Annotated in this window: 70 protein-coding genes and 3 pseudogenes (1 of these 73 running past the window's edge); 23 read left to right on the forward strand and 50 right to left on the reverse strand. The window is 37.8% G+C overall.

Annotation, left to right across the window (positions count from 1 at the left end; all coding sequences use genetic code 11):
- The 5 genes and pseudogenes from J7E57_RS25165 to J7E57_RS25185 all read left to right on the forward strand — a co-directional run.
- A pseudogene (locus J7E57_RS25165) lies at positions 1 to 266 on the forward strand (hypothetical protein); the annotation flags it as partial.
- Positions 227 to 430 (forward strand): GNAT family N-acetyltransferase, encoded by a 204-nt coding sequence (locus tag J7E57_RS25170; protein WP_251030033.1) that lies wholly within the window; start codon positions 227 to 229, stop codon positions 428 to 430. The pseudogene J7E57_RS25165 and the gene J7E57_RS25170, both read left to right, overlap by 40 nt.
- Before the next feature lie 106 nt (positions 431 to 536).
- Entirely contained in the window at positions 537 to 1,652 is a 1,116-nt protein-coding gene (locus J7E57_RS25175; protein WP_057932128.1) for a M42 family metallopeptidase, read from the forward strand.
- Complete coding sequence (locus J7E57_RS25180) at positions 1,652 to 1,918, forward strand: hypothetical protein (RefSeq protein ID WP_029275483.1); 267 nt, start codon at positions 1,652 to 1,654, stop codon at positions 1,916 to 1,918. The genes J7E57_RS25175 and J7E57_RS25180 overlap by 1 nt, the downstream gene beginning before the upstream one ends.
- Positions 1,919 to 2,105: 187 nt before the next feature.
- Positions 2,106 to 2,513 (forward strand): PAS domain-containing protein, encoded by a 408-nt coding sequence (locus J7E57_RS25185; protein WP_215124770.1) that lies wholly within the window; start codon positions 2,106 to 2,108, stop codon positions 2,511 to 2,513.
- A gap of 5 nt (positions 2,514 to 2,518) precedes the next feature.
- Here the strand turns inward: J7E57_RS25185 and xth are convergent, their stop codons facing one another.
- The 8 genes from xth to J7E57_RS25220 all read right to left on the reverse strand — a co-directional run bounded on the left by xth (position 2,519) and on the right by J7E57_RS25220 (position 8,539).
- The gene (xth, locus tag J7E57_RS25190; RefSeq protein WP_215124771.1) at positions 2,519 to 3,295 is read right to left on the reverse strand and encodes an exodeoxyribonuclease III; all 777 of its coding nucleotides are present in this window, start codon (positions 3,293 to 3,295) and stop codon (positions 2,519 to 2,521) included.
- Between the two features lie 320 nt (positions 3,296 to 3,615).
- Positions 3,616 to 3,978 carry a two-component system response regulator gene (locus J7E57_RS25195; RefSeq protein WP_215124772.1) on the reverse strand — a complete coding sequence of 121 codons (363 nt, stop codon included), beginning with the start codon at positions 3,976 to 3,978 and terminating at the stop codon, positions 3,616 to 3,618.
- Positions 3,979 to 4,056: 78 nt separating this feature from the next.
- The gene (locus J7E57_RS25200; protein WP_215124773.1) at positions 4,057 to 4,575 is read right to left on the reverse strand and encodes an RNA polymerase sigma factor; all 519 of its coding nucleotides are present in this window, start codon (positions 4,573 to 4,575) and stop codon (positions 4,057 to 4,059) included.
- Positions 4,576 to 4,699: 124 nt separating this feature from the next.
- Positions 4,700 to 5,350 (reverse strand): response regulator, encoded by a 651-nt coding sequence (locus tag J7E57_RS25205; RefSeq protein ID WP_215124774.1) that lies wholly within the window; start codon positions 5,348 to 5,350, stop codon positions 4,700 to 4,702.
- A 40-nt stretch (positions 5,351 to 5,390) separates the two neighbouring features.
- A complete protein-coding gene (locus J7E57_RS25210) occupies positions 5,391 to 6,467 on the reverse strand; it encodes a PAS domain-containing sensor histidine kinase (protein ID WP_215124775.1) in 1,077 nt (358 codons plus the stop codon).
- A gap of 350 nt (positions 6,468 to 6,817) precedes the next feature.
- Positions 6,818 to 7,261: a Gfo/Idh/MocA family oxidoreductase gene (locus J7E57_RS27190; RefSeq protein ID WP_251030031.1), complete on the reverse strand. Its 444-nt coding sequence runs from the start codon at positions 7,259 to 7,261 to the stop codon at positions 6,818 to 6,820.
- Positions 7,261 to 7,788 carry a Gfo/Idh/MocA family protein gene (locus tag J7E57_RS27195; RefSeq protein WP_251030032.1) on the reverse strand — a complete coding sequence of 176 codons (528 nt, stop codon included), beginning with the start codon at positions 7,786 to 7,788 and terminating at the stop codon, positions 7,261 to 7,263. Before J7E57_RS27195 ends, J7E57_RS27190 begins: the two co-directional genes overlap by 1 nt.
- A 325-nt stretch (positions 7,789 to 8,113) precedes the next feature.
- Positions 8,114 to 8,539 carry a helix-turn-helix domain-containing protein gene (locus J7E57_RS25220; protein WP_215124776.1) on the reverse strand — a complete coding sequence of 142 codons (426 nt, stop codon included), beginning with the start codon at positions 8,537 to 8,539 and terminating at the stop codon, positions 8,114 to 8,116.
- A gap of 275 nt (positions 8,540 to 8,814) precedes the next feature.
- On the opposite strand from J7E57_RS25220, the gene J7E57_RS25225 reads away from it, so the two are divergent.
- From J7E57_RS25225 to J7E57_RS25270, 11 genes and pseudogenes are all read left to right on the forward strand, one after another.
- Complete coding sequence (locus J7E57_RS25225; RefSeq protein ID WP_215124777.1) at positions 8,815 to 9,231, forward strand: DUF1801 domain-containing protein; 417 nt, start codon at positions 8,815 to 8,817, stop codon at positions 9,229 to 9,231.
- 314 nt (positions 9,232 to 9,545) lie between these two features.
- On the forward strand, positions 9,546 to 11,963 hold the full coding sequence (locus J7E57_RS25230; RefSeq protein WP_215124778.1) for an alpha/beta hydrolase family protein: 2,418 nt from the start codon (positions 9,546 to 9,548) through the stop codon (positions 11,961 to 11,963).
- A gap of 407 nt (positions 11,964 to 12,370) precedes the next feature.
- Positions 12,371 to 12,535: pseudogene (locus J7E57_RS27375) on the forward strand (DnaJ domain-containing protein); the annotation flags it as partial.
- A gap of 159 nt (positions 12,536 to 12,694) precedes the next feature.
- Positions 12,695 to 13,243: a J domain-containing protein gene (locus J7E57_RS27380; protein ID WP_317196573.1), complete on the forward strand. Its 549-nt coding sequence runs from the start codon at positions 12,695 to 12,697 to the stop codon at positions 13,241 to 13,243.
- A 5-nt stretch (positions 13,244 to 13,248) separates the two neighbouring features.
- Positions 13,249 to 13,554: a chaperone modulator CbpM gene (locus J7E57_RS25240; protein ID WP_057932139.1), complete on the forward strand. Its 306-nt coding sequence runs from the start codon at positions 13,249 to 13,251 to the stop codon at positions 13,552 to 13,554.
- Between the two features lie 94 nt (positions 13,555 to 13,648).
- Positions 13,649 to 15,223 carry a helicase HerA-like domain-containing protein gene (locus J7E57_RS25245; RefSeq protein ID WP_215124779.1) on the forward strand — a complete coding sequence of 525 codons (1,575 nt, stop codon included), beginning with the start codon at positions 13,649 to 13,651 and terminating at the stop codon, positions 15,221 to 15,223.
- 10 nt (positions 15,224 to 15,233) lie between these two features.
- Positions 15,234 to 15,896: a hypothetical protein gene (locus J7E57_RS25250; RefSeq protein ID WP_215124780.1), complete on the forward strand. Its 663-nt coding sequence runs from the start codon at positions 15,234 to 15,236 to the stop codon at positions 15,894 to 15,896.
- A gap of 127 nt (positions 15,897 to 16,023) precedes the next feature.
- Positions 16,024 to 16,923, forward strand: coding sequence for an NDP-sugar synthase (locus J7E57_RS25255; protein WP_215124781.1), 900 nt, complete (start codon positions 16,024 to 16,026; stop codon positions 16,921 to 16,923).
- Complete coding sequence (locus J7E57_RS25260; RefSeq protein WP_215124782.1) at positions 16,914 to 17,990, forward strand: phosphotransferase enzyme family protein; 1,077 nt, start codon at positions 16,914 to 16,916, stop codon at positions 17,988 to 17,990. The genes J7E57_RS25255 and J7E57_RS25260 overlap by 10 nt, the downstream gene beginning before the upstream one ends.
- Before the next feature lie 6 nt (positions 17,991 to 17,996).
- Complete coding sequence (locus tag J7E57_RS25265) at positions 17,997 to 18,689, forward strand: TMEM175 family protein (protein ID WP_215124783.1); 693 nt, start codon at positions 17,997 to 17,999, stop codon at positions 18,687 to 18,689.
- Positions 18,690 to 18,733: 44 nt separating this feature from the next.
- Complete coding sequence (locus J7E57_RS25270) at positions 18,734 to 19,024, forward strand: hypothetical protein (RefSeq protein ID WP_215124784.1); 291 nt, start codon at positions 18,734 to 18,736, stop codon at positions 19,022 to 19,024.
- 357 nt (positions 19,025 to 19,381) lie between these two features.
- Here J7E57_RS25270 and dnaK read toward each other — a convergent pair whose 3' ends face one another.
- Complete coding sequence (gene dnaK, locus J7E57_RS25275; RefSeq protein ID WP_215124785.1) at positions 19,382 to 21,292, reverse strand: molecular chaperone DnaK; 1,911 nt, start codon at positions 21,290 to 21,292, stop codon at positions 19,382 to 19,384.
- Positions 21,293 to 21,475: 183 nt separating this feature from the next.
- Between dnaK and J7E57_RS25280 the strand changes: the two genes are divergently transcribed.
- The 3 genes from J7E57_RS25280 to J7E57_RS25290 all read left to right on the forward strand — a co-directional run bounded on the left by J7E57_RS25280 (position 21,476) and on the right by J7E57_RS25290 (position 22,716).
- The gene (locus J7E57_RS25280; protein ID WP_215124786.1) at positions 21,476 to 21,667 is read left to right on the forward strand and encodes a hypothetical protein; all 192 of its coding nucleotides are present in this window, start codon (positions 21,476 to 21,478) and stop codon (positions 21,665 to 21,667) included.
- A 48-nt stretch (positions 21,668 to 21,715) separates the two neighbouring features.
- Complete coding sequence (locus J7E57_RS25285; protein WP_057932144.1) at positions 21,716 to 22,075, forward strand: DUF1304 domain-containing protein; 360 nt, start codon at positions 21,716 to 21,718, stop codon at positions 22,073 to 22,075.
- Between the two features lie 65 nt (positions 22,076 to 22,140).
- Positions 22,141 to 22,716, forward strand: coding sequence for a murein L,D-transpeptidase catalytic domain family protein (locus J7E57_RS25290; RefSeq protein WP_262897862.1), 576 nt, complete (start codon positions 22,141 to 22,143; stop codon positions 22,714 to 22,716).
- 560 nt (positions 22,717 to 23,276) lie between these two features.
- On the opposite strand, the gene J7E57_RS25295 is transcribed toward J7E57_RS25290, so the two are convergent.
- Entirely contained in the window at positions 23,277 to 24,464 is a 1,188-nt protein-coding gene (locus J7E57_RS25295) for a class I SAM-dependent methyltransferase (RefSeq protein WP_215124788.1), read from the reverse strand.
- Between the two features lie 289 nt (positions 24,465 to 24,753).
- Here J7E57_RS25295 and J7E57_RS25300 point away from each other — a divergent pair, with 289 nt between their 5' ends.
- Both J7E57_RS25300 and J7E57_RS25305 read left to right on the forward strand, forming a co-directional pair.
- Positions 24,754 to 26,490 carry a GMC family oxidoreductase gene (locus J7E57_RS25300; RefSeq protein ID WP_215124789.1) on the forward strand — a complete coding sequence of 579 codons (1,737 nt, stop codon included), beginning with the start codon at positions 24,754 to 24,756 and terminating at the stop codon, positions 26,488 to 26,490.
- An 11-nt stretch (positions 26,491 to 26,501) separates the two neighbouring features.
- The gene (locus J7E57_RS25305; protein ID WP_215124790.1) at positions 26,502 to 27,134 is read left to right on the forward strand and encodes a gluconate 2-dehydrogenase subunit 3 family protein; all 633 of its coding nucleotides are present in this window, start codon (positions 26,502 to 26,504) and stop codon (positions 27,132 to 27,134) included.
- 180 nt (positions 27,135 to 27,314) lie between these two features.
- On the opposite strand, the gene J7E57_RS25310 is transcribed toward J7E57_RS25305, so the two are convergent.
- From J7E57_RS25310 to J7E57_RS25485, 36 genes are all read right to left on the reverse strand, one after another.
- Positions 27,315 to 30,284: a glycoside hydrolase domain-containing protein gene (locus J7E57_RS25310; protein WP_215124791.1), complete on the reverse strand. Its 2,970-nt coding sequence runs from the start codon at positions 30,282 to 30,284 to the stop codon at positions 27,315 to 27,317.
- Between the two features lie 337 nt (positions 30,285 to 30,621).
- Positions 30,622 to 31,146 (reverse strand): 50S ribosomal protein L17, encoded by a 525-nt coding sequence (rplQ, locus tag J7E57_RS25315; protein WP_215124792.1) that lies wholly within the window; start codon positions 31,144 to 31,146, stop codon positions 30,622 to 30,624.
- A gap of 134 nt (positions 31,147 to 31,280) precedes the next feature.
- Positions 31,281 to 32,273 carry a DNA-directed RNA polymerase subunit alpha gene (locus J7E57_RS25320; RefSeq protein ID WP_025145205.1) on the reverse strand — a complete coding sequence of 331 codons (993 nt, stop codon included), beginning with the start codon at positions 32,271 to 32,273 and terminating at the stop codon, positions 31,281 to 31,283.
- Positions 32,274 to 32,358: 85 nt separating this feature from the next.
- The gene (gene rpsD / locus J7E57_RS25325; RefSeq protein ID WP_029282720.1) at positions 32,359 to 32,967 is read right to left on the reverse strand and encodes a 30S ribosomal protein S4; all 609 of its coding nucleotides are present in this window, start codon (positions 32,965 to 32,967) and stop codon (positions 32,359 to 32,361) included.
- Positions 32,968 to 33,029: 62 nt separating this feature from the next.
- A complete protein-coding gene (gene rpsK / locus J7E57_RS25330) occupies positions 33,030 to 33,419 on the reverse strand; it encodes a 30S ribosomal protein S11 (RefSeq protein ID WP_131532654.1) in 390 nt (129 codons plus the stop codon).
- A 95-nt stretch (positions 33,420 to 33,514) separates the two neighbouring features.
- Complete coding sequence (gene rpsM, locus J7E57_RS25335; RefSeq protein WP_215124793.1) at positions 33,515 to 33,892, reverse strand: 30S ribosomal protein S13; 378 nt, start codon at positions 33,890 to 33,892, stop codon at positions 33,515 to 33,517.
- 68 nt (positions 33,893 to 33,960) lie between these two features.
- Positions 33,961 to 34,077, reverse strand: a complete 117-nt coding sequence (gene rpmJ, locus J7E57_RS25340; protein ID WP_010599887.1) for a 50S ribosomal protein L36 — start codon at positions 34,075 to 34,077, stop codon at positions 33,961 to 33,963.
- Between the two features lies 1 nt (position 34,078).
- Positions 34,079 to 34,297 (reverse strand): translation initiation factor IF-1, encoded by a 219-nt coding sequence (infA, locus tag J7E57_RS25345; protein ID WP_010599888.1) that lies wholly within the window; start codon positions 34,295 to 34,297, stop codon positions 34,079 to 34,081.
- Between the two features lie 71 nt (positions 34,298 to 34,368).
- Entirely contained in the window at positions 34,369 to 35,154 is a 786-nt protein-coding gene (map, locus tag J7E57_RS25350) for a type I methionyl aminopeptidase (RefSeq protein ID WP_057932148.1), read from the reverse strand.
- A gap of 8 nt (positions 35,155 to 35,162) precedes the next feature.
- Positions 35,163 to 36,503, reverse strand: coding sequence for a preprotein translocase subunit SecY (gene secY / locus J7E57_RS25355; RefSeq protein WP_029278656.1), 1,341 nt, complete (start codon positions 36,501 to 36,503; stop codon positions 35,163 to 35,165).
- Between the two features lie 7 nt (positions 36,504 to 36,510).
- Positions 36,511 to 36,957: a 50S ribosomal protein L15 gene (gene rplO, locus J7E57_RS25360; protein ID WP_025145210.1), complete on the reverse strand. Its 447-nt coding sequence runs from the start codon at positions 36,955 to 36,957 to the stop codon at positions 36,511 to 36,513.
- A gap of 104 nt (positions 36,958 to 37,061) precedes the next feature.
- A complete protein-coding gene (gene rpmD, locus J7E57_RS25365) occupies positions 37,062 to 37,241 on the reverse strand; it encodes a 50S ribosomal protein L30 (protein ID WP_010599892.1) in 180 nt (59 codons plus the stop codon).
- Between the two features lie 4 nt (positions 37,242 to 37,245).
- Positions 37,246 to 37,764, reverse strand: a complete 519-nt coding sequence (gene rpsE, locus J7E57_RS25370; protein ID WP_010599893.1) for a 30S ribosomal protein S5 — start codon at positions 37,762 to 37,764, stop codon at positions 37,246 to 37,248.
- Between the two features lie 17 nt (positions 37,765 to 37,781).
- Positions 37,782 to 38,135: a 50S ribosomal protein L18 gene (rplR, locus tag J7E57_RS25375; protein WP_131532647.1), complete on the reverse strand. Its 354-nt coding sequence runs from the start codon at positions 38,133 to 38,135 to the stop codon at positions 37,782 to 37,784.
- A 5-nt stretch (positions 38,136 to 38,140) separates the two neighbouring features.
- On the reverse strand, positions 38,141 to 38,698 hold the full coding sequence (rplF, locus tag J7E57_RS25380) for a 50S ribosomal protein L6 (protein WP_215124794.1): 558 nt from the start codon (positions 38,696 to 38,698) through the stop codon (positions 38,141 to 38,143).
- An 18-nt stretch (positions 38,699 to 38,716) separates the two neighbouring features.
- Positions 38,717 to 39,115, reverse strand: a complete 399-nt coding sequence (gene rpsH, locus J7E57_RS25385; RefSeq protein WP_131532643.1) for a 30S ribosomal protein S8 — start codon at positions 39,113 to 39,115, stop codon at positions 38,717 to 38,719.
- 162 nt (positions 39,116 to 39,277) lie between these two features.
- Positions 39,278 to 39,547, reverse strand: a complete 270-nt coding sequence (gene rpsN, locus J7E57_RS25390) for a 30S ribosomal protein S14 (RefSeq protein WP_025145214.1) — start codon at positions 39,545 to 39,547, stop codon at positions 39,278 to 39,280.
- Complete coding sequence (gene rplE / locus J7E57_RS25395) at positions 39,547 to 40,113, reverse strand: 50S ribosomal protein L5 (RefSeq protein WP_088301915.1); 567 nt, start codon at positions 40,111 to 40,113, stop codon at positions 39,547 to 39,549. The genes rpsN and rplE overlap by 1 nt, the downstream gene beginning before the upstream one ends.
- Positions 40,110 to 40,451, reverse strand: a complete 342-nt coding sequence (gene rplX / locus J7E57_RS25400; protein WP_029278653.1) for a 50S ribosomal protein L24 — start codon at positions 40,449 to 40,451, stop codon at positions 40,110 to 40,112. Before rplX ends, rplE begins: the two co-directional genes overlap by 4 nt.
- 1 nt (position 40,452) lies before the next feature.
- Positions 40,453 to 40,821 (reverse strand): 50S ribosomal protein L14, encoded by a 369-nt coding sequence (gene rplN, locus J7E57_RS25405; RefSeq protein WP_010599900.1) that lies wholly within the window; start codon positions 40,819 to 40,821, stop codon positions 40,453 to 40,455.
- Position 40,822: 1 nt separating this feature from the next.
- On the reverse strand, positions 40,823 to 41,077 hold the full coding sequence (gene rpsQ, locus J7E57_RS25410; protein WP_010599901.1) for a 30S ribosomal protein S17: 255 nt from the start codon (positions 41,075 to 41,077) through the stop codon (positions 40,823 to 40,825).
- Between the two features lie 13 nt (positions 41,078 to 41,090).
- Positions 41,091 to 41,303 (reverse strand): 50S ribosomal protein L29, encoded by a 213-nt coding sequence (rpmC, locus tag J7E57_RS25415; protein WP_025145217.1) that lies wholly within the window; start codon positions 41,301 to 41,303, stop codon positions 41,091 to 41,093.
- Between the two features lie 73 nt (positions 41,304 to 41,376).
- A complete protein-coding gene (gene rplP / locus J7E57_RS25420) occupies positions 41,377 to 41,799 on the reverse strand; it encodes a 50S ribosomal protein L16 (protein WP_010599903.1) in 423 nt (140 codons plus the stop codon).
- Between the two features lie 40 nt (positions 41,800 to 41,839).
- Complete coding sequence (gene rpsC, locus J7E57_RS25425) at positions 41,840 to 42,691, reverse strand: 30S ribosomal protein S3 (protein ID WP_215124795.1); 852 nt, start codon at positions 42,689 to 42,691, stop codon at positions 41,840 to 41,842.
- 9 nt (positions 42,692 to 42,700) lie between these two features.
- The gene (gene rplV, locus J7E57_RS25430) at positions 42,701 to 43,063 is read right to left on the reverse strand and encodes a 50S ribosomal protein L22 (RefSeq protein ID WP_029278650.1); all 363 of its coding nucleotides are present in this window, start codon (positions 43,061 to 43,063) and stop codon (positions 42,701 to 42,703) included.
- Between the two features lie 7 nt (positions 43,064 to 43,070).
- Positions 43,071 to 43,337: a 30S ribosomal protein S19 gene (gene rpsS, locus J7E57_RS25435; RefSeq protein ID WP_010599906.1), complete on the reverse strand. Its 267-nt coding sequence runs from the start codon at positions 43,335 to 43,337 to the stop codon at positions 43,071 to 43,073.
- Positions 43,337 to 44,161: a 50S ribosomal protein L2 gene (gene rplB, locus J7E57_RS25440; protein WP_057932151.1), complete on the reverse strand. Its 825-nt coding sequence runs from the start codon at positions 44,159 to 44,161 to the stop codon at positions 43,337 to 43,339. The genes rpsS and rplB overlap by 1 nt, the downstream gene beginning before the upstream one ends.
- 20 nt (positions 44,162 to 44,181) lie before the next feature.
- Positions 44,182 to 44,472, reverse strand: a complete 291-nt coding sequence (gene rplW, locus J7E57_RS25445; protein WP_029278648.1) for a 50S ribosomal protein L23 — start codon at positions 44,470 to 44,472, stop codon at positions 44,182 to 44,184.
- A gap of 1 nt (position 44,473) precedes the next feature.
- Positions 44,474 to 45,103: a 50S ribosomal protein L4 gene (gene rplD / locus J7E57_RS25450; RefSeq protein WP_029278647.1), complete on the reverse strand. Its 630-nt coding sequence runs from the start codon at positions 45,101 to 45,103 to the stop codon at positions 44,474 to 44,476.
- Between the two features lie 4 nt (positions 45,104 to 45,107).
- Positions 45,108 to 45,725 carry a 50S ribosomal protein L3 gene (rplC, locus tag J7E57_RS25455; protein WP_029278646.1) on the reverse strand — a complete coding sequence of 206 codons (618 nt, stop codon included), beginning with the start codon at positions 45,723 to 45,725 and terminating at the stop codon, positions 45,108 to 45,110.
- Between the two features lie 278 nt (positions 45,726 to 46,003).
- Positions 46,004 to 47,263: a hypothetical protein gene (locus J7E57_RS25460; RefSeq protein WP_215124796.1), complete on the reverse strand. Its 1,260-nt coding sequence runs from the start codon at positions 47,261 to 47,263 to the stop codon at positions 46,004 to 46,006.
- Positions 47,264 to 47,354: 91 nt separating this feature from the next.
- Positions 47,355 to 47,750 (reverse strand): DUF1634 domain-containing protein, encoded by a 396-nt coding sequence (locus tag J7E57_RS25465; RefSeq protein ID WP_215124797.1) that lies wholly within the window; start codon positions 47,748 to 47,750, stop codon positions 47,355 to 47,357.
- Entirely contained in the window at positions 47,750 to 48,583 is an 834-nt protein-coding gene (locus J7E57_RS25470) for a sulfite exporter TauE/SafE family protein (RefSeq protein ID WP_215124798.1), read from the reverse strand. The genes J7E57_RS25465 and J7E57_RS25470 overlap by 1 nt, the downstream gene beginning before the upstream one ends.
- A 118-nt stretch (positions 48,584 to 48,701) precedes the next feature.
- Positions 48,702 to 49,034, reverse strand: coding sequence for a type II toxin-antitoxin system RelE/ParE family toxin (locus J7E57_RS25475; RefSeq protein ID WP_215124799.1), 333 nt, complete (start codon positions 49,032 to 49,034; stop codon positions 48,702 to 48,704).
- Positions 49,024 to 49,275, reverse strand: coding sequence for a hypothetical protein (locus J7E57_RS25480; RefSeq protein WP_215124800.1), 252 nt, complete (start codon positions 49,273 to 49,275; stop codon positions 49,024 to 49,026). Before J7E57_RS25480 ends, J7E57_RS25475 begins: the two co-directional genes overlap by 11 nt.
- Positions 49,276 to 49,362: 87 nt before the next feature.
- On the reverse strand, positions 49,363 to 49,956 hold the full coding sequence (locus J7E57_RS25485; protein ID WP_215124801.1) for a hypothetical protein: 594 nt from the start codon (positions 49,954 to 49,956) through the stop codon (positions 49,363 to 49,365).
- A 137-nt stretch (positions 49,957 to 50,093) separates the two neighbouring features.
- On the opposite strand from J7E57_RS25485, the gene J7E57_RS27540 reads away from it, so the two are divergent.
- Positions 50,094 to 50,144 carry a Com family DNA-binding transcriptional regulator gene (locus J7E57_RS27540; RefSeq protein WP_371823055.1) on the forward strand — a complete coding sequence of 17 codons (51 nt, stop codon included), beginning with the start codon at positions 50,094 to 50,096 and terminating at the stop codon, positions 50,142 to 50,144.
- A 715-nt stretch (positions 50,145 to 50,859) separates the two neighbouring features.
- Here the strand turns inward: J7E57_RS27540 and J7E57_RS27545 are convergent.
- Positions 50,860 to 51,222, reverse strand: a pseudogene (locus J7E57_RS27545) (NAD(P)-binding domain-containing protein); the annotation flags it as partial.
- Between the two features lie 171 nt (positions 51,223 to 51,393).
- On the opposite strand from J7E57_RS27545, the gene J7E57_RS25495 reads away from it, so the two are divergent.
- On the forward strand, positions 51,394 to 52,005 hold the full coding sequence (locus J7E57_RS25495) for a hypothetical protein (RefSeq protein ID WP_215124803.1): 612 nt from the start codon (positions 51,394 to 51,396) through the stop codon (positions 52,003 to 52,005).
- Positions 52,006 to 52,679: 674 nt separating this feature from the next.
- On the opposite strand, the gene J7E57_RS25500 is transcribed toward J7E57_RS25495, so the two are convergent.
- The 3 genes in view from J7E57_RS25500 to J7E57_RS27325 are tightly spaced (at most 13 nt apart) and all read right to left on the reverse strand, a layout consistent with a single transcriptional unit that may run on beyond the window.
- Entirely contained in the window at positions 52,680 to 53,558 is an 879-nt protein-coding gene (locus tag J7E57_RS25500) for a type IX secretion system membrane protein PorP/SprF (protein WP_251030034.1), read from the reverse strand.
- A 13-nt stretch (positions 53,559 to 53,571) separates the two neighbouring features.
- Positions 53,572 to 54,075: a gliding motility-associated C-terminal domain-containing protein gene (locus tag J7E57_RS25505; RefSeq protein WP_215124804.1), complete on the reverse strand. Its 504-nt coding sequence runs from the start codon at positions 54,073 to 54,075 to the stop codon at positions 53,572 to 53,574.
- A gap of 5 nt (positions 54,076 to 54,080) precedes the next feature.
- Positions 54,081 to 55,304 carry the 3' portion of a beta strand repeat-containing protein gene (locus J7E57_RS27325; protein ID WP_215124805.1) on the reverse strand. The gene runs 996 nt beyond the window's last position, so the window shows 1,224 of its 2,220 coding nt (coding positions 997-2,220); the start codon falls outside the window, past its right edge; it ends in the stop codon at positions 54,081 to 54,083.

Below are 55,304 nucleotides of genomic sequence, written 5' to 3' on the forward strand. Positions count from 1 at the left end.
CCTATAAAAAAGGATATAAAATTAATTATTCCAGCACCGAAAACAGCGTAGATAAAGCAAAAGAATTAATCAATATGTTCAAATCGCGTAAGGTTGATGCCTACATTATCTCACCGATTAAAGGAATAGAAGAAGATATTCAGATGCTTTTGGATGACGGCAATCCGGTAATCTTGTTTGATAGAAATTTACCAGACATAAATACCAATTCCGTAAACTTGCCGTTCTGGCCGATACTCAAAAAGCAGGTTATGGCTCACAACTAATGGCCTATATCCTTGATTTTTGTAAAATTCAAAAAGCGACAAAACTATGGTGCAACGCACGTGTAAATGCTAAGGAATTTTATTTTAAATTTGGCTTCCACGAAACCGATAAAACCTTTTTTAAAGATGGTTACGATTTTGTAGTAATGGAAAAAGAACTTTAAATTACCAACCGTCATGCTGATCCTATTGCTATCGGATTTAGTTCAGCATCTCATTAATCAGATCCTGAATCAAGTTCAGGATGACGAATAATTATAGAATAATATTATGGCTAAGAAAAAAGACGACGAAAAGAAAAAACATGTTGCTGTGGTAACTAAAAAATCGCTGCAGTTTCTTGAAGAATACATCAATAACCCTGCTCCTACCGGTTACGAATGGGAAGGGCAAAAACTTTGGTTAAACTATTTAAAACCATATATCGACGAACACTTTATCGATAACTACGGTACCGCTGTAGGTGTTATTAATCCTAAAGCTGCTTTTAAAGTAGTAATAGAAGCACATGCCGATGAAATTTCCTGGTATGTAAATTACATCACCGCAGATGGTTTAATTTATGTAATCCGCAATGGTGGTTCAGATCATCAGATTGCGCCATCAAAACGGGTGAATATTCATACTGAAAAGGGATTGGTTAAAGCAGTATTCGGTTGGCCAGCGATCCACACCCGACATGGCGAAAAAGAACAGGCACCAGAATTAAAAAATATCTTTTTAGACTGTGGTTGTACTACAAAAGAAGAAGTAGAAAAATTGGGCATCCACGTAGGTTGTGTAATTACCTACGAAGATGAGTTTATGGTTTTGAACGACCGCTATTATGTTGGCCGTGCCTTAGATAACCGCGTGGGCGGTTTTATGATTGCCGAAGTAGCACGTTTATTAAAAGAGAACAAGAAAAAACTTCCTTTCGGCTTATACATTGTAAACTCTGTTCAGGAAGAAATTGGTTTACGCGGTGCCGAGATGATTGCCCAGCGCATCAAACCCAATGTGGCCATTATTACCGATGTAACACACGATACCACTACGCCAATGATTAATAAAAACATTCAAGGCGATTTATCAGCCGGTAAAGGCCCCGTGGTTTCGTATGCGCCAGCTGTTCAAACCAATTTAAATAAATTATTAATTAAAACCGCTGAGAAAAACCATATTCCTTTCCAGCGTCAGGCGTCTTCGCGTTCTACCGGAACCGATACCGATGCTTTTGCCTATTCGAATGGCGGCGTACCATCAGCATTAATTTCGCTGCCGTTACGCTATATGCATACTACCGTAGAAATGGTACATAAAGAAGATGTTGATAATGTAATCAGCTTGATTTATGAAAGCTTGTTGAACATTACCGACGGTCAGGATTTCAGAGAGTTTAAATAATGGAAAAAGTAAATCACCAAAAGATCATCATCAGCACCTTGCTAAAGGTTTTGCTAATGATTGTTATTATTTTCATTCTTAACTCCTGGCCAAACATTAAACAGAGTTTTAGTGGTAATGTGCCAGCGTTTAGTTATTGGTTAGATCATAGTTTCAAAATAAGTAATATCATCCTCATCTTAGGATTTGGTGGTTATTTTTACTATAAAGATTTGAGCGATCAAAAAGAACTGATAGAAAAGTCAAAAAACACCAATCAGCATTAATTATTCCTAAATAAGTCAAGTTTTAAAGCTTGACTTATTTTTTGCCTGCTCGGGCAACTACGCTAAACCATCCTACCTTTTGCTCCCCATTTTATTTAAACCCCTGAGCACTAGGTTTATTTTTATTAATACTCAAAATACTTTTAAATTGTTTATGTAATTTCCTCAAATAGTTTATCCTTTATTTATGAGTACAAATAAGAAAAATATTGATCTATCCATTATTTGCGATGATCATTGGGATGTGGTGTTCGACCACCTTGGCCTTGGTTTTTGGGAATTAAGTATAGCAACGGGCATACTCCGTTCAACCCGGTCATTTAAGAAAAACCTAGGTTGCCCGCCAGATGAGGTTTTAAGTTATGAAAAATTTTTAGGCTTAATTCTACCAGACGACCTTGACCACGTTCAGGATGAAATTGAACTCACGGTTTCGAGAGAAAAAACCAGTTACCACTCAATACATAGAATTTGCAGGCCTAACGGTGAAATTAGATGGATTAAAGCCGACGGAATACTATCGCAGCAGGATGGTGAAAGCTTAAAATTAATAGGAACAATTTTAGATGTAACCGATTTAAAGAATAAGCCGTAATAATATTAAACTTCGCTCAGTTCAATCCATACCGGACCGTGATCGCTTGTTTTTTCCCAGCCCCTCACATGTTTATCTACTCCTGCAGATTTTAAGCGATCACTAACCTGAGGACTTAGTAAAAAATGATCAATTCTTAATCCCGCATCTCTACCATATGCATTCCTGAAATAATCCCAAAAGGTATATATGGTTTCCGTAGGGTATAATTTTCTGATTGCATCTGTCCAGCCTTGCGCCATTAAATTTTGAAAAGCCAAACGGGTTTCAGGACGGAATAAAGCATCTTCAACCCAACGTTCTGGTTTATAGGCATCAAGCTCTGTAGGTATTACGTTATAATCGCCACATAAAACTACTGGTAAATTATATTCTAACAATTTTGCCGCGTGGGCCGTAAAACGCTCAAACCATCGTAACTTGTATTCGAATTTTGGTCCCGGTGCCGGATTTCCGTTCGGAAGGTAAAGACAACCAATTATAACATTATTCACCATTGCTTCGATATATCGGCTGTGCAAATCTTCAGGATCGCCATCCAAATTTCGTTTCAGCTCTTTTATTTCCAGGTTTCGAGTTAATATAGCAACGCCATTCCAACTTTTTTGACCATGCCAAATGGCATTATAACCGGCATCTTTAATAGCCTGCTCCGGAAATTTTTCTTGCGGAGCCTTTAATTCCTGTAAACACACTACATCGGGTTGGGTTTCTTCCAGCCAACGTAACAGCACAGGTAAGCGCCCATTTATTCCGTTTACATTATAAGTTGCTATTTTCATCTGTATTAATATGTTTTAATGGTGATGAAGCAATCGTGATTGACCTGGAGTACAGTTTTTGAAAATCATGATAATTTCATTTTATAAATCTCAGCAATAAAACTCAAAAATGAAACTAAGTGTTTCAGATAGTAAAACTAAGCGTGGCTTAACACCTTCTAATATGTAATCTTTAACTATTTACACTGCTTTTTAAAACTAATAATAAACTAAAATGTTTAATTTTGGAGATTCATTCATGTTTGAGCGCATGTTTGAGTTTAGATATAGGGATAGGCTGTTAGTCTATCCCTTTTTTATGCTCAAATGATCTTTAGTTTTTATCCAACAATGTTTTTCACTTTCTGTTGGAGATCCATGATATCAAAAGGTTTTTCAATGATGGCAGTTGGTGAGCAGCCTAAATTATCCATATTTAAAGCAGAAAGCAATATAATGGGCAAATGAGCTGTTTTAGGATTGTGCTTTAGTTTATTGCAAATATTCCTACCATCATGTTTACCAATACGGATATCCAATAAAATAATATCTGGCAGAAAATCAGCGATTGCTTCTTCCAGATCATCGGCGCTTAAAACGCCTTTAATAAGGTAATGTTCTTCTTCAAAAATTAAATTTATAATATCGTGGATGTTCTCATCATCATCAACTATGAAGATTTTCTTAACTAGCAGGTTGCTCATATGCAACAAATCTAGTTTAAGTTAATTAGCTCACATGATGTATTTATACCTGAATTTACCGAATAAATGATGAGAACATTAGGCAGCCAAACCAGATTTATAATTTTTAAGCATCTTTTTAAGAAGCCCTCTCGCTACATGTATTTTGGTTTTTACAGTGCCTAATGGGATATCGAGCTCAGCAGCAATTTCATGATATTTATAACCTTCAAAATAACGGCAAAAACAAAAACGGCAATCTTCTGGCAAGGCATTTAATGACTTTTGGATGTCCTCCATCATAAACTTTGCCGCACCACCATTAAATGATGCACTTGGAACCAATTGGATGGAAGTTAAATCCTCTTCCTGCTGGATCATTTCATTTTTCCGTTTTACCTTATAGTAATGATTAAGAAAGGTATTCTTTAGGATCGTAAAAAGCCAGGCTCGCACGTTACTCCCCATCTCAAACTTAGCCGAAAATCTAAACGCCTTCATAAAGGTGTCTTGAACTAAATCGGCAGCATCGTCTTCGTCATGCGTATACGCTAATGCGCGATCGAAAAGTGGTTGCCTGTATTGGTATATGTCACAATTGAAATTTAATGTTTCCATGATTCGTTTTAGGTCTGATGTAGATATTCAACAAATAGCACCATGCAATGTTATTTGTAGAAATACCCGATTTTTTACGGTTTATTTAAAACACGAAAAAATTGCCCTAAAACGATCAAAAATACTAGGCTACATAACCATTTCGTATAGCAAAACGAACCAAAGAAGCAGAGTTTTTTGTGCCGGTTTTACTGATTAAAGCTTCCCTCTGGCTCTCTACTGTCCGCCTGCTTAAGTACAATTTGTCCGCTATTTCTTGATTGGTCAACCCATCCGCGATGAGTTTTAATACATTAATTTCGCGTTCAGAAAAGTTGATTTCAGTATTCATTTTTTGCGAAAGCATATTTAACTGGGTATTAAAACGCTCTAAAATGGAGATGCATAAATTAGAGGAAAGGTACCGTTTTCCCTTCATTACATGCTTTAGGCAAAACAGCAATTCATCTTCTTCGATATCTTTTGACAGGTAAGCAAAAGCGCCTGATGTAAAGGCATTTGATGCGTACTTTTCATCATCTAAAATAGACAAAACAACAACTTTTATGTCGTATCCCCGCTCCTTAATGGTGCTGGCTAAAGCTATTCCATCGAGCCCAGGCATTACAATATCTGATAAAATGATATCAGCGTTTATTCCCTTTTCCAAAAGTTCCAAAACCGCCAAACCGTCTGATACTTCTGCAACAACCTTGATGCCTTCGTGTTTTTCTATAAGTGCTTTAAGTGAGGTCCGGATAATATGGTGATCATCCGCAAGAATAATGTTAATCATAACTCAAATATAACTTACACTGTTTTAAAATTAAAAAAGGCTACTTAGGTAGCTCAATATAGAAGGTAGTTCCGATACCAATTTTGCTTTTAAACCAGATTTTTCCCTGGTGCAACTCAACAATTGCTTTGATTATTCCCATGCCAAATCCTCCCGATTCTTCGCCTTTCAAACCTGGTCTTAAAGTTTCGGGCAAATGATCAAAAAGGCCGGCCTGCAACTCATCTGGAATTCCAACCCCATTATCGGCTACAGTAATTAAAACAGTACTTTCATATTCCTCGGCATGTAAAGTAATATTCCCATAATCGGCAGTAAATTTTATTGAATTTGAGATTAGATTATTGATTACCTGCATAAATTTCATGCTATCCAGGTACAGGTAGATCTGTTCGGCAGAACTTGTGAATTTAATATTCTTCATTTTGCCTAGTTTCGATCGTTTGTAAAAACGAACCACATCCCTAAGTTCCCAGACCAAATCTGCCCGCTCCTTGCCAATTTCTATTACCGATGATTTTAAGAACTCCCGGTTAATCATGCTGCGTACCAAAAGCAGGTTACGCTCACACATATCCAGAATAAAAGCTAGTGAGTTTATCATCTGCTCATCGCCTGTTTGAGCAATACTATTTTTCATAGATGAAGCAGTTAATTTCATCATGGCCAGCGGTTCTTTTAAATCGTGCGCCAATACTTCTAAGGTTATATTTTTTCGGGCGTTTATTTGTTCAATATGGATTTTATTATGGCGCATTATCGTGGTATCTTCTACTGTACCTACTAAACGCTTTACTTCCTCATCGGCAACGGCAAACACAATTACCCGCACATATTTTTCTCTATCGGCAAATATTAACCGGAATTCATATTTTTTCTCCGTACCTTCTTCTAGGCATTCTTTGTAACAGGACATTACATGTGCAACATCTTCGGGATGTACCCGCGCTAAAGGTAGCTGAGGATTAGCCGCAATTTCATCAAGACCAAGTTCCCAAATTTTACTTATCGATTTATTGAGGTATGAAAAATTTTGTGCCGTATAATCGAAAATAAAATACCCATCAACAGAGCGGTCGCCCAGGTTACAAAAAAGCTCTTTCTTTAATTCGACCATGATTTAATGTTTGATAATTTGCCACTAAACGATGTAATTATATCATCGGCAGCAACCACATCACAAACATCGCACGCCCTAAAAAGTTTTAATCAATAAATGCGTATAATACTTCATATGGAAACATGTAGATTACTCTTGATCCGTTTTTAGAGATATTAACATTTTCCACACGATGTGCAAAATTATTTTGCGGATCAAAACCAACTATTGCCTAAATTGTTAAGCATAAAGAAAGATAAAAAAGTCCTGTGAGCGGGAGATCCGCGGAGGGCAGGCACACCATAGAGAAGGCACCATTCTTCTTACCAATAGCCATCGCACAGGTGGCTATTTTTATTATGTGGTAGCTATTTTAAAATCACCTTTCTACCTGTTTGAGCTGATTTTTTCGCAGCCGCTAAAATTTTGACCACAATTAAATTATTCGGCAGCGAGGATAAATCATTTGCAGGATTAATTTCTCCTTTTAAAACTGCAGATAGATAACTTAAGTGGTTTGAATAAATTGGCTTCAATGTCTTAGCCTGGTAAATTTTATAATCGTCCTTCCCATTATTCTTTAGCCTTAACGTTTTATCATTAACGGCCTGCATGTATCCATTTACACCAAATACTTCCATATCTTTTATGCTAAAGGGCCAATTCCATGATGCTTCAATAATTCCCGTGGCCGATGGGTACTCCAATAAAATTGTTGCATCGTCATCAACATTCGGATAAACATCTTTTTTAATCTGATGGGTAATTGCGCTAACCGAAATTGGGGCTTTTCCATCCATTAACCAGGTCATTAATTAGCACCATAACAGCCAAAATCTACCAATGCGCCTGCCCCGTTCTGATTGGGATCGGTTAACCAGCTTAAAAACTCAGCACTCACTCCAATTTCTTTTGGTCCCTGATGGCCATCGTGCACGATTATTTTGCGCAAGGCACCAATGGTATTGGCTTCCTTTACATCCTTGTAAAGCTCCTGATTGCTCGGATACCAGGTAGTTTCGTAATTGGTAAGTACGTGTATTTTATACTGTGCCGCTAGTTCAGCCATTCTTTCTGCCTGCTTAACTGTTATTGCCAACGGTTTTTCTACCATTACCGATATGCCGAGGGGAGCGGCAGCTTCTACTACAGCCAAATGTCCGCTTATGGCATTGTATGCCAAAACAACATCAGGTTTCTTTTTCTTTAATAAATCAGGAAGGTTATTATAAAATAGGCTATCGGGAATTTTATAGCGGTTTTTAAACCTTTTAACCAGCTCAGGATTACTTTCGGCAATACCAATAATGTTCACTTCAGCTTTTTGGTAGCTGTTCATGATAAGATAAACATGATCGTGAGTTAGCCCTGCTATTGCCACATTTAATTTTTGCTGTGCTTTAACAGTGCAAGAAATAAGTAAAAAGCAAAGAATAAAGGTATTGGTGATAAAAAAACACCTAATCAGATAAGTAGTCCTCATACGCTCATTTCTAAAATTTGATGGTTACCAAATTAGAAATTTAAAAAAGCTCTTGATGTTAATACCTAAAAATATTACAATGTTGAAGATAGGAAAACGAAGTGGCCAGGATTAAGATATAAATAAAAAGAAAAATCTAACGGGATGACTTAGCTTATTTCTATTGGCGAAAAACTTAGTTTTATTGATATAAAAATGTATCAGATCTTTTATTTCTAAGTGGGAATTCCTTATCAATTGGCTCTAACTCTTGCTGCTCTTCTGTAATTAGCAGGTCGTTGTATTTTTCCAGCAGATGAATATATTTATTCATCCAGAAATACACAGAATTATTATCCGAACCGATTTGTTTACCTGGATCTGTCGTTTGATTGATGGATTCGGCATTGTACTTAGGGAAAGCTTCCGGAAATGCCGAAGAAAGATCCTGACCTAATAACTTGCCTACCTGCCAAATTACTTCGTGCCCAATTCTGTCTTGACCAAACCAGTTGTAAATTGTTCTGCGGCTTACATTAAGTTTCCTTGAAAGCTCACTGATGCCCATGCGATCTCTGCGCACTAAGCGTTCAAGAATTTCTCCTTGTTTTTGTTGTTGTGTTGTCATTGAGATAATTAATTTTTAAAAAAAATGAAAAAATAATTAAATCAGTTATCGGGGACGATTGACAATTCAAATGTAAGAATAAGTGTATAAGGTTGTATAAAAGGTGTCGATTTTTTGACATATGTCAAACTGCATTAGCGAATTACTGTGAAATACGCTCAAAATGAATGATTTTTAAACCTACTTTTTCTAAGAAATAACGTATTACTTTAAATACAATAACCGCAGAAATTGAAATTATTTGATCAAACCCTTATATTCATCATAAAAAAGACATGGCACAGAATAAAACTACCGAAAACGATTTAAGCGTTCCAGACTTTTTAAATACCATTCCCAACGAAAACAAAAGAGCTGATTGTTTTAACCTGTCGGATATCTTAAGTTTAATCACAGGTTTTAAAGCTAAAATGTGGGGAAATGCCATTGTTGGTTTTGGAAGTTACCATTACAAATATGAAAGCGGCCGGGAAGGTGATACACCATTGGTTGGTTTTTCTCCAAGAAAAGATGCCATAGTTTTATATCTATCTTCTCAATTTAAAGATCGGGAAGAATTGCTTTCCAGATTCGGTAAACATAAAACATCAAAAGCCTGTATCTACTTTAAAAAAATGAGCGATATCCACATCGAAGTTTTAAAAGAAATGATTATCAACGCTGTAGCCCACACAAGTAGCTTGTATCCTTAATATGAAAGATATAAAATGTATGATGCAACAGATGAACATAAAATATAAATCTGCCCGCTTGGGATCTTTATTACGACATTATTTGCAATTAAAAGATTGCCGCATGCATATCCTTAACTTCTCTTAACTCCTCAATGGTTAAAACATTATTGTTAGTGAGAACTTAAAGGCATTAAGAAGGCCATTTATTAAAAAGATTCAGTGCCTTGAGATGAAAGAAAGCATCCACATCATGATGTAAATAAGAAGTTACGCGATAATAAGTTAAATTTTACAATATTTGATTATTCCTTATTTCGAACAAAAAACTGGAAATGATTAAAAAACTACACCTCTATTTATTGATAGCGGGCGCTTGTATTTCGCTTAATTCAGCCGCACAAGATGCAGTAAGCTACCAAACACCCCCAAAAGAAATTACCGATTTATTACTTGCCAAACCAACACCTGGCGTAAGTATTGATGGCAAAGCAGAATGGATCTTATTTAGCGAGCGCAACTCTTATCCCTCAGTAGAAGAACTGGCCTTGCCCGAATACAGAATTGCAGGCTTAAGGTTAAATCCAAATAATTACTCGCCGAGCAGGCAAACCTACATTAACAACTTCAGTTTAAAAAACATCAAATCCAACCAAACGTTTCAGGTTATAGGACTGCCAAAACCATTATATGCCAGCAACATTAGCTGGAACCCATCAGAAAATAAAATTGCCTTTACCCACACCACTCAAAAAGGAGTGGATCTTTATATTATTGATCTGATTACAAAAAAAGCAGTCAAAACCAATAAGGCTTTTTTAAATGTGGTTTTAGGGAGTGGCCTTACCTGGTTAAATGATAAGACCATTATCTACCGTACGGTAACTAAACCTGCAAGTGCTGCACCTACAAAACCATTGATGCCAAAAGGGCCAACCATTCAGCAAAACTTAGGTAAAGCTGCACCAAGCGCCACTTTTCAGGATTTAATTAAATCACCTTTTGACGAACAATTGTTCGAGTTTTTCGCAACCTCGCAATTGGTAAAAAATACAGCAGGTGTAGAAACATCCATTGGTAAACCAGCTATTTATGGTTCGACAGGTTTATCGCCTGATAAAAATTACATGATGATCGAAACTATACGCAAACCTTTTTCTTATTTGGTTACTGCAAACGGTTTTCCATCAACAGTAACCATTACCGATTTAACCGGTAAAACCATTAAGGTTATTGCTGAACTGCCTTCATCCGAGGGTACACCATCTGGTTACGACAATACGCAAAACGTACCGCGTGGTTTCGATTGGAGGGATGATGAACCTGCTACACTGGTTTGGAGCAAGCCATTGGATAGCGGTTTAATTAAAAAAAATGTTCCCTTTCATGATGCAGTTTATGCGTTAAGTGCACCTTTTACCGGCACAGAAAAAGAATTATTTAAAACGCAGACCCGTTACCGTGGCGTACAATGGGGTGATGCTAACCTTGCCCTGATTATGGAAGGTTTACGTAGCAAACAAACCAATAAAGTGAGCCGTTATAACCCTACAACAGGCGAAGTAGAAGAATTGTACAGCCGTAACCAAACAGATGCTTATGGCAACCCAGGTTCTCCGGTTACTACGAAAAACAAATATGGCCGACAGGTAATTAAAACGGTTGACAATGGCACTAAACTGTTAATGAACAATATAGTAGGTTCATCAGAAAAAGGAGACTTACCTTTCTTAGCCAAATTCGATTTAACCACTAAAAAGAATGAGATTATCTGGCGCAGCGCCGAAGGAACCTTCGAATATGTAAGCGATGTAATTAATCCTGACAAACTGGTTTTGCTTACCCGTAAAGAGAGTCAAAAATTAGTACCTAACTACTTTATTAAAAACCTGATGCTTCGCATCGCCGATCAACCAATTACTAATTTCACTAATCCATATCCATCTTTAGAGGGCATTACCAAACAGAAAATTTCTTACAAACGTGCCGATGGTGTAGATTTAACGGGCGACCTGTACCTACCTAAGGGTTACAATAAGGATAAAGATGGACCATTACCTTCATTAATTTGGGCTTACCCACGCGAGTTTAACTCCGCAGCAGATGCAGCACAGATCCGTGGATCGAAAGATAAATTTACTACAATTAGCTGGGCCTCTCCCATTTTCTGGGTAACCCGTGGTTATGCAGTATTAGATAACGCAGAAATGCCAATTGTTGCCAAAGATGGTAAAAAACCTAACGATACCTTTGTAGATCAATTACAGCTCAATGCCGAAGCTGCTATTAATAAACTGGCCGACTTAGGCGTTGGCGATAAAAAACGGATGGCTGTTGGAGGGCATAGTTATGGTGCCTTTATGACTGCAAACCTATTGGCCCATACTAATCTTTTTGCTGCAGGCATTGCCCGTAGCGGTGCTTACAACCGGACACTTACGCCCTTTGGTTTTCAAAACGAAGAGCGCACCTATTGGCAGGTACCGCAGTTGTATTACGAAATGAGCCCATTCAGTTATGCAGATAAAATTAAAACTCCTATATTGTTAATCCACGGCGATTCTGACGATAACCCAGGTACTTTCCCTATTAATAGCGAACGTTTGTTCAATGCCATTAAAGGTGCCGGCGGTACTACCCGTTTTGTATTTTTACCTTATGAAGCACACAGCTACCGCGGCAAAGAAAACTTGTTGCATATGCTTTGGGAGCAAGACCAATGGTTAGAAAAATATGTAAAAAACAAAAAATAAATCTCTCTCTACCTTTATCGATTAAAGTGCCTCTATATGGGGCGCTTTTTTTGTTTAACGGTCTTTCCTTTGCGTGCTGACAGTTATTCCTATCTGATACGATAAAGTAAATTTCAGTTCAATCACTTAGTTTCTGCCTTATAATTATGTTTATACTAAGTTTATTAATCAGTCAGATGGTAACATCTCCCTGCACACATAGTGATTAATAAATTAAGCCAGTTAAGACAATTGCCAAAAAACCTTAATGCTCTTATATTTCTTAATGGTAAAGTATCTCAAACTATAAACAACTACCCTGGTTAAGACAATCCCCATTGAAATACACCATTATAAAACCTACATTTATACAATTAAATTGAACATTACTTTTACTTATTTGTTAAGCCATTATAGACTATTATAAAATCCTCGATTTAAAAAAAGATGCAACAACCGAGGATATTAAAAAAGCTTATAGAAAATTAGCCCGAAAACACCACCCCGATCTTAATCCCAACAATGAGGAAGCCAATAAAAAATTTCAACAAATAAACGAAGCAAACGAAGTTTTAAGTGATCCGGAAAAGCGTAAGAAATATGACAAGTATGGTAAAGATTGGCAACATGCCGATCAGTTAGATGCCCAGCAACAGCAGCAAAGGCAATACCAGTCGCAAGGTGGAGGATATGGCGATAATAGCTATTCAGGAGGTTTTGGAGGCGAAGATTTTTCTGATTTCTTTTCTTCGATGTTTGGCGGCGGCGGAGGCAGAAGCAGTAGAAATTCTCCTTTTAAAGGCCAGGATTACAATGCCGATTTGCAATTGAATCTACTCGATGCGTATACAACGCACAAACAGACCTTAACCGTAAACGGTAAACAAGTACGCATTACCATTCCGGCGGGTGTAGAAAATGGGCAGAAAATTAAACTACCAGGTTACGGTGCACCAGGTGTTAACAATGGCCCTCCGGGAGATTTATACATCAAATTTAACATTACAGATCATCCTAAATTTAAACGAAAAGGGAACGATATCTACCTCCAGGAAGAAATAGACCTATATACCGCCATTTTAGGTGGCGAAAAAATTGTAGAAACATTAAACGGCAAGGTCAAACTTAAAGTGCCAGAGGGAACACAGCCCGATGCTACTTTACGTTTAAAAGGAAAAGGGTTTCCACTTTATAAAAAAGAAAATCAGTTTGGCGATTTATATATCAAGTGGCAGGTAAAATTACCTACCAATCTAAATGTCGAACAAAAAGAACTATTTGAAAAACTTTCCAAATTCTAACCATTATGGGAACCAATCTAATACCTGTAGAAGACATCTGTGCTTACCACCACGTAGAGATCAACTTTATCCAATCGCTTGAAGATTTTGGCCTGATCCACACTACTGTTAAAAAGCAATCGCTCTTTTTGCCAGTTGATGAATTGACCAAATTGGAGCAGTATCTTCGTCTAGCGCATGATCTGGAAATCAACTTAGAGGGCATTCATGCTGTTTCGCATCTGCTTAATCAATTGCAAAATATGCAGGAAGAAATAACCGCCCTTCAGAACGAACTAAATTATTATAAGCAGCTTAACCAACACCATTAAACAACCGTTTGTGCAGTATTTTGCATTAAAAGTGGAAACAAAAACACAATCTTTTTAAGATATCTTTCTTAAATTGGCAATCTAATTTAAAAAAATGAGCGATCTTTCTTCAAAATTCATCGAAAAAATAAAATCATCCTATGCCCCTACGGGCTCGTACATTTATTTAGGCGCCGGAATTTTAGACGGTCAGGTTTACAGCGAAGCTGAGGTTAATTTGTCGTTAAAAATGATGAATAGACATGGTTTAATTGCCGGAGCAACCGGAACAGGTAAAACACGTACCCTGCAATTATTGGCAGAGCAACTGTCAGATGCGGGCGTTCCTGTTTTTATGTTAGATGTTAAAGGTGATTTATCAGGCTTAAACCAGCCCGGCTCTGTTAATCCAAAAATAGAAGAAAGAGCACAACAGCTCAACAAACCTTTTTCTCCATCTGGCTTTCCCATCGAAATTTACTCCCTTTCGGGTAAAATGGGTTCTCAGATGCGGGCAACGGTATTAGAATTCGGGCCAACGCTTTTATCTAAAGTATTAGATTTAAATGATACCCAGTCGGGCGTTATGGCAGTAATATTCAAATATGCCGATGATAACAAAATGCCGATTATCGACTTAAATGATTTAAAGAAACTGGTTTCTTATTTATCAGAGGGTGCCGGAGCCGCCGAAATAAAAAGCAGTTATGGCACCATTTCTACCGCTACTTCTGGTACAATATTACGAAAAATTGTCGCTATAGAGCAGCAAGGATTAGCGGGTATGTTTGGCGAAAAATCTTTTGATATAGAAGATCTTTTTGAGCGTGTTGATGGCAAAGGAACCATAAGTTTGTTAAATATTGCAGATGTTCAAAATCAGCCCGTATTATATTCTACATTTTTATTAAGCTTACTGGCTGAGTTATTTAATACCATGCCCGAAGTTGGCGATTTAGACAAACCAAAACTGATCTTCTTTTTTGATGAAGCACATTTATTGTTCAAAAATTCTTCGAAAGCATTTTTAGAGCAGATTGAAACCATTATCAGGTTAATCCGTTCAAAAGGAATTGGTGTTTTCTTCTGTACCCAGGCGCCTACCGATGTTCCTGAAAGTGTTTTAGGGCAACTGGGTAACCGCGTACAACATGCATTACGGGCATTTACGCCTAATGATGTAGATGCTTTGAAAAAAACAGTTAATACCTATCCAAAATCAGATTTCTACGAGATCGATAAAATATTAACCTCGCTGGGAACAGGTCAGGCTTTGGTTACCGTATTAAATGAAAAAGGCATACCAACGGAGGTATCTGCTACCATGCTTACTCCACCAAGGGCTGTAATGGGACCACTTACCGCTGCTGATTTCGATCAGCTTGTTCATGCCAGTTCGAAGTATACTAAATATAAAGATCCTATCGATCCTGAAAGTGCTTATGATATTTTAACTAAACGCATTAATGAGCAAACTGCAGCAGCAGAACAAGAAAAGCAGGAAGTTGAGGCTCAGAAACAGGCTGAACAAGAAAGCAAGCCTAAACCGGGAGAAAAGAGCCTTGTTGAACAGGTAATGGGCGCAACAATAACACGCCAGATTGGTAAAGAAATTGTTCGCGGTATTTTTGGCATGCTAACAGGAAAGAAAACACGCTCAAAAACCGGTGGTGGACTTTTTGGATTTTAAAAACTTAACTATGAAATATCTATTTTTAGTTCTCTCACTTATTTCATTAAACTCTTATAGTCAATATGCACTTACTCCATTTGCAGAAGTCCAGGGCACCCAATTAAGAGAAATAAAGTACGAAGATGTAACAGGCTCTCCTTATTTATTTGATTACTGGGTTAAAGGAAAAGTAACCACTAAATCGGGGAAACATTATGCAGACATGCCTTTAAAGTATAATGTAATGGACGATAAGCTAATTTTCAAACATGAGAACGGCAATTTGATGTATTTCGCAGAACCGGTTACAGCATTTGAACTTTTAAATCCCGATTTAAATATATCGGATAAGTACATTAATGGATTGCCGGCAGTAGATCATTTTAATAATGCGTCTTATTTTGAAGTTATCTTTTCAGGGCCGACTTCATTATTTAAAAAGACGAATAAAAAGATTGTTGAAAGCAAACAATACGGCTCTGCGGTTACCAATAAAACTTTTAATACAACAAATGGCTATTTCATACTCAAAGATGGTAAATTTGCAAAAATTACACCCACGAAGAAAACAATTTTAGCTTTATTCCCTTCTAAAGTGCAAGAATTAAACGAGTATTTGAAAAAAGAAAAAATTGATTTAAAAAACGATAGCGATTTAAAGAAGTTATTTGAATACCTAAACAAAATATAAACATAAAAGACATGGCCATTTTTGATATAATTTATATGCCTATTACTATTTCGCAATACGAAGCCGGCATGATCAAATAATTATTTTAACTATCATGGCTCCTACAAATAAAAATAAATAAACATAGATGAAACCCACCCTATTAATATTGGCTGCAGGTATGGCAAGCCGTTATGGAAGTATGAAACAGATTGATGGTTTTGGCCCAAATGGCGAAACCATTATCGATTATTCAATATATGATGCCATTAACGCTGGCTTTGGCAAAGTTGTATTTATTATTAAAGAAGAGTTTGTAAATGAATTCAAAGCCATTTTCGAACCTAAACTTGAGGGAAGAATTGAAACAGAATATGTTTTTCAAAATTTCGATTTAAAACAGTTTGGCATCCAAGAGGAAATTTATAGAGAAAAGCCCTGGGGTACCGCACATGCAATCCTTTCGGGCAGAAACGTGATTAAAGAGCCATTTTGTGTAATTAACGCTGATGATTACTATGGTTTTGATGCCTTTAAAAAAATGGTCGATTTCTTAACTACAGAGGTAACAGACAGCAACTATGCTATTATTGGTTATGAGGTTGGCAAAACTTTATCGGAGTTTGGCGCCGTTTCCCGTGGCGTTTGCAAAGTAGATGCAGCTGGCAATCTGGAAGAAATTGTAGAACGCACAAAAGTTTATCCTAAAGATGGCAGTATTTTTTACGAAGAAAATGGCGAAGAGTTCCCATTAGCCTATGAAACCCCGGTTTCAATGAATTTCTGGGGATTTACACCAGCGGTTTTCAAAATTACGGAAGAATTGTTCAGAGAATTTGCTGAAGCAAACAAAGATAAGCCTAAGGCAGAATTCTTTATTCCATTAATTGGCGAAAACCTGGTAAAAAGTAATACCGCAACCTTTAAAGTAGTGCCAACCTCAAACAAATGGTTTGGTGTAACATATAAAGAAGATAAACCTTATGTTCAGGATAGTATTGACCAATTGGTTAAAAACGGAACATATCCAGAAAAACTATGGAACTAAATTTAGATTCCGAAGTTTTAAAAGCCTACGGATACGCTAAAGAAAATACACAAATTACACAAATAGGTACGGGTTTAATTAACCGTACTTATTTGCTTTCACCCCTATCCGAAAAGAAGAAATACATTCTTCAAAATATAAATACTTCGGTTTTTAAATCACCCCAGACCATTGCCAGCAACCTGAGGTCTATTGCCGATTACCTCACTTTCACTTGCCCTGAATATCTTTTTATAAAGCCTGTTTCTACCACAAATAGTGAAGAAATGGCGCACATTCATCATGAATATTGGCGGATGCTTCCTTTCGTGCCAAATACCATCTCGTTAGAAGTTTTAGCTGATCCTAAGCAAGCATACGAAGCTGCAAAACAATTTGGCAAACTGAGTAGATTATTAGATGATTTTAATGCAAAAACACTTCAGCCTACTATTCCGGGTTTCCACGATTTAGGCTTAAGGTACGAACAGTTTATTTTAGCCCTAAGCCATGCAGAAGAAACATTAAAAGATGAGGCAAAAGCACAGATTGAAGATGCGCTGGCACATAAATATATTTTAGATTATTATACCTCATACTCCCACAGAACTGATTTTCCAGATCGTGTAATGCATCACGATACCAAAATCAGCAATGTTTTATTAGATGATAAGACTTACGAAGGTATCTGCGTAATCGATTTAGATACCATTATGCCTGGCAAGTTTATTTCCGACCTGGGCGATATGATGCGCACTTATCTTTGTGCCTTCTCTGAAAACGAAACCGATCTGGATAAGGTTAAGATTCGTTTGCCTTACTTTGAGGCCACAATAAAGGGTTACTTATCCGAAATGAAAAGTATTTTGACAGAAACAGAAAAAGAACTCATCTTATTCTCAGGAAAGTACATGATTTATATGCAAGCCCTGCGCTTCTTAACTGATTATTTGAGCGGTAACAAGTACTATCCTATTAGTTACCCCACACAAAATTTAGACCGGACCAAGAATCAGTTTAAACTATTGCAAGAAATTGCTGCAAACGAAAAAGAGTTACAGGATATTATTGAACAGAATTTAATTTAGATTTTTATGTCAGACCGTGTTGAATTAAAGAAAGAATTTCAGATTGAACGAATGATTCTTTTTACTGATGCCGTTTTTGCAATCGCCATTACGCTCTTAATTATAGAAATTAAGGCTCCAGAAATCCACAAAAATATGGGTTTTACTGAAATGGTCGATCAGTTGTTAAATTTAATCCCCAAATTTGTTGGATTTATTATCAGCTTTTTTGTTGTTGCGATTTACTGGCGCTCTCATCACCGCATGTTTTCTTTTATTAAAGATTACGATGATAAATTAATCTGGCTGAATTTCTTCTTTCTATTTTCGATTATCCTTATGCCATTTAGTTCAGCTTATTATAGCGACAACACCACATATAGCCTCCCTTTTTGGTTTTATTCCTTAAATGTAGCGCTAACTGGCTTTCTCAATTATAGAATGTTGACTTACATTATTAAGCATAAAGGTCGTATTTCTGATGGATTTGACGATTTAAAAACCCGTCAGTTGGCTCGTTGGAGAACGTTGATTGTACCGGCCATATTTTTGTTGGGTATCCTAATCGACCTACTTTTGCCGAGCACAAATAGTATGAATATGTTAAGCAGATTTACACCGATGTTAATTTGGCCGGCAATTGCTTTATTGAATAGGTTTTTTGGCAAAGCAAACGACTTGGAATATCATGAAAAACCCAAGGCAAGGCACAGAAAGTGATTTAATTTGAGTTGTAACATTTACACAGCTAAGGGCTAAACAATATGAAAGGAAATAGCTTTAAACCATTGATTTTCATTTCTGCAACACTCATTTTTTGTATTTTCACTTTTATAACACTTATTGCCGCAGGAGCTGTTGATGAAGGTACAGATGGCAATAGTGCCTTAATACAAGCATTAGCCAAACTATTTTACATCTTTCGTTTTTCTATGCATACCATATTTTTCAACTTTATGGCTGGAAGTTTTTTCTTTCTCGGGCTAGGAATAAATTGTTTATTCTACAGTTTTATAACAGAAAGGATCGTTTCTGCGTTAAGCAAAAGAAATTAAACAATATGCCAATATTTAACCATACCAGTCATTTAAGGAACACATAAGTTAACCTAATCGCTATTCAAACCCTTCCAAAAGCACTAACTCCCTTCCTAAACCCGACAGCAGCGGTTCCGATCCTTCATCGGATTAGCAAATGGCGGGGCTGCAGTTTCCGAAAAGTATTGAACCGCTCATTTCCAAATTCTTTTTACCATATAAGACATATTAGAAACATATAAGTTTAAATTTAAATGGTTTTACATTTTTATCCAACCAATGCTTAAAAAGCAAAAAAGCGCTCCTGAACTTAATCAGAAACGCTTTTATTTTATCCTCCCAAGACTTACACCTCAGAAATCAGACTCAAGACTATTATTTCTTATCGTCTTCTTTTACTTCTTCAAAATCAACATCGGTAACGTTATCGCCACCACCTTGAGGCTGACCATCAGCTTGTGCTTGTTCGCCACCCTGAGGTTGCTCACCGGCTTTGTACATTTCCTCAGATGCTGCGTTCCATGCATTTTGCAATTCAGCTTGTGCTGCATCAATATCTGCAAAGTTACGAGAACCGTGCGCTGCTTTTAATTTCTCTAAACCAGCTTCGATCGGTGCTTTTTTATCAGCAGATAATTTATCACCAAACTCTTTTAATTGTTTCTCAGTTGAGAAGATTAAAGCATCAGCGCCATTGATTTTATCAGCTTCTTCTTTCTGCTTAGCATCGTCTGCTGCATTAGCTTCAGCTTCTTCTTTCATTTTTTTGATCTCAGCGTCAGTTAAACCTGAAGATGCTTCGATACGGATTTTTTGCTCTTTGCCGGTAGCTTTATCTTTAGCACTAACGTGTAAGATACCGTTGGCATCAATATCAAACGATACTTCTACCTGAGGCACACCACGAGGTGCTGGTGGGATACCATCTAAAATGAAACGGCCAATTGTACGGTTCTGAGCAGCCATTGGACGCTCTCCTTGTAAAATGTGGATCTCTACCGAAGGTTGGTTATCAGCTGCGGTTGAGAAAGTTTCCGATTTTTTAGTTGGGATAGTTGTGTTAGACTCGATTAATTTTGTCATTACACCACCCATCGTTTCGATACCTAATGATAAAGGTGTAACGTCTAATAACAATACATCTTTAACATCACCAGTTAACACACCACCTTGAATAGCAGCACCGATTGCCACAACCTCATCAGGGTTAACACCTTTACTTGGCTCTTTACCAAAGAAAGCTTTAACCGCTTCCTGAATAGCAGGGATACGTGTAGAACCACCTACCAAGATAATTTCGTCGATATCGCTTGTGCTTAAACCAGCATTTTTCAAAGCAGATTTACAAGGATCGATAGTACGTTTGATCAAACTATCAGCTAATTGCTCAAATTTAGCACGGGTTAAGGTACGTACTAAGTGTTTAGGGCCGCTGGCATCAGCAGTAATGTATGGTAAGTTAATTTCAGTAGAAGTTGTGCTCGATAACTCAATTTTAGCTTTCTCAGCAGCTTCTTTTAAACGTTGTAAAGCCATTGGGTCTTTAGCTAAATCCATGCTGTTTTCAGCTTTGAACTCGTCAGTTAACCAATCGATAATAATGTGGTCAAAGTCATCACCACCTAAGTGAGTATCACCATCAGTAGATTTTACTTCGAAAACACCATCACCTAATTCTAAAACAGAAACATCATGTGTACCACCGCCACAGTCAAACACAACAATTTTCATGTCTTTGTGTGCTTTATCTAAACCATAAGCTAAAGCAGCTGCAGTTGGTTCGTTAATGATACGTTTTACTGTTAAACCTGCAATTTCGCCAGCTTCTTTGGTAGCCTGACGTTGTGCATCGTTAAAATAAGCTGGTACAGTAATTACCGCTTCAGTTACTTCCTGACCCAGGAAATCTTCAGCAGTTTTTTTCATTTTCTGTAAAATCATTGCAGAAATCTCTTGTGGAGTATATTTTCTGTCGTCGATTTCAACACGTGGTGTATTGTTATCACCTTTAACTACTTTATATGGTACACGCCCAGCTTCTTTCGCACTTTCGTCGTAGCTGTTACCCATAAAGCGTTTAATCGAATATATCGTTTTTGTTGGGTTGGTTATAGCCTGACGTTTAGCAGGCTCGCCAACCTTACGCTCACCGTTTTCTGCAAAAGCAACAATAGACGGTGTAGTACGTTTACCCTCACTGTTTGCGATAACTACAGGCTCGTTGCCCTCCATTACGCTCACGCAAGAGTTTGTTGTTCCTAAGTCTATTCCAATAATTTTTCCCATTGTATTTGTATTTTCTCTTTTTAAAGTATTATAATTTCTACTCCTATTAAACAATGCTTGTGCCAATTGGGTTTTGGCAGATAATACTGGTAAAAGACTGATAAAATGTAAAAAAAGAGACTATAGTTTACTGACAGCATGACAGAATAAGCTGAAAGACAAATTCCTTAAAATGATTTAAAAATGAAAGTCAGCAGTACTTCGGAGGCAGCAGCCCGTCCTAAAGGGACTCCTTTGGAGCTAATCGCTTTAATCGTTTCACTCGTGCCCGCTATTATCGGGTTTATTGAACAGCATTTTTTGCGCTTCGGTGATAAAACACAAGCAGAAATAATGAGTGATCATCTAAATGCCCTCAAAGTTTTATATCTTTAAATTACAATCAATCGGTGCAATCATTTAATCTGTATAATCCAATCTATAATGCAATTAGCAGCACAAATCGTAATCGGCTTAGTGGCCTTCATCCACATCTATATCCTTTGGTTAGAAATGTTCGCCTGGACCACCAAGGCACCGAAAGTATTTAAAACCATCCCAAAAGATTTATTTGTGCCAACAAAAACACTGGCAGCAAACCAGGGATTATACAATGGCTTTTTAGCAGCAGGTTTAATTTGGTCGTTATGCATAACCGATCATCACTGGAAATTTTATGTGGCCATATTCTTTTTAACCTGTGTCATTATCGCTGGTATTTATGGCGCTGCAACGGCCAGTAAAAAAATTCTTTACGTACAGTCGATTCCAGCTTTAATAGCACTGATTTTATTGCATCTGTAAGTTCCATTCTATTGGTTGGTGTCGCACCAACCTACATAGTAAGTTCCTAGCGCCATCAACATAATATGCATAAGCTATCCGCTCTTCTTATCTTGTTTACGTTGTTCGGCTTTAAACCCAGGGCTAATCACTACGTAAGTGCAGACAGAATTAAGGAAGCATTGGCCTTCTGCCAGAAAAATAAGATGGATACTTCAATCGCCATTATGATTGATATGAGTATCCATTCTGGTAAAAACAGAATTTTTGTTTACGATTTTAAGCAAAAAGAAATCACCATCGAAGGTCTTTGTGCCCATGGTGTTGGTGGCGGCAGTACGCCAACCAAACTGGTTTTCAGCAACAAAGAAGGCAGTTATTGCACCTCTTTAGGCAAATACAAAGTTAAAGGCCGCTCATACAGCAATTGGGGGATTAATGTACATTATAAAATGTACGGTTTAGAAAAAACGAATAGTAATGCTTTTAAACGGATTGTGGTTTTACATTCCTACACGCCAGTTCCCAACCAGGAAATTTACCCCCAAACTTTATTCGGACAAAGTGCTGGCTGCCCCGTTTTGTCAGACGGTACCATGCGAAAGATTGATGCGTTGCTCAAAACCAAGAAAAAAACCGTGTTGCTTTGGATATATGTTTGACTTGCCGTCATCTTGAGGGATAATTTATTGTATAAAAATCAATAAATGACGCATATCCTTTTTTTGCCCAGAGGCTCATTCTTGCCTCGGCTCACCGCCGCTGAAAGGCTCTTTCTTTTTGGCATCAAAAAGACCAGCATAGCTAGCTTGAATGCCGTTGAAAACCTAAAGACCCATGAAAAAACAAAAAATTCCGGCTGAAAATTTATTCATTTGTATTCTAGTTTTCAGCTGCATTCATGAGGGCTTCGCCGTTTTCTTTAGAGGTTAGTGGTGTGGGTGGGGGCAGTGCGGCCCGAAAAATTTGTTAGGCCGGATTTAAGTAGAACGGGGATATGGTGCTACGGCCTAATTGGGCGGAAATACAAAATCACATAAACCGCTCATATTTAAATAATTATAAAACAACATCACTGGTAATTTGTTTCAGGGTCTATTATCGTGAAGGATTCTGAAACAAGTTCAGAATGACGATTGCTCTTATAGCTTAACCTAGCATCATGATTTCAGCAATGGCTTTGCATTTCTTTGCGAAAAACTTAGCGTTCTTTGCGGTTAAATTACAGTTCCAACAGTCTTTCTAAATGATGATAGCCAATTCCAAAGTATTCCTTACTTGCTTTAATTTTCTGTAAAATATCTGCTTTCTTCTCTGTTCCATGCTCCTTGCCCTTTACCCCCACCACAAGCACATTTTTAGGTGTATGTGCATCCGAAATAAATTCGAAAACTTTGGTTTTATATCCGAAATATTCTAAGATCAAGGCACGGATTCCATCGGTAACCATTTCGGCCTGGCGTTCTAAAAAGATGCCATATTTAGTTAAAAACGAAACATCATTCTTCACTTTATGTTGCTCAATCTCTCTACGGATCTGTTTGTGGCAACAAGGTGCAACAACAATCAGTTCGGCATTGGCTTTAATCCCTTTAAAAATGGCATCGTCTGTAGCGGTATCGCAGGCATGTAATGCAATTAAGAGGTTTACATCCTCAGCATTATAATCTTCAATCGTTCCCTGAACAAAATTCAGTCTATCAAAATCAGATTTAACAGCAACCTGATTACATAAATCAACCATATCCTGACGATACTCCACGCCTATAACTTCAGTTTCGAGCTTTAAAACCGAATGCAGATAATCGTAGAGCGCAAAAGTTAAATAACCTTTACCTGAACCCATATCAGCTACCTTTTTAATGGTTCCTTCTGGCAGCTCTTTAATTAAAGAACTTAAAATTTCGATATAATGGTTAATCTGGCGGAATTTATCCTGCGCATTTTTGAAAACCTTTCCTTCTGCATCGGTGATTTTCAATTCCGTTAAATAAGACTTCGCCTCTGGTTTAATCAACCTGGCTTTTTCTTTATCGTGTTTGGCCGGCGGCGCTGCTGCACTTGATGCTTTGCTTTCCCTAAAAACAACCTTGCCATTGTTCAGTTCCTCCAAAATCAGATCCTTTTCGGTGGTAAACAAAGTACCGATTTTAAAACCTTTTTCAAGATAATCGGTAATCAAGCCTATTGCTTCATCAACTGCATAGTTTTTCACCACATCGCGGGTTTTATAGCGATAAGTAAAGGCCAGTTTATCTTCACGTTTAATCACCACCTTACGCACAAGAATCTGCTTTAATGCTTCCTCTTCACCTTTATAATTCCCTAATGATACCTTTACAAAAATTGCTGCATTTAGGCTTTCTTTTAAGGCTATCTTAAATTGTTTGATATATTCTGACACAGGCATCGATAATTTTAACACCAAAGATAATCAAGTTTATTAGGAGCAGAACACATCCATGATAATGTAACAATAGAGCGACTTTATAAAATTGATGGAAGATGTAAAATGTAATATGTACATGCATCTCCAACTCCAAAAACCGCTACGATTGCATTAAACAAATGAATGACGTAATACGATTTAGAAATACACCTGGGCAATATTATCTATATTGATTCCAAAGTAGCCGAACACTTTTATTTCAAAAAATTAAGTTTTAGATTAGAGTATATAAAACATCTAACCATAATCAATGAGCGACTTTCAGATAAAAAAATCGCCTACCGTTTATGATGCCATTATTGTTGGCTCAGGAGCTGGTGGTGGAATGGCGGCCTACGTTCTGGCGCATGCTGGTCAAAAGGTTTTAATGCTTGAGGCCGGTCAAAATTTCGATCCAAGATTAGATTCACATCAATTAAAATGGCCTTGGGAATCTCCCCGTCGTGGTGCAAGTACGACGCGTCCATTTGGAGATTTTGATGCTTCTTATGGAGGCTGGGAATTAGAAGGCGAGCCTTATACCCAGAAAAACAAAAGTGAATTTGAATGGTTCCGTTCGCGTATGCTCGGTGGCCGTACCAATCACTGGGGAAGAATTTCGCTACGGATGGGGCCGCAGGATTTTAAGCCTACTGATGGTTTAACCGACGATTGGCCGATTACCTATGCAGATGTGAAACCATTTTATGATAAAGTAGATCGCATGATCGGTATTTATGGAACAGCAGAAGGTTTAGAAAATGAACCAGATGGAATTTTCATGAAACCGCCTAAACCAAGATTAAATGAACTTTTCATCAAAAAAGGCGCAGAAAAAGCAGGGGTAAAAGTAATTACCGGCCGTGGATCTGTACTGACCGAAGCGCTACCAAATAATAGCGATCGTGCACCTTGTTTCTATTGCGGCCAATGTGGAAGAAGCTGTAAAGTGTATGGCGATTTTTCATCCTCATCATGTTTGGTAAACCCTGCAATAAAAACAGGAAACCTTACTGTAATTACCGATGCCATGGTACGCGAAGTCATCACTGATAAGGATGGGACGGCGAAAGGTGTTTCTTATGTAAACCGAAAAGACCTGCAAGAATATCAGGTAAATGGCAAACTGGTTATATTGGGTGCCAGTGCCTGCGAATCGGCCCGTATCTTATTAAATTCAAAATCATCATCACATCCAAGTGGTTTAGCCAACAGTAGTGGCGTGGTGGGAAAATACCTACACGATTCTACAGGCGCAAGCGTTTCAGGCTTTCTTCCACAGTTAATGGACAGAAAACGTTATAATGAAGATGGTGTTGGCAGTGTACACATCTATTCGCCCTGGTGGTTAGATAACCGGAAATTAAACTTCCCACGGGGTTATCATATCGAATATTGGGGCGGAATGGGTATGCCTGCATATGGCTTTGGAGGCGGTGTGGCACAAATGAACGGAATGGTACCAGGTAGAGATGGAAAAATGAAAGAAGCTGGAGGTTATGGAAAATCATTAAAAGATGATTACCGCCGTTTTTATGGAACAGGAGTAGGTATGGCTGGTCGTGGCACCGCAATTGCCAGAGAAAGCAACTACTGTGAGATTGATCCAGACACCGTGGATAAATATGGAATTCCTGTTTTAAGGTTTAACTACAAATGGGACAAAGATGAAATCCTGCAAGCAAAACACATGCAAGAAACTTTCCTTTCGATAATGAAAGAAATGGGTGCGGTGGTTACTTCCGAAATTCAGGGCGCAGATACCAATTATGGTTTACTGAACCCAGGAAAAATTATCCACGAAGTTGGAACCATCCGCATGGGCGATGATCCTAAAAAATCAGCCTTGAATAAATACTGCCAGGCACATGATTGTAAAAATTTATTTGTGGTAGATGCGGGTCCCTTTGTTCAACAAGGCGATAAAAATGCCACCTGGACTATCCTAGCACTATCCATGCGTACCGCTGAATATATTTTAGCTCAAAAGAAAAAACAAAATATTTAAAGAATTACCATATGAACAGACGTGATTCCATAAAAGCATTAGGTTTAACAGCCATAAGCACAACCGTGCTGCTCGATGCCTGTAAACAACCTGAAACAAAAACCGAAGTAGCCCCACCAGAAGAAACCGCAAAAGAGGCCGGAAGAGAACAGTGGGAAATAGACCGCGATAAAAACCTAAAAGCTGAAACCTTTTTCACTAAACATGAAATGGCTACCATTACAGTTCTTGCCGACATTATTATTCCTAAAGATGATGTATCGGGTAGTGCATCTGATGCTAAAGTGCCAGAATTTATCGAGTTTATTGTAAAAGATATTCCTGAACATAAAGTACCGATGCGTGGCGGCCTGAAATGGCTGGATGTATATAGCTTTAATAAATTCCAAAAATCATTTGTTGAGGCATCCGAGGATCAACAAATTTCAATTGTAGATGAAATTGCATATCCTAAAAAAGCCAGACCAGAAATGCAGGCGGGCGTAACTTTTTTCAATAGAATGAGAAACTTAACAGCATCAGGTTTTTACACTACAGAAATTGGTGTAAAAGATATTGGTTATGTTGGTAATGCACCAAACCAGTGGGCCGGCGTTCCAGCAGATGTGCTGAAACAGTATGGAATGGAGAATGTAAAGGTATAATTTCTAAAAAATCGTCATCTCGACTGGAGCTCAGTCCCGAACTTTCGGGAGAGAGATCTATAATAGATTTCTCGACTGCGTTGCACTCCGCTCGAAATGACGATATAATATTATTTGAACACTGCTTAGCTTCTGACGATGAAGGCCCTGAAACAAGTTCAGGGTGACGCCCAAAAAATATTACTCCACTATCAAAATCAAACCTTTTCCTTTTTCAACAGGGACCGATTTTCCATCAGGATAACTTCCCGAAGTTTGGAACTTATCAATTGCAGGAGCTGCTATTTTTACTTTACCGGCATCTAACCCCAGCTTGGCCCAATCGATAGTTAAATTAACCTTTATATCTCCTTCTGCCCAACTTGCCAATGAAATCATTGCTTTACCTTTTTGTTTGTAAACAGTTGCCAATACTTTAGGGTTATCCGTTTTAACCGGACAGTTTTCGCTCCAGTAACCAATCATTTCAGATCCTTTAATGCCGAAGTTATCCCAGGCTTTCCATAAAGGTTTTGGATCACTTTTGTCTGACCAACCTAAGCGGCTTGTCATGCCATAAATCATACCACGCCAAGGGTTTCCGTCATCTTGCAGCATCTCTCCCATTAAACCAAATGGAATTCCGCTTACTTCTGTTAAAAAGAAATCAGGATTGTTTTTTTGATAATCGAAATATTCGCCGAACCATAAACGGTTCAGATAAGGGAAATGTTCCAAATATAAAATGGCACTATTGTTAAAACCATCACTTTTGTTGTACTGATTGGCAGAGTGCAAGTCGATAATACCTGGGTGATTATTCTGTGTTAATACACGTTTAATCCGTTTCATGGTTACGCGATCAAAAGCCACATCATCCAGATACACACCGTCAATCCCCACATTGTTTACCAACCAGTTCATTCCTTCTACATAATAGTTGTGCCAGCGGTTCATTCCGCTATTAATTACAGCAGCATCTTTAATTTCGGGCACAAACCAGGCTGCAATATAATTAGAGTCTAAATGCTCCTGCAACCAGCTAAATCCTCCTCCTTTACCAGGAGAGTATACTTCAGTACCTAAACTTCTTAAAGCTGGCCACTCGTATGCATGGTTAGAAAGCTCACGAACCGTGTTGTAAATTTTAACTTTTAAACCTTTCGAGTGTGCATTACCGATATAATCTTTCATCTTTTTCCATTCGATAAATGGATAATTGATCCAAGGGTTAATTGGCGTAGCATGGTGAATGTTCACTACTGTTGCACCTTTAGCTTTGATCGTATCTAAATCACCATACTTATGATAGAAACGGTTATCCCATTGAAAATCGGTATTAAGTAAATGGAAAGGTGTAATCAATAAATTGAAATTATAATAAAGCACATCGCCTTTATTCATGCTTCTTGCGCCGGTAAAATTGTCGGCCAGCATCGAACTGCCTTTAACATTGATCTGGATGCCACCTTTATCGCCATTACCCCACGATTTAGGCAATAATAACGGCTTTTGAAGATAGAAATTGGTATTAAGCGGGCGAACATAGTTTTCATCTCTTAAGTTGTAATACAGGCCTGCATTTACGTTCCCGATCCAAACAGCATCCTGGTTTTTATTCGCTACATCCCATTTCCATTTTACGGTATCTGGTCTAACGCCACCTTTTTCACCTAAGCCCATCAAATATTTTGTAGAATTCTTATCAAAAGGGATATGAAAATCGACATTACTGAATTCGACATCTTTTAAAGCAGTTACTTTAACTACATAATGTACATAGCCATCAAACTCTAAAGCACCTTCTAAATCCATTTTCAGGTTTTCAGAAGTATTGGTGGCCTTCCATTTTACCGTTCCAGCTTCTTTATTGGTAATCTGGAAATTGCTTGGTACAAATTTCTCCTGCGTTTTTGGCGTATTGAAGAAGTGAAAGTGAATAGATTCTGCCAGGATATTATTAGGTTTTTCACTATAAGCCGTCATCTCTGCATTGAAGAACGTCTGAATTTGCTTAGGAAAACCATCGGCATTGATTTCGAACTTTCTACCTAAAAGCGAGATTACATTCCCATCAACTGTTAGTGGCGTATATGGTGCTACAACCGTATTCACTTGTGCCAAAGTAGAATTTAACCAGGTTAAGCGAGTCTGTTTATCTGGGGTTCCTACCCCAGCATCGGCCAAAACTTCGTTACCTACTGTAATTTTGGCATCGATTACTTTCGATTTCCCATTGGCTTTAACCGTAAATTTCCCAGCATAAATACCTGCAGCGGTATTTTTAGGAATGTTAACCGTAATCCACATCGGCTGAATTTTGCCAGAGGCTACATTTACAGTTTCAACCAAAGGTTTGTTATCATAACTTGTTCCATTTGTATTTAAGCAGTTAATATATTTTGAAGAAATTACTTTTCCGGCTGCATTTTTTAAATCGCCAAAGCTAACCAATACATTTTTCAGATCTTTCAGAGCAAATACGCCTAATTGAAAAGCATAGTTTTCACCTTTGCCAGCCGATCCTGTAAAAGTATTTGCAGCGCCTTTTTGCACCCAGCGATAAGGTAAATCGTTCTGCATTTTGATTGGAAACATTCTGTCCTCTGGAAAGACGACAAAAGCTTCTGAAGCATATTTGGCCTTTACTGCCGCCGTTTCTTTGCCAGTGGCAATTACTTCCATTGGATAAAAAGAGTTGAAAGCATCAATAGATTGGATCTCTACAACAGATGTATTCACTTTAACCTGTTTTGCCGCCGTTAACCATGCCTGGTCAGCCTGTTTGGGCTTTAAATAAACTCCTTTCGGATAATTACTTCTTCCCTCATTTTTATAAGCGAGGTAGTAAACATAATATTTTCCCGCTCTAGGTGCTTCAAAATAAATATCAGCACTTTCTCTTGCCAATTTACCTGTACCAACAACCGAAACAGTTTTACCACTGGCATCTTGTACGATGATCCCTTTTAATTCTGGGTGTTCATCCCTCCGGCGCCAATCGATTTTAGCATGGGCAATTTGGCCTGTACCAGCAAACTGCACCTCAACTCTATGATTACCTAACGAATCAGGGTTCCAGGCATTGTTACCATTGGTGTATTTTAGTGTTTGTGCATAAAGAGATAACTGTCCGAAAAGACAGAGTAATAGAAAAAGCCTAAATTTCATTTCAAATTTGTTTTCGGCTAATTTATAGATACCTAGCTAAAATAAAGCTATGTAATGAAAAAATGAGACAAACGTTTGATTTATTTGGTTCAATAGTTCATTGGTCAATAGTTCATTAGTGACTATCATGTGCCTAATGGAGTTATGCCATAGATTCATAGTGGTGTCAGATGTTGCCATCTGACACATAGAAGAAATTCTTAAGATCTAATTTATTTTTAACAAACCGTCAGATGGTAACATCTGACGCCACAGAATAACATCTGACAGTACAAGATGGCACAAAAAAAGTCCTGCTCTTTCGAACAGGACTCTTTTAATCTTAAGGTGAATAAAATTATTCTCCTTTTGGTTCTTCAGTAGCAGGAGCTTCTTCAGCAGGAGCAACTTCTTCGGCAACTTCAGCTTTCGCTTCAGCAGCTTTAGGTGCAGCAGTAGCTTTACTTCTACCACGACGAGTTGTTTTCTTCTCTTCTTTAGCTTCTACGTCTTTACCGTAAACTGTATTGTAATCTACCAATTCAATTAAAGCCATTTCAGCGTTATCACCCAAACGGTTGTTTAATTTAATGATACGAGTGTAACCACCTGGACGGGTTGCAACTTTCTCAGCAATTTCGCGGAATAAGATTGTTACTACTTCTTTATCTTGTAAATAAGCAAATACTGTACGACGTGAGTGAGTAGTATCATTTTTTGATTTAGTGATAATTGGCTCAACATAAGTACGTAAAGCTTTAGCTTTAGCTAAAGTAGTTGTAATTCTTTTGTGCAAAATAAGTGATGAAGCCATGTTAGCTAACATCGCCTTTCTGTGGCTTGCGGTTCTACCTAAGTGGTTTACTTTTTTACCGTGTCTCATTGTTTTTTAATTGAGTGTATACCGTCTCTTTGCAGTTAAGCTGAGGGAATTATACACTGTGAAAAATTATTTATTTTAGTTGAGACTTTAGAAAGGAAGACTTACGACTCCAGACTAAAGACTCAGGACTAATCTTATTCTTCGTCTAATTTAAATTTAGACAGGTTCATACCGAAAGATAAACCTTTTGATTTTACTAATTCTTGAATCTCTGTTAAAGATTTTTTACCGAAGTTTCTGAATTTTAACATATCAGCAACATCGTAAGAAACCAAATCAGCTAAAGTACGGATATCAGCAGCTTTTAAGCAGTTTAATGCTCTAACTGAAAGATCCATGTCTACCAATTCAGTTTTAAGGATTTTACGCATATGTAAAATTTCCTCATCAACTTCTTTAGTTTCTTCTTTAGCTTGAGATTCTAATACCAAATTCTCATCAGAGAATAACATAAAGTGTTGGATAAGGATCTTAGCCGCTTCTTTTAATGCTTCTTCAGGATGAATTGAACCGTCAGTAGAAATATCTAAAACCAATTTTTCATAATCCGTTTTTTGCTCAACACGAAAGTTTTCGATCGTGTATTTTACATTTTTCATTGGAGTATAAATCGAATCGATTGCGATTACACCTACAACAGCATCAGCAACTTTATTTTCTTCAGCAGGTACATAACCACGTCCTTTATTGATGGTTAATTCCACTTCCAAAGTAACAGATTTATCCATGTTGCAAATAACGTGCTCAGGGTTTAAAACTGTAAAGTTGTTAGAGAATTTAGTGATATCACCAGCTTTAAACTGATCTTGACCATTAACGATGATGAAAACTTTTTCAGAATCACCTGAATCACCAGTTTTCTTAAAACGAACTTGTTTTAAGTTTAAGATGATATCAGTTAAATCTTCTACAACACCTTTCATGGTAGAAAACTCATGAGAAACGCCTGAAAAACGAATAGTAGTAATAGCATAACCTTCTAATGAAGAAAGTAATATTCTTCTTAAGGCATTACCAATTGTTACACCGAAACCGGGCTCTAAAGGACGAAATTCAAATGTGCCATCGAAATCAGTTGATTTCTGCATGATCACTTTGTCTGGTTTCTGAAATGCTAAAATTGCCATTTATAATTTTTTAAATTCGTTATTGAATATATAGTAACATGAAAAAAGTTAATTACCCTTTTGAGGTAATTAACTAGATCATTTATTACTTTGAGTATAACTCGATGATTAAGTTTTCCTTGATGTTTTCAGGAATCTCATCACGTTGAGGGTAGGTTAAGAATTTACCAGTTAATTCACTAGCATTCCACTCTAACCAAGCAAACTTATTAATCGTTCTACCTGCAACTGAGTTACTAATTGATTCTAAAGATTTAGATTTTTCACGAACAGCAACCACATCACCAGCTTTTAACTGATATGAAGGGATATTTACAACTTCACCATTCACGGTAACGTGTTTATGGCTAACTAACTGGCGTGCACCAGAACGGGTTGTTGAAATACCTAAACGGTAAACTGTGTTATCTAAACGTGCTTCTAATAACTGAAGTAAGTTATCACCGGTAATACCAGCACGAGAAGATGCTTTTTTAAACAAGTTACTGAACTGTTTTTCTAATACACCATAAGTATATTTTACTTTTTGTTTCTCCATTAACTGGATAGCATATTCAGATTGTTTTCCTCTTCTTTTTGATGAGCCGTGTTGCCCAGGAGGATAATTTTTTCTGTCTAACACCTTATCAGGACCGAAGATTGGTTCTCTGAATTTACGGGCGATTTTTGATTTTGGGCCTGTATATCTTGCCATTTTTTTTTCTGTTTTAAAGTATCATCCAACCTGAAGCTGGAGATTCTTAGCTTTAAAATTAATTAAACTCTTCTCTTTTTAGGAGGACGACATCCGTTGTGAGGAAGTGGAGTGATATCTTTAATAGACATTACTTCGATACCTGCTACTTGCAAAGTTCTGATTGCAGATTCACGACCTGAACCCGGACCTTTTACAAACACTTCAACTTTACGTAAACCTAAATCAAACGCAACTTTACCGCAATCTGAAGCTGCTTGACCAGCTGCATACGGCGTGTTCTTTTTAGAACCTTTAAAGCCCATTTTACCAGCAGAAGACCATGAAATGGTTTGTCCGCCGTTGTTTGTTAAGGTAACGATGATGTTGTTGAAGGTAGCATTGATATGCGCCTGACCAACAGACTCAATTACAACGATACGTTTTTTTGTTACTTTTTTACTCTTAGCCATGTTTTTTATTACTGAATGAGAGAATGCTTGAGTGATTGAATGAGAGAATGTTTCCATTCAATAATTCAATCATTCTAAATTCAATCATTTATTTTCTACTTAGTAGCTTTTTTCTTGTTAGCAACTGTTTTTCTCTTACCCTTACGAGTACGTGAGTTGTTTTTAGTACGCTGACCACGAGAAGGTAAACCTTTTCTGTGACGTAAACCACGGTAACAACCGATATCCATTAAACGTTTAATGTTTAACTGAACTTCTGAGCGTAAAGCACCTTCTACTTTAATCTCATCGTTAATCATTGTACGGATAGCTGTTAATTCCTCATCAGACCAGTCTTGTACTTTTTTGTTCAAGTCGATACCTGCTGTAGTTAATATACGTTGTGCAGTTGTTCTGCCAATCCCGTAGATATACGTTAAACCGATCTCTCCTCTTTTGTTTCTTGGTAAATCAATACCTGAAATCCTTGCCATATTTATTTATTTTTTGAGTAACTCCGAACGGCGGGCCACCGTTGTGCGGTTCATTACAATATTTTTAATTACCCTTGACGTTGCTTGTATTTAGGATTTTTCTTGTTGATTACGTAAAGTTTACCTTTACGGCGAATAATCTTACAATCAGCGCTACGTTTTTTAATTGATGATCTAACTTTCATTTTATTTGTATCTATAAGTAATGCGTCCTTTTGTTAAATCATAAGGAGACATTTCCAATTTAACTTTATCCCCAGGAAGAATTTTGATGTAGTGCATCCTCATCTTTCCTGAAATATGCGCAATAATCTCATGCCCGTTCTCGAGTTCTACCCGGAACATCGCATTGGATAATGCTTCTCTTATTACTCCGTCTTGTTCAATTGAGGCTTGTTTAGCCATATTTTATTGATTGTTACTTAATTAGCTGCTTCTAAACAGGGTTGCAAAATTAAATAAAAAATTTTAATTATTTATTTTTTTTGTTGTAAAACTTCTTCTATTATAGAAAACGTTGATAAAACATCTGCTTTGCCCTTTTTTACGGCTACTGTGTGTTCAAAATGTGCCGATGGTTTATTGTCTTTACTGGTTACCGTCCATCCATCGTTATGGAATTTAACACCGGCTACGCCTGCATTGATCATGGGTTCTATCGCAATTACCATTCCTTCTTCAAGTTTTGGCCCTGCACCACGTTTCCCATAATTCGGAACTTCTGGTTTCTCATGAAGTTTTACACCAACACCGTGCCCAACAAGCTCTCTTACTACACCAAATCCATTAGCTTCTGCATACTGTTGAACAGCGAAACCGATATCACCGATACGCATACCAACAACAGCTTTTTCTATCCCCAATTCCAGGCAACGTTTAGTAACCTCAATCAATTTCTGTTTTTCGGCATCAATTTCCCCGATAGAGAAAGTGTAGGCCGAATCGCCAAAATAATTGTTTTTAATAACCCCACAATCAACTGAAATTAAGTCGCCCTCCTGGATTACGTATTCGCTTGGAAAACCATGAACAACCTGCTCATTTGGCGAAATACATAAAGAATTAGGGAAACCATTATAGTTTAAAAATGCCGGAATCGCTCCGTGGTCACTTATAAACTCATAGGCTAGTTTATCTAACTGAATAGTAGTCATGCCTGCTTTTATCACCTTGGCCACTTCGGCCAAAGTTTTAGAAACAAGCATGGAACTTTCTCTTATTAACTCGATCTCCTCAAGAGATTTGTAATAAATTTTAGACATCCGTTACACTACAACGCTGCGTTGCTACTTGCAGCAGGAACACCTGTTCTGCCAGTAACTCTACCCGTTTTCATCAAACCATCGTAATGGCGCATCAATAAATAACTTTCGATCTGCTGTAAAGTATCCAATACAACACCAACTAAAATCAATAAAGAAGTACCACCGAAGAAGTGTGCAAACTCTTGTTTAATGCCGAACTTAACCGCTAACGAAGGTAAAATAGCAATGATCGCTAAAAATACTGCACCTGGGAAAGTGATTTTAGAAATTACATCATCAATAAAAGTTGATGTTGCAAAACCCGGTTTAACGCCTGGGATAAAACCACCGTTTTTCTTCATATCGTCACTCATTTGAGTTGGATTAACTGTAATTGCAGTATAGAAGAAAGTAAATGCGATAATTAAAAATGCGAACGTTAAGCTATAAGCCAACGAAGTTGTGTTACTGAACTGGATTAACCAAGAACCTTGTAATGAAGGAACAAACTGCATTAAAGCACCTGGAATAAACATTAACGCCTGAGCAAAAATGATTGGCATAACACCAGCAGCATTAACCTTTAAAGGAATGTACTGACGAACACCACCAAACTGGCGGTTACCAACAATTTTCTTTGCGTATTGTACAGGTACTTTACGTACACCTTGAACAATTAAAATGGTAAACATTACAACCGCAAATAAAGCAACGATCTCTAAAACCAATGCCACCGGGCCTCCACCTTCACTAGATGAACCCACACGCGCACTAAATTCTTGAGAAATTGCAACTGGTAAACGGGCAATAATACCAACCATAATGATCAGTGATGTACCGTTACCAATACCTTTATCAGTAATTTTTTCGCCTAACCACATTACAAATAATGTACCTGCCGTTAATACAAACGTAGATAACACTAAGAATAAAGTATTTGGCAATAAAATAGCTTCTGCAGGAACTTGCGTTTTAACGTAACCAACAGATTGAACGATTGTGATCGCTACCGTTAGGTAACGGGTAATCTGGTTCATTTTCTTTCTACCACTTTCGCCCTCTTTCTGCATTTTTTGGAAAGAAGGAACAGCAATACCCAATAGTTGCACCACAATCGATGCAGAGATATAAGGCATTACCCCCAATGCTAAAATAGACACACGAGAGAAAGAACCTCCGGCAAACATATCTAGTAAGCCTAAGATTCCTGATTTTTCGTTATTGCCTAAAGCAGTTGGATCTACACCTGGTAAAACCACGTGAGATACGAAACGGTATACCAAAAGAATTAAGAGCGTAAACAATATACGCTCTTTTAATTCCTGAATTTTCCAGATATTACTTAAAGTAGTAAATAGCTTCTTCATTTAATAATTACAATTTTACAATAGAACCACCTGCAGCTTCAATAGCTTTTTGTGCGGTTGCAGAGAACGCATGCGCTGTAATTTCTAGCTTTGCTTTAACTTCACCACGACCTAAAATTTTAACTAAGTCGTTTTTAGAAGCTAAACCATGTGCTTGTAAAGCAGCAAAATCGATAGTTGTTAAGCTGTGTTTTTCAGCTAAAGCTTGTAAAACATCTAAGTTTACACCAACATATTCAGTACGGTTGATTGGTTTGAAACCAACTTTAGGCACACGACGTTGTAAAGGCATTTGACCACCTTCGAAACCGATTTTGGTTTTGTGACCTGAACGAGAACCCGCACCTTTGTGACCACGAGTTGAAGTACCGCCACGACCAGAACCTGTACCACGACCAATTCTTTTGCTGTTTTTTGTAGAACCTACTGCAGGTTTTAAATTACTTAAATTCATTTTTTTGAATTTGTGTTGCCCTTCGCTTTCACTAAACAGGTACAACGATTAAACATATATAAAGGTAGTACAGGCTTTTACCCATACTACCTTTAAAACTTTTACTAGATTGCTTCGATTGCTACCAAATGGTTCACTTTGCGAACCATACCGATAATTTGTGGTGTAGCTTCAACCTCAACACTTTGGTTCATTTTAGATAAACCCAAAGCCTGAACGGTTCTTTTTTGGCGCTCGCTTCTGTCGATAACGCTTTTTACTTGTGTTATTTTGATCTTAGCCATGATATTATCCGTTAAATACTTTGTTTAAATCTATACCACGGGTTTGGGCCACTGTATAAGCATCACGCATTTTAGTTAATGCATCAACAGTTGCTTTTACCACGTTGTGTGGGTTAGATGATCCTTTAGACTTTGCCAATACGTTATGCACGCCAGCACTCTCTAATACAGCACGCATCGCACCACCGGCAATTACTCCGGTACCTACTGCAGCGGGTTTGATTAAAACAAAACCACCTGAGAATTTACCGATTTGCTCGTGAGGAACAGTACCGTTTAAAATTGGAACTTTTACCAAGTTCTTTTTAGCATCATCCACACCTTTTGCAATGGCTTCAGTTACCTCTTTCGCTTTACCTAAACCGAAACCAACAACACCGTTTTCATCACCTACAACAACAATTGCTGAGAAGCTGAAAGTACGGCCACCTTTGGTTACTTTGGCAACACGCTGTATACTAACCAAACGATCCTTTAATTCGATATCGGTGGTTTTTACTCTTTTTATATTAATAGTTGACATCTTACTTTTTCTTCAGATTAAAATACTAGACCAGCTTCGCGGGCACCCTCTGCCAACGATTTAATACGACCGTGGTATAGATAGCCGTTTCTATCGAAAACAACTTCTTTAACACCAGCAGCAATTGCTTTCTCTGCTACTAATTTACCTACAGCTAAAGATTGGTCACTTTTGTTACCTGTTCCAGAAAAATCTTTTGATAAAGATGATGCTGAAGCTATTGTAGTACCGGTTACATCGTTAATAACCTGAGCATAAATCCCTTTATTGCTTCTAAATACAGATAACCTTGGACGTTCTTCCGAACCAGTAAGTCTCTTTCTGATCCCTTTTTTAATACGATCTCTTCTTGATAATTTTTTACCTGCCATGATTACTATTTCTTAGATGCTGATTTACCTGCTTTTCTTCTTAACACTTCACCTACAAACTTGATACCTTTACCTTTATATGGCTCTGGTGCACGTAACGAACGGATTTTCGCTGCTACCTGACCGATTAATTGTTTGTCGATACTTTCTAAAACAATTTTAGGTGTTTGTCCTTTTTCTGAAGATGTAGTTACTTTAATCTCTTCTGGTAACTGGAATACATAATGGTGAGAATAACCTAAAACCAGATCTAATGTATTACCTGTGTTTGTAGCACGGTAACCAACACCTACTAATTCTTGAGTTAATTTATAACCATCAGTAACACCAATAACCATATTGTTAAGCAAAGAGCGGTATAAACCGTGTAATGCTTTGTGTTTCTTTTGTTCTGAAGGACGTTGAACTGTTAAAATTCCTTCTTCTTGACTTACAGTGATATCTGTATCAACTGTTTGAGTTAATTCACCTTTTGGACCTTTTACAGTTACTACGTTATCTTTTGATACGGTAATTGTAACACCTGCAGGGATTGTAATTGGGGCTTTTCCTATTCTTGACATTGTGCTGTTCTCCTAATATTAATAAACGTGACACAATACCTCACCACCAATGTTTAATTTGGCTGCTTCTTTATCGGTCATTACACCTTTAGAAGTAGATAAGATTGCGATACCTAAACCGTTTAATACTCTTGGCATATTTTCAACACCAGCATAGTTTCTCAAACCTGGTTTACTAATTCGCATCAAAGTACGAATAGCAGGAACTTTAGTAATCGGATTGTATTTCAAAGCAATTTTAATAATGCCTTGAACTGTAGTATCTTCAAACTTGTAGTTCGCGATGTAACCTTTGTCAAAAAGAACTTTAGTAATTTCTTTTTTAAGGTTTGATGCAGGAATTTCTACAACACGGTGGTTGGCCTTAATGGCATTCCTTACTCTTGTTAAATAATCTGCTATTGGATCTGTATTCATTTTTTATTGTTTTTGATAGTGGTTTCCTTCTGCTACCCAGCTGTGGGACCTGCTATCGGTTAAAATTCTTTTTTTAGTATATAGAAATAAGTATCAAGTATCAAGACCAGATTGGTTTCTTGATACTTGATACTTGATACTAAATACTTTATACTAGTTGCATTACCAAGATGCTTTTTTAACACCTGGTATTTTACCGTCTAGTGCCATCTGGCGGAACGTTACCCTTGAAATACCAAAGGTACGCATATATCCACGAGGGCGACCAGTTAATTTACAACGGTTGTGTAAACGTACTGGAGATGAGTTTTTAGGTAATTTATCTAAACCCTCGAAATCTCCTGCAGCTTTTAATACTGCACGTTTTTCAGCGTATCTAGCTACCAATTTTTGGCGCTTAACTTCGCGTGCTTTTACACCTTCTTTTGCCATTATTCTGCTGTTTTTTGATTTTTAAATGGTAATCCGAATTGTTTCAATAACTCAAGAGCCTCAACGTCAGATTTTGCCGAAGTTACGAAAGTTATATCCATACCTAAAATTTTATTGATTTTATCGATATTAATCTCAGGAAAGATGATTTGTTCAGTAACTCCTAATGTGTAGTTACCTTTTCCATCAAATCCTTTATCATTGATACCTTTGAAATCACGAATACGAGGCAAAGCTACAGAGATCAAACGATCTAAGAACTCATACATATTGTTATCGCGTAAAGTAACACGTACACCTACCGGCATACCTTTACGTAATTTAAAGTTAGAGATATCTTTCTTTGAATTAGCCGGAACCGCTTGTTGACCAGTGATGGTTGACAACTCAACGATTGTGGTATCCATAATCTTTTTATCAGTAACAGAAAAACGACCAACACCCTGATTGATACAGATTTTTTCCAATTTAGGAACCTGCATTACAGTTTTGTACTGAAATTTTTCTTTTAGTGCATTTACAACTTCTTCTTTGTATTTGCTTTTTAATCTAGGTGTAGCCATTATTTAATCTCCTCTCCTGAAATTTTAGCAACTCTAACTAATTTACCATCTGCGTTAAGTTTACGACCTACGCGGGTAGCTTTACCAGATTTTGGATCAACCAACATCAAGTTAGAAATGTGAAGAGCAGCTTCTTTTTTAATAATACCACCGTTAGGATTAGCAGCATTTGGTTTAGTATGTTTAGATACTAAGTTAATGCCTTCTACAATGGCTCTGTTTTTATCTATAAGTACTGAAAGTACTTTTCCTTGTTGACCTTTTGAATCGCCAGCAATGACTTTAACTAAATCTCCTGTGCGGATTTTAAGTTTTGATGGTGTATTTACTTTGTTTCCCATTTTATAATACCTCCGGTGCTAATGATACAATTTTCATGAATTGTTTTTCACGTAGTTCTCTCGCAACCGGGCCAAAGATACGTGTACCTCTTGGCTCATCCTGTGCGTTCAATAATACAGCTGCATTATCGTCAAAACGGATATAAGAACCATCTTTACGACGGATTTCTTTTTTAGTTCTTACAACAACTGCTTTAGAAACTGTACCTTTTTTAATGTTACCTGAAGGTAACGCGCTTTTTACGGTAACAACTACTTTATCACCAATTGAAGCATAACGTTTGCCGGTTCCACCTAGCACGCGAATTACTAATACTTCTTTTGCGCCGCTGTTATCAGCAACGTTTAATCTCGATTCCTGTTGTACCATCTTATTTAGCTCTTTCTAAAATTTGTACCAATCTCCAGTTCTTGTTTTTACTCAAAGGACGAGTTTCCATAATCAATACTGTATCACCGATACCGCATTCGTTTTTCTCGTCGTGAGCCATAAATTTGGTAGTTTTCTTTACGAACTTACCATAAATCGGGTGTTTTACTTTACGTTCCACGCTCACTACAACAGATTTATCCATCTTGTTGCTTACCACTAACCCGGTTCTTGTTTTTCTTAATTGTCTTTCCATGTCGACTCTCAAATTATTTAGTTTCAGTAGCTGACTCAGTGTTTTTCACTTTCGTCAACTCAGTGTTTAAACGGGCTATGTCTTTCCTTACTTTTGCAATACGTGAAGGATTTTCGATAGCTGAAATAGTGTGAGCGAACTTCAATTTTGATAAGTTCTCTTTTTCTTCCGCAATCTTAGCTACTAATTCTTCTTTTGAAAGCCCTGTGATTTCTGAATTTTTCATTTTTCTTTTTCTTTTACGTTGAGTGTAGCGGTTATAATAAACAAGTATTTACAACATTCACCTCAACTCTTTACTATGCTTCTACGTAATCTCTACGTACTACGAATTTGGTTTGGATCGGTAATTTCTGAGCTGCTAAACGCAATGCTTCTTTAGCAACTTCTAAAGGCACACCTTCAGCTTCGAAAATTACACGTCCTGGTCTTACAACTGCTACCCAATATTCAGGAGCACCTTTACCTTTACCCATACGTACCTCAGCAGGTTTTTTAGTTACCGGTTTGTCCGGGAAGATCCTGATCCATACTTGGCCTTCACGTTTCATGAAACGAGTTACGGCAATACGGGCAGCCTCTATCTGACGACTTGTGATCCAAGTAGCTTCTAGAGATTTGATACCGAAAGATCCGAATGCTAACTCAGCTCCACGAGAAGCTAAACCCTTCATTCTGCCTTTTTGCATCTTCCTGAACTTCGTTCTTTTTGGCTGTAACATTTTATTTTGTTCTAATCGTTAAACGATGTTAATAAATCAATTATTTACGAGGACCTCTGTTAGCGCCTGCGCCACCACCTCTATTTGCTCCGGGACCACCTTGACCTGGACCACGACCACCACCTTGGTTTCCACCACGTCTGTCGTTACCACCGCCACGGTTATCTCTTCCACCACCTCTGTTATCTCTACCACCGAAAGCTGGTTTATCTGATGCGCCTTTTGGACCGTTGTTTGTTGCACCAATGTTTGGAGACAAATCACGTTTTCCATAAACCTCACCTTTACAGATCCAAACTTTAACACCTATTTTACCATAAGTAGTTAAGGCTTCAGCTAAAGCGTAGTCGATATCAGCACGGAATGTATGCAAAGGCACTCTTCCTTCTTTGTACTGCTCGGTACGTGCCATCTCAGCACCACCTAAACGACCAGAAGTCATGATTTTAATACCTTCAGCACCCATACGCATGGTTGATGCGATAGAAGATTTCATTGCTCTACGGAATGAGATCCTTGCTTCTAATTGTTTTGCAACACCTTCTGCAACTAATTGTGCATCAAGCTCTGGGCGTTTAATTTCGAAGATGTTAATTTGAATTTCCTTTTTAGTTAATTTCTTTAACTCTTCTTTGATTTTATCAACCTCAGCACCTGCTTTACCGATTACGATACCCGGGCGAGCTGTGTGGATAGTTACCGTGATACGTTTTAACGTACGCTCGATTACTACTTTTGCAACACCGCCTTTAGCGATACGGGCAGAAAGGTATTTTCTTATTTTCTCATCTTCAACTAATTTATCGGAGTAGTTGTTGCCACCGAACCAGTTAGAATCCCATCCTTTGATGATACCTAACCTGTTACCTATTGGATTTGCTTTTTGTCCCATTTCCTAAAATTAGTTTTGAGTTGTTTCTGTACTTTTACTATCTACAATCAGCGTTACGTGGTTAGAACGTTTACGAATTCTATATCCACGGCCTTGAGGAGCTGGACGTAAGCGTTTCAACTGACGGCCACCATCAACCATAACTGTTTTTACAAAAAGTTGGTTTTCTTCAGGGCGAGCACCTTCATTTTTAGATTCCCAGTTTTTGATAGCAGATAATAATAATTTCTCAACTCTTATTGCTGCTTCTTTATTGGTAAACTTTAAAATGCTTAATGCTTTTTCTACACGTTCACCTCTGATAAGATCTACAACCAAACGCATCTTACGCGGTGAGGTTGGACAATTGTTTAATTTTGCTATTGCTTCCATTGTCTAATTATTTTTTCTTTTCAGCGTGTCCTCTGAATGTTCTGGTTGGAGCAAATTCTCCCAACTTGTGACCAACCATGTTTTCTGTTACGTACACAGGGATAAATTTATTTCCGTTGTGTACAGCAAATGTATGATTCACGAAATCTGGTGATATCATTGATCTGCGAGACCAAGTTTTGATTACAGACTTTTTGCCTGAATCATTCATAGAGTTTACTTTTTTCTCTACGTTATGGTCAATATAAGGTCCTTTTTTTATCGAACGAGCCATTATTTCTTCCTTCTCTCTATGATGTAACGATTAGAATATTTTTTAAGTTCTCTGGTTTTGAAGCCTTTAGCTAAAACACCATTTCTTGAACGTGGGTGACCACCTGATGATCTACCTTCACCACCACCCATTGGGTGATCGACAGGGTTCATCGCTACCGGTCTAGTTCTCGGACGACGGCCCAACCAACGTTTACGACCAGCTTTACCTAATACTTCGTTTGCATGATCTGAGTTAGATACAGCACCGATAGTAGCAAGACAAGTAGTCAAGATTAAACGGGTTTCGCCTGAAGGCATTTTTAAAGTAGCATATTTACCATCGCGGGCAGCTAATTGTGCGTAAGCACCTGCACTACGAGCTAATTGTGCTCCTTTTCCAGGATGGATCTCTACGTTGTGTACGATAGAACCTAATGGAATGTTCGATAATTTTAAAGTGTTACCTACTTCTGGTGCTGCTTTGTCGCCCGATAATAATACCGAACCAACTTGCAATCCTTCAGGAGCGATGATATAACGCTTCTCGCCATCTGCATAGTGTAATAATGCGATGCGGGCAGTACGGTTTGGATCGTATTCAACAGTAGCTACTGTTGCAGGAATATCGAATTTATCGCGTTTGAAGTCGATTAAACGATATGATTTTTTGTGACCACCGCCCATGTAGCGCATAGTCATTTTTCCTGTGTTGTTACGTCCACCAGACTTTTTTGATGATACAACCAATGATTTTTCGGGCTTGGTTGCTGTAATCTCCGTAAAACTAGCACCAACTCTGAAGCGGGTACCTGGAGTAACTGGTTTAAATTTTCTTAAGCCCATAGTTATAATGAATTATTAAATTAAAGGGTTGCGTAATAATCTATTGTTTCGCCGTCTTTTAACGTTACGATTGCTTTTTTGTATTTCGGGCTACGGCCAGATACAAAACCTGCTTTAGTGTAACGAGATTTAGCTTTTCCATCAACAACCATTGTGTTAACCGCAACGATGGTTACACCGTACAATTTCTCAATTGCTTGTTTAATCTGGATTTTGTTAGCCTTGTGGTTAACGCTAAATGTGAAACGGTTAGATTTCTCAGTTAAAGCTGAAGCTTTTTCGGTTAATATTGGTTTTTTTAAAATTTCCATATTATTTGGCAAACGCCTCCTCCAAAGTTTTAACAGAATCAGCAGTTAACACAAGTACACCAGCGTTTAATACATCATAAGTATTTAAATCTGCTGCCGAGATTACTTTAGTTTTCTGAATGTTTCTGCTTGATAAATAGATATTATTATTTTGCGCAGGTAAAACCAATAAAGTTTTTTGAGTACCTACGTTTAACGCAGCCAATAAACTTGTATAGTTTTTAGTTTTAGCTGTATCGAAGTTGAAATCTTCTAAAACTACCACGTTGTTGTCTTTCGCTTTATAAGCCAAAGCAGATTTACGTGCTAATGATTTTAATTTCTTGTTCAATTTAAAGCTATAATCACGTGGCTGAGGACCGAAAACACGACCACCACCGTTAAATAACGGAGATTTAATGCTACCAGCACGGGCACCACCTGTACCTTTTTGTTTGTATAGTTTACGAGTTGAACCAGCAATCTCATTACGTTGTTTAGATTTGTGAGTACCTTGACGTTGGTTAGCCAAATACTGTTTTACATCTAAATAAATCGCGTGGTCGTTAGGCTCGATACCAAATACCGATTCAGGAAGTTGCACCTTGGCACCTGTTTCTTTACCTGAAATGTTTAATACTTTAACTTCCATCTGATTACTTGTCTAAGATTACGTAAGAACCTTTAGCTCCTGGAATGGAACCACTAACTACTAATAAGTTTTGCTCAGCATAAACTTTCAAAACTTGTAAGTTCTGAACTTTTACCCTGTCTCCACCTGTTCTTCCAGCCATGCGCATTCCTTTGAATACACGTGAAGGGAATGATGATGCTCCCAATGAACCTGGGGCACGTAAACGGTTATGCTGACCGTGAGTCTGCATACCAACACCGGCAAATCCGTGGCGTTTTACAACACCTTGAAAACCTTTACCTTTTGAGGTACCTACAACATCAACAAAATCGCCTTCTGCGAAAGAATCAACCGTTACTACATCACCTAAATTAAGTGAAGTTGTAAACGAATCAAATTCTACCAGCTTGCGTTTCGGAGTTGTGTTTGCTTTCGCGAAATGGCCTTTCAATGGTTGAGTTGTGTTTTTCTCTTTTTTCTCATCGTAACCCAACTGGATTGATGAATAACCATCTACTTCTTCGGTTTTTACCTGTGTAACTACACAAGGTCCAGCCTCGATTACCGTACAAGGAATGTTTCTTCCTTCGGCATCAAAGATACTGGTCATTCCTACTTTTTTTCCAATAATTCCTGACATTTTATCTTTTCTTTTTAACACCCATCGAAGCAGTAGGGCTTCGTTCAAGGTGGTTGTACATCCCCCGAAAGGGACGGCAAAGATAGGCAAGAAATATTAATTTTCAAATAGTTAGCCAAATATTTTTTCAAATAAATTGCTGATATGATGGAGGTTAACCTAAAAATGAAGGTTAATGGGCTATTAGGGTGTTTAAACTGATAGTTATAAATTTGATTAAAAGCACTTTAGACCATATTACAGGTTCAAAAATACCATAATTAATCAATATTTGCAGTTTAGTATACCTCTCCCAACTTGGCTTTAACCTGTGCTAAAAGATCAAGTACCGCATTTTCACTACAGGCATATTTATAAATCTCGGCGATCAGCGCATCGCTACAGATGATAGCATTAATTAAATTACCTTTAGCAATAAAGTATTGGCACAGCGCAGCATAAAAAAGCATAAATTCTCCTTCCGAAAATGCCGTTCTCTTTGGGAATGCCTCATCAAGTTTGTAGTTGTTATTCAGTAACTTTAAGCCTTTCTTCAGTTCACGATCAATCATCGCTGCATGGGCCACATAAAGCCGTAAGTATAAGAAATCAGGGAAAAGTTGCATCCCCTTTTTGGCTATGGCATCGGCCTTTCCATGAAGTCCTACCATTTTATATTGCAAAAATAATTCTGCGTAAAATAATGGCATGTCAGGGTTTTTGATTAGAAGAGCATGAATTTGACTGATACTTTCGACACTTTTGTCCTCAAAAATCGATTCATATTCTTCGGCACATTCAATAATACGATCATCCAGTTCATCATTGAGGCTGTAAAGTCCACAATCCACCTTTTGGCCCCAAATTTCGACAATATGGTCTTTATCTAAGGTAGCGGTTTCGCTTTCACCAAATTTATCACGGTAAGCGCCAGTAAAAGTATAGTATATCTGCTTAAAACTTTGCTCATTATCGTCTTCAATAATTTCATCATCCTCAAACTCATCTTCATCATTATAAAACAAGTAATTGCCCTGCCCAACATGCTTATCCAACGTAGCTAGTATCTGATTTACTTTAGCAGGGCTATCATTCGGCCCTACATAATAGGCAGGGATACCATCTTCTCCGAACTCTACATCTATCAATGGGATGCGATCATTATCTTCCTCAAGTATAAATTGGGTTATTGTCCAATCTTTATGCGCCTTAAAGCCACAATCTTTAGCAAAGGCTTCGGCACCATAAATAATGTTATGAACTTCATTATACTCAATCTCATTACCTCCCACATAATCTGCAAAGTAATCCAGTTCTTCGTCGGTTACATTAAACTTAAACATAGTATCCTTTATGCCTAAACATTTTAAATCTATGAGGTAAATTCCTAAAGTAAAATTCCCATTGGTATGTTTACGACTAACCAGTATATTAGCAATACCCGTTTCTTCCCATTCTTCTGTGATATAACAATGCCCAAGTTCTAGTTCCCTGGCACGGGATTTAATAAAATTTTCGGGTTTTTGAAACAGTTGAACAACCTTCCCTGATTTTGCCATTATGGTTTTATTTTGAAGTTTTCTTGAACACAATTTTAAAAATTTAAATCCAAATCTTTAAAAAAATTTCAACAAGAATATCCCTCCTGAACTAATGTGCCAAACCACCATTTAAACTGATGGTTATGATGGCTAAAATGATAAATCCAATGAGTACATATAGGTAATCGCGTTCGATCAAAAAGCTAAAAATAGCAAAAACAATACGTGCAATTGGCGTAAAAATGAGCATCAGGATACCAAATTGTACAATGGCATCGCCCTGAAAAGTAGATACCCCCTTAAATATGGCCACTATAGAAGAAAACTTGCTCAGCTCGGGTTTAAAAACTTTATAGTCGGTAATGGCCCCACTATTATGGATTAGAAAAATGGCACCACCTATTAATACAATGCTCATCGAAATAATTACACCTGCACGCAGAAGCGTACCCAAAATTACCTGAATATCCTTATCGTTTAGGTTTTCTTTTCCTGTTGTACGCATTATAATCCGCTTATTCCTTTATAAATCATCTGTAATGCCAAGAATACAACAACTACGGCAAATATCATTTTGAGCTTATCGGTTTTGGCTCTTAATAAAATTTTTGAACCAATAGTTGCGCCAGTTAAAACGCCGATACATACTGGCATGGCAATGCCCGGATCGATCTGGCCACGATGTAAGTAAACCACCGCACTGGCAGCAGCAGTAACCCCCATCATAAAATTACTGGTTGTTGTTGATACCTTAAATGGCAAACGCATAATGTTATCCATCGCGATTACTTTTAATGCCCCACTCCCAATACCCAGCAAACCCGATAATGTTCCGGCAAAAAGCATCATTAAAAAACCTCCCGGAACATGTTTTACCGCATATGGATGATCTATACCTTTATCCGGATAAGATCCATTGAGTTTAAAAAAATTGGCCCATTTATCGGTATTGTCTAAAGTGGTATGATCTACCTTTTTCTTTAGCGTCATGATGGCCGAAAAAATCAGGATACAGCCAAATAGAATAGCAATATAATTGGCATTGAGATAAACCGCTACAATTGCCCCGCAAACTGCTCCAATTGTAGTTGCGATCTCTAAAAACATCCCGATCCGGATATTGGTAATCCCTTCTTTTACATAAGCTGCTGCCGAACCCGAAGAGGTAGCGATAACAGAAACAATAGATGCACCGATGGCATAATGGATATCAACCCCTAAAGCCAAAGTGAGCAAGGGAATAATAATCACCCCACCACCTAAACCTGTTAGCGAGCCTAATAATCCGGCTAAAAAAGCACCTAATAAAACGATAATGGTAAACAGCAATACCGACATGCGGGCAAATATAATGCACTGTTTTTGGGTAAACGAAGGATTAAGGGAATAAAATAAAGTCTATATGTTATATGGGGAAATAGAATTTTAAGAACAGCAAATCCGCTACATTTAAATTTCAAATTATTCCAACATCTTTCAAACGCTGAATAATTCGATTTACATCAATGGTATCAAGCTCACTTTTGAGGTAAATTTCTATAAGAAAAACAGTTTCATTATCAAGCAATACATAGGTAATTACTCTTGCCCCACCTGATTTTCCTTTATTGGTACCAGAAATGGCTAAACGAATCTTGTAAACGTTTTGGCCAAGGTGAACACCCTGAGTTGGATTTGCTTTAATTTCTTTTGATAGTTCGGCAACATCAGTAAGTATACCCCGATATTTTTTAGCAATTCGTTTTAATTCCTTGGCAAAATCTTCAGTTGGTACAACTTCAAACTTCATTTTCCAACTCAGTTAAAAGTTCTTCAATAGATTTCAACTTAATCTTACCTTCCTGATGAAGTTTAATTTGTTCAAAAGAGTTTTTTAAACGAGCATACATTGCTTCTTCAGCCGCATTCAAAGGTTTTTTAGTTACTTTAGCTTCTTTATCGATATCATAATTTAAGCCTAAAGCATCTAAAACTGCTTTTACAGCTTTCTCAGTTTTTTTATCGTTGATATTTACAGTTAAAGTAGTCATAATAACAAAGTTAAAAAATAATAGGAAGAATTGTTTGATAGTTTAAGCCATTAAATTGTTTTATTTTTAAATTGTTGCCAAGTCACATTAAACTTTATAATGCAGCTTACTTTCCTTACTCAGCTCAACATCCCTAAAACTTTCCAACAGTTCAAAAGCAATCTGCCTGATGGTTTCGGGTATTGGGTTAACAATAGTGCTGTTACCCTGGGCGTCTTTTATTTTCCAGCCTGAGATGTTTAATATAAGCGGATCGACATTGGCTATCGATTTTACTATTTTAGCTCGGGTAAAAGCATTCCCATCCGAATCGATAATCACTTTTTTATTGTTCCACCAGTTTTCTTGTGAAACACTAGTTAGGGTTGAAAGATCTAATTTGGCAGCATATCCCCAACCCTTTCCGGTACGATGTGCCAGTTTCAATAATCCGATAAAATTGGTGAGGCTTTTGGGGTTATAAACTTCCGAACTACAGTATATATTGAGATGACTGAGTTTAAGCTGCCCCAACAATGCTTTCGAATGATCGGTATTATGAAAAATCCCAGTTATTTTCTCTGCTATTAAAGCAACTACTGTTTCATTCCCGTTATCGTATTCATTGCAAAGTGTGTTTATATCCTTCAATTGTTGCTGTAACAGCGAGACCAGTTCAGGTTTATTCAAAATGGTTTTCATCTTAAATACTTATTTGCCCAGCCTCTTAATCATTTCCGCACTTAAATCTCTTCCATCATTTAAACGGTTGGCGAAGAATGATTTGGCCGCTTCGAAATGTTCTTTGTAACCTTTTAAATCGCCATAGCCAATAATCGATGCCCATTCGTGCACCGCGGTGTGGAATTCTAAATCATCTCCGCGGATAGATTTATCATATAAAGCAGTATTAATCGACTCCTCTAACATTTCTTCATTCTTGAAAAGATATTCGGCAATGCCCAGCCTCAATTTAAAAGGTGGCGTTTGGCAGATCAGGTTATCGTAAGGGTTTACGCCCATTTTATACCAGGCATATACCATGCTCAGCAAACTTAAATGCGAATTTGGTTTCTGTTTATGGCTGGCATCCGATAGGCTGAATTCTTTCATGATGTTATCATCCAACAGTAAAAGCGAACGGCTTTCATGAAAAACGAAATCGCGGGCCGCATAAATCTTTTCCCTAAACTCCGCCTCATTCTCGCAGATCATCAACTTAAACAGTTCCGATTCGGCCTGCGCATAATATTTTACCTGTTTCTGGGCATAAGGATTTAAAATAGCCAAACCAGCATAAATGTGCGATTTGTAACTAAAAATTCTCAGCGTGGTCAAAATTTTCACGTTATCGATTCCACCCGCATATGCCGGATTATCCCAGGGGAAAAAACCCGCATTTTTCCATGCCGAGCCCATGCTTTCGAACCCCATGTGTGTTACCGCCTGTGTATCGGCCACAATGCGGTCGTGCTCCCTGTAATCGTCCATTTCAATAATGTTCGATTTTAAAGATTTATAAATTTCTAATGCTTTGGCATAAACAGCATCGGTAGCACGGTGACGCACCACTACAAGTGTTTGCCCTTCCGGACTAAATGCAGGACCATGCAAAGAATGACAGGTTACAATCTGGGTATCCTCTGGAAGGTGTTTTTCGAAAGCAGCAATTTCGGGATGTTTAACTGAGGTTTGTCCGGCAACTATGGCACCATATTTTGTTGAGCGGGCAAAAGCAGCTACCACCTCATCAATTTTTTCGGCTTCAACGCAATAGATAATAAAGTCTGATTTACGGGCAACCTCATGGCCATCGATTAAAACTTCGATTCCTTTAGGTTCCAGCTCATTTTTTAAATCTGTAAAACGTAAGGGCATATCTGCCCCACATACCTTATAACCAGCGTTTATGAACGATAGTGCATACAATTTGCCCATATCGCCCAAACCAATAATTCCTATTTGCATGAAACAAATGTAACCTATCGCAAATAAATTTATAATAAAACTTAGATAAAATTGTTATTTAGAATGTTAAACCAGAACAATTTTATCGATTTGCCAAAACCTTAAACAAATTTTATTAACCGGAAAATGGATAAAAATGTAGTTTTACATTCTAACACCTATATTTAAACTATGCAGAAAATTAAACACACCCTATTGTTTTTAGGCGCTATGCTATTTTTAAACGTTGCCTTTGGGCAAACTTTACCTGATACTACGAAAAATACCGATCCATCTCTAAATGGCCAGTATCAGTTCATGTTAAAGAAATCTAAAAGCTTCAACGGCGCAAGGCTGATCAATCCATCACGGTTATCATCTTTATGGAAAAGTGTTAGTGATACGTTAAGAAAAGAACGTAAGCAGCTGCAGGAAGCCCGTCAGGAAATTAAAGCACAAGCCGATAACATTTCGAGCTTAAAAGGCGAAGTAAATGGAAAAGAAAGTTCCCTGGCCAATGCCAACGCTGCTGTTAATGAAATTAAATTTTTAGGCATATCCTTCAATAAAGGCACCTATAATACCATTGTTTGGGCCATTATTATTGTACTTGGGGTAGGTTTGGCCTTTGTAATTTTCCAATCGGGTAAATTAAGGCACGAAGCGAAGTACAGAACCGAGCTTTACCAGGAAGTGGCCGATGAATTTCAGGCACACAAAGTAAAAGCAAAAGATAAGGAAATGAGACTTGCCCGTGAGCTGCAGGACGAGCGTAATAAATGGGATGATGGCCGGGGAAGATAGTCGAAGACCTTTTAATTAATTGACAAAACTTACTTTTTTTTTTTAGAAAAGCAGGGCTAGTAGTGCTTCGGTTCCACTAGCCCCGCCATTCGCTTTACCTCACTGCGTTCAGTGTCTGCTACTGTCGGGTTTATGGAATATGGGTTTGTGGTTATGGAAACCAACCGATGCCTAAAACACGAAACGTTCCTACGGAACGAAAAAAAATAAAACTTTTTTTCTACCGAGGAGTCGTCCCGATGGGACGAGCAATTTTTGATCATATGAGATAGAAAGGGTGGGCGGTAGCTAAACATAGGTGTTTTCTTCTTAGCTTGGTGATACTGCTCCATTTGACGGAAGAAAAGGAAGCAACTTTATCATCATAAATCGTCCCATCGGGACACCTGCTGGATAGCCAATTTATATAATTGGCATTTTTAGCTCCTTAGGAACGTTTGATAACAAACCTATTAATAGACCTACATCATTTGGCCACCTAAACCCGATCGAAGCGAAATGCCAATTCCTTTAATTGGCAGAAGCGGGAGCGGGGACTGCTCAAGCTACCGCAACTGCTTTCCAAACAAATAACGGTTTTAAAAAATGATTAAATTATACGAGAAATCTGCAAGTACATTTAACAATAGATTTCTCCATTCCGTTGCACTTTAGTCGAAATGACGATAACAGGCTTAATTTTTGATGCTGTACTTCAAACCCACCTCAAATTCGCCATTGCTATAACTCTGCATTTTTGAAGTATTGGTAGTGTACTGGAATAAAACCGAAAATTGGTTTTTGTAGTTTGCACCAAAACCAGCTGTAAAACTGTTGGTGCTATGATATATGCCGTTCAGCATCAACTTATTCTCTAAAAACTGAAGATTTACACCGGCATCAAAAATACCATCATAATTCTGCACCCCTCTATACACCAATTTCGGTTCAATATTGTTGATTACTTTATCGGTTGTGAATTTATAACCGGCTGCGATAAAATAAATCGATCGGTCTACCACGTTTCGTAGTACATCTCTTTTAAAAAACCGTTTAAGATTAGGCAAAGCAGCCTGTAGTGTCAATTTATCGGAGCGGTAAGCTACTCCAAAATCGCCATCCAAATACAGCCTGCGATCGTTAAAACTATTAAGCACATCGTCGTCTAAATCGCCTTTGGCTTTACCAAAATCAATCCATTCATTCATAATGCCGGCAGATAAACCAAAATCCAAGAAGTTAGTCCCACCATTTAAAGGTAAATGATAAGCATAAGTTACAGTTGCCCTGGTACGGTTAATGGCGCCTGCACCTTCATTGTAAAAAAGAATACCCAAACCTACTTTATTATTAGTCAAACCATAGTCGCCAGTTAAATACTGAATCTTTGGTGCACCTTCTACCCCCGTCCATTGCGTTTTAAATGCTGCATTTAAATTTAGTCCGGTTTCTAAACCTGCCATTGCCGGGTTAGCCAAAAACTGGTTCTGATAGTAGATGCTACCCATGGAATTAAGCTGGGCAAATGCTGGTGTAACAAACAAAAACAACAGCCCCGCCATATAACATTTCATTTTTTTCACGCTGTTATTTTTTATATAAGATTGATATAAAACCTTTAATAGAACCATCTGCTCCTAAATCGAGCATATAATAATAAGTATCTTCGGTAAGTGGCTTTCCGTTAAAATAGCCATCCCAGTTGTTTTGATAACCTGGTGTAGTATAAATCAACCTTCCTCCCCTATCAAAAATGGATAGTTTGTTGTTCGGATACTTTTCTAAGCCCTTAACTACAAAAAAATCGTTTTTCCCGTCTCCGTTTGGAGTAAGGATATTATTTACAATGGCTACGTCGGCTGTGGTCTGTATGATCAGAAAAGGCTGTAAAAATCCTTGGGTCAATGTAGTGTTGGCAGCCTGTAAAGTTTGCACCAGTACCATTTCACCAATACTAAAATCGTATAATTGATTATTAATCTTACCGTTGCCACTAGCCGAATTAACCACATACGGCAAACTTTGTGCGTTTGCGTTTCCCCAGAAAAACACTATGGTTAAGAAAACAAGCAAATAGGATATTCTTCTCATTGTGCTTAGTTTAAAGAGATCCATGCCGCCCCATCGCTTTGAATGGTGAAAGTTTTTGCACCGGTAATGGTGGTTACATCAGAATCATCATTCGACAAAACAGGATTGTTTAACGTAACATCACCTGATGATAAAGCTTTCACAATTACATAAATCCTTCCTTTACAGCTAGAGGCCGTTGGGAGATTAACACTTACCGCCAAACCTGCATTTTTTATCCTGACTGTGTAATGACTGGCATCGAGTGTTAAGGCTCCGGCTGTGGTATAGGTTAAAACACTTGCTGCGACAGAACCATTGATGTTTAATGTACTTGCATTTGCTGGCGCGTAAGCTACAGAAGATGCAGCGGCAGTTCCATTAATGGTTAATGCGCCACCATTTGCTGCAAAATCGCCAGCGATTAGCGGGTATGAGGTACTGGAGTTAGCTACTACCAAAGTATTATTTGAATTTGTGCTGTTAGCGGCAGCATTGCTTCCGATGAAAACATTCCCTGCCCCATTGTTTTTCGAACCGGCGGCATAACCTAGTGCCGTATTATTGTCGCCATTACTGGCTTCAAGCGCCAAACTTCCAATAGCTGTGTTTGATATACCAGTTCTGTTGGCCATTAGCGTATGCGTGCCAATTGCAGTGTTATTGGAGCCTACCGTATTAATCGCTAATGCCTGCGAGCCAAAGCCGCTGTTGTTGATAGCACTAAAACTGCGCTGTAACACCAGGTAACCAAAAGCGCTGTTTTCGTAACCTGAAATGTTAACAGATAATGCTTCGCGACCAAATGCACTGTTGTAAAAGCCAGATACGTTCGCGGTAAGTGTTTTATAACCGTAAGAAATATTGTTTTCGGATGAATTGCCTAAACGGCCAGATTTTAAACCGTTAACCAGAAAGTTGATGGCTACGTCGTCTGTATTACCTAGGAAATTATTGTTTTGATCGATGCTGCCAGTATTCCCTTTTAGTGCCCAGGCATTTGCATTTGCAAATAATGTCCTGCTGATTAATTCGGGTTTTCCGGTTGTTGCATTGGTGATATACACTTTGTTTGCATCGCTCACCCCATCAGTAGTTAATTTAGCTATCGTAACAGATGCATCAGCAAGTTTTGGTGTAGTTACCGACCCATCAGCGAGCTGTAGTGTATTTACTGCGGCATCATCGATATTAACGTTTTTAACTTCTTTGCTTCCAATTTTTACAGCGGTTACTGCAGCATCGGCTAA

This window comes from Pedobacter sp. ISL-64 (genome assembly GCF_018613605.1).
Taxonomy (GTDB): domain Bacteria; phylum Bacteroidota; class Bacteroidia; order Sphingobacteriales; family Sphingobacteriaceae; genus Pedobacter.

Coding starts and splice junctions, on each gene's coding strand:
- J7E57_RS25175 (WP_057932128.1), top strand. CDS start 537: ATGGCTAAGAAAAAAGACGACGAAAAGAAAAAACATGTTGCTGTGGTA.
- J7E57_RS25180 (WP_029275483.1), top strand. CDS start 1,652: ATGGAAAAAGTAAATCACCAAAAGATCATCATCAGCACCTTGCTAAAG.
- J7E57_RS25185 (WP_215124770.1), top strand. CDS start 2,106: ATGAGTACAAATAAGAAAAATATTGATCTATCCATTATTTGCGATGAT.
- xth (WP_215124771.1), bottom strand. CDS start 3,295: ATGAAAATAGCAACTTATAATGTAAACGGAATAAATGGGCGCTTACCT.
- J7E57_RS25195 (WP_215124772.1), bottom strand. CDS start 3,978: ATGAGCAACCTGCTAGTTAAGAAAATCTTCATAGTTGATGATGATGAG.
- J7E57_RS25200 (WP_215124773.1), bottom strand. CDS start 4,575: ATGGAAACATTAAATTTCAATTGTGACATATACCAATACAGGCAACCA.
- J7E57_RS25205 (WP_215124774.1), bottom strand. CDS start 5,350: ATGATTAACATTATTCTTGCGGATGATCACCATATTATCCGGACCTCA.
- J7E57_RS25210 (WP_215124775.1), bottom strand. CDS start 6,467: ATGGTCGAATTAAAGAAAGAGCTTTTTTGTAACCTGGGCGACCGCTCT.
- J7E57_RS27190 (WP_251030031.1), bottom strand. CDS start 7,261: ATGACCTGGTTAATGGATGGAAAAGCCCCAATTTCGGTTAGCGCAATT.
- J7E57_RS27195 (WP_251030032.1), bottom strand. CDS start 7,788: ATGAACAGCTACCAAAAAGCTGAAGTGAACATTATTGGTATTGCCGAA.
- J7E57_RS25220 (WP_215124776.1), bottom strand. CDS start 8,539: ATGACAACACAACAACAAAAACAAGGAGAAATTCTTGAACGCTTAGTG.
- J7E57_RS25225 (WP_215124777.1), top strand. CDS start 8,815: ATGGCACAGAATAAAACTACCGAAAACGATTTAAGCGTTCCAGACTTT.
- J7E57_RS25230 (WP_215124778.1), top strand. CDS start 9,546: ATGATTAAAAAACTACACCTCTATTTATTGATAGCGGGCGCTTGTATT.
- J7E57_RS27380 (WP_317196573.1), top strand. CDS start 12,695: ATGTTTGGCGGCGGCGGAGGCAGAAGCAGTAGAAATTCTCCTTTTAAA.
- J7E57_RS25240 (WP_057932139.1), top strand. CDS start 13,249: ATGGGAACCAATCTAATACCTGTAGAAGACATCTGTGCTTACCACCAC.
- J7E57_RS25245 (WP_215124779.1), top strand. CDS start 13,649: ATGAGCGATCTTTCTTCAAAATTCATCGAAAAAATAAAATCATCCTAT.
- J7E57_RS25250 (WP_215124780.1), top strand. CDS start 15,234: ATGAAATATCTATTTTTAGTTCTCTCACTTATTTCATTAAACTCTTAT.
- J7E57_RS25255 (WP_215124781.1), top strand. CDS start 16,024: ATGAAACCCACCCTATTAATATTGGCTGCAGGTATGGCAAGCCGTTAT.
- J7E57_RS25260 (WP_215124782.1), top strand. CDS start 16,914: ATGGAACTAAATTTAGATTCCGAAGTTTTAAAAGCCTACGGATACGCT.
- J7E57_RS25265 (WP_215124783.1), top strand. CDS start 17,997: ATGTCAGACCGTGTTGAATTAAAGAAAGAATTTCAGATTGAACGAATG.
- J7E57_RS25270 (WP_215124784.1), top strand. CDS start 18,734: ATGAAAGGAAATAGCTTTAAACCATTGATTTTCATTTCTGCAACACTC.
- dnaK (WP_215124785.1), bottom strand. CDS start 21,292: ATGGGAAAAATTATTGGAATAGACTTAGGAACAACAAACTCTTGCGTG.
- J7E57_RS25280 (WP_215124786.1), top strand. CDS start 21,476: ATGAAAGTCAGCAGTACTTCGGAGGCAGCAGCCCGTCCTAAAGGGACT.
- J7E57_RS25285 (WP_057932144.1), top strand. CDS start 21,716: ATGCAATTAGCAGCACAAATCGTAATCGGCTTAGTGGCCTTCATCCAC.
- J7E57_RS25290 (WP_262897862.1), top strand. CDS start 22,141: ATGCATAAGCTATCCGCTCTTCTTATCTTGTTTACGTTGTTCGGCTTT.
- J7E57_RS25295 (WP_215124788.1), bottom strand. CDS start 24,464: ATGCCTGTGTCAGAATATATCAAACAATTTAAGATAGCCTTAAAAGAA.
- J7E57_RS25300 (WP_215124789.1), top strand. CDS start 24,754: ATGAGCGACTTTCAGATAAAAAAATCGCCTACCGTTTATGATGCCATT.
- J7E57_RS25305 (WP_215124790.1), top strand. CDS start 26,502: ATGAACAGACGTGATTCCATAAAAGCATTAGGTTTAACAGCCATAAGC.
- J7E57_RS25310 (WP_215124791.1), bottom strand. CDS start 30,284: ATGAAATTTAGGCTTTTTCTATTACTCTGTCTTTTCGGACAGTTATCT.
- rplQ (WP_215124792.1), bottom strand. CDS start 31,146: ATGAGACACGGTAAAAAAGTAAACCACTTAGGTAGAACCGCAAGCCAC.
- J7E57_RS25320 (WP_025145205.1), bottom strand. CDS start 32,273: ATGGCAATTTTAGCATTTCAGAAACCAGACAAAGTGATCATGCAGAAA.
- rpsD (WP_029282720.1), bottom strand. CDS start 32,967: ATGGCAAGATATACAGGCCCAAAATCAAAAATCGCCCGTAAATTCAGA.
- rpsK (WP_131532654.1), bottom strand. CDS start 33,419: ATGGCTAAGAGTAAAAAAGTAACAAAAAAACGTATCGTTGTAATTGAG.
- rpsM (WP_215124793.1), bottom strand. CDS start 33,892: ATGGCAAGGATTTCAGGTATTGATTTACCAAGAAACAAAAGAGGAGAG.
- rpmJ (WP_010599887.1), bottom strand. CDS start 34,077: ATGAAAGTTAGATCATCAATTAAAAAACGTAGCGCTGATTGTAAGATT.
- infA (WP_010599888.1), bottom strand. CDS start 34,297: ATGGCTAAACAAGCCTCAATTGAACAAGACGGAGTAATAAGAGAAGCA.
- map (WP_057932148.1), bottom strand. CDS start 35,154: ATGTCTAAAATTTATTACAAATCTCTTGAGGAGATCGAGTTAATAAGA.
- secY (WP_029278656.1), bottom strand. CDS start 36,503: ATGAAGAAGCTATTTACTACTTTAAGTAATATCTGGAAAATTCAGGAA.
- rplO (WP_025145210.1), bottom strand. CDS start 36,957: ATGAATTTAAGTAATTTAAAACCTGCAGTAGGTTCTACAAAAAACAGC.
- rpmD (WP_010599892.1), bottom strand. CDS start 37,241: ATGGCTAAGATCAAAATAACACAAGTAAAAAGCGTTATCGACAGAAGC.
- rpsE (WP_010599893.1), bottom strand. CDS start 37,764: ATGTCAACTATTAATATAAAAAGAGTAAAAACCACCGATATCGAATTA.
- rplR (WP_131532647.1), bottom strand. CDS start 38,135: ATGGCAGGTAAAAAATTATCAAGAAGAGATCGTATTAAAAAAGGGATC.
- rplF (WP_215124794.1), bottom strand. CDS start 38,698: ATGTCAAGAATAGGAAAAGCCCCAATTACAATCCCTGCAGGTGTTACA.
- rpsH (WP_131532643.1), bottom strand. CDS start 39,115: ATGAATACAGATCCAATAGCAGATTATTTAACAAGAGTAAGGAATGCC.
- rpsN (WP_025145214.1), bottom strand. CDS start 39,547: ATGGCAAAAGAAGGTGTAAAAGCACGCGAAGTTAAGCGCCAAAAATTG.
- rplX (WP_029278653.1), bottom strand. CDS start 40,451: ATGGGAAACAAAGTAAATACACCATCAAAACTTAAAATCCGCACAGGA.
- rplN (WP_010599900.1), bottom strand. CDS start 40,821: ATGGTACAACAGGAATCGAGATTAAACGTTGCTGATAACAGCGGCGCA.
- rpsQ (WP_010599901.1), bottom strand. CDS start 41,077: ATGGAAAGACAATTAAGAAAAACAAGAACCGGGTTAGTGGTAAGCAAC.
- rpmC (WP_025145217.1), bottom strand. CDS start 41,303: ATGAAAAATTCAGAAATCACAGGGCTTTCAAAAGAAGAATTAGTAGCT.
- rplP (WP_010599903.1), bottom strand. CDS start 41,799: ATGTTACAGCCAAAAAGAACGAAGTTCAGGAAGATGCAAAAAGGCAGA.
- rpsC (WP_215124795.1), bottom strand. CDS start 42,691: ATGGGACAAAAAGCAAATCCAATAGGTAACAGGTTAGGTATCATCAAA.
- rplV (WP_029278650.1), bottom strand. CDS start 43,063: ATGGAAGCAATAGCAAAATTAAACAATTGTCCAACCTCACCGCGTAAG.
- rpsS (WP_010599906.1), bottom strand. CDS start 43,337: ATGGCTCGTTCGATAAAAAAAGGACCTTATATTGACCATAACGTAGAG.
- rplB (WP_057932151.1), bottom strand. CDS start 44,161: ATGGGCTTAAGAAAATTTAAACCAGTTACTCCAGGTACCCGCTTCAGA.
- rplW (WP_029278648.1), bottom strand. CDS start 44,472: ATGGAAATTTTAAAAAAACCAATATTAACCGAAAAAGCTTCAGCTTTA.
- rplD (WP_029278647.1), bottom strand. CDS start 45,103: ATGGAAGTTAAAGTATTAAACATTTCAGGTAAAGAAACAGGTGCCAAG.
- rplC (WP_029278646.1), bottom strand. CDS start 45,725: ATGTCAGGAATTATTGGAAAAAAAGTAGGAATGACCAGTATCTTTGAT.
- J7E57_RS25460 (WP_215124796.1), bottom strand. CDS start 47,263: ATGGCAAAATCAGGGAAGGTTGTTCAACTGTTTCAAAAACCCGAAAAT.
- J7E57_RS25465 (WP_215124797.1), bottom strand. CDS start 47,750: ATGCGTACAACAGGAAAAGAAAACCTAAACGATAAGGATATTCAGGTA.
- J7E57_RS25470 (WP_215124798.1), bottom strand. CDS start 48,583: ATGTCGGTATTGCTGTTTACCATTATCGTTTTATTAGGTGCTTTTTTA.
- J7E57_RS25475 (WP_215124799.1), bottom strand. CDS start 49,034: ATGAAGTTTGAAGTTGTACCAACTGAAGATTTTGCCAAGGAATTAAAA.
- J7E57_RS25480 (WP_215124800.1), bottom strand. CDS start 49,275: ATGACTACTTTAACTGTAAATATCAACGATAAAAAAACTGAGAAAGCT.
- J7E57_RS25485 (WP_215124801.1), bottom strand. CDS start 49,956: ATGAAAACCATTTTGAATAAACCTGAACTGGTCTCGCTGTTACAGCAA.
- J7E57_RS25495 (WP_215124803.1), top strand. CDS start 51,394: ATGCAGAAAATTAAACACACCCTATTGTTTTTAGGCGCTATGCTATTT.
- J7E57_RS25500 (WP_251030034.1), bottom strand. CDS start 53,558: ATGAAATGTTATATGGCGGGGCTGTTGTTTTTGTTTGTTACACCAGCA.
- J7E57_RS25505 (WP_215124804.1), bottom strand. CDS start 54,075: ATGAGAAGAATATCCTATTTGCTTGTTTTCTTAACCATAGTGTTTTTC.